The sequence below is a fragment of the Nocardia brasiliensis NBRC 14402 genome, assembly GCF_000308475.2.
GTDB classification, from domain to species: Bacteria; Actinomycetota; Actinomycetes; order Mycobacteriales; family Mycobacteriaceae; genus Nocardia; species Nocardia brasiliensis.
This window is the reverse complement of the sequence record NZ_BAFT02000004.1, coordinates 1-57531: the sequence shown is the minus strand read 5'-3', so window position 1 is coordinate 57531 and position 57531 is coordinate 1. Positions and strand designations below refer to the sequence as shown.

At 68.7% G+C, this 57531-nt stretch carries 51 protein-coding genes and 1 pseudogene (1 of these 52 only partly in view); 30 read left to right on the top strand and 22 right to left on the bottom strand.

Translation table 11 applies throughout. From position 1 onward, the window contains the following. Nucleotides 1–179, bottom strand: partial view of a hypothetical protein gene (locus tag TY25_RS00790; protein ID WP_042253320.1) — the 5' portion only. The gene continues 73 nt to the left of window position 1, outside the view; 179 of the gene's 252 nt are visible here — the first part of the coding sequence; its start codon is at nt 177–179; its stop codon lies off the left edge, out of view. A gap of 310 nt (nt 180–489) precedes the next feature. On the opposite strand from TY25_RS00790, the gene TY25_RS00785 reads away from it, so the two are divergent. Then, nucleotides 490–942: a hypothetical protein gene (locus tag TY25_RS00785; RefSeq protein WP_146154162.1), complete on the top strand. Its 453-nt coding sequence runs from the start codon at nt 490–492 to the stop codon at nt 940–942. Nucleotides 943–1113: 171 nt separating this feature from the next. On the opposite strand, the gene TY25_RS00780 is transcribed toward TY25_RS00785, so the two are convergent. Beyond that, nucleotides 1114–1329, bottom strand: coding sequence for a helix-turn-helix transcriptional regulator (locus TY25_RS00780; protein WP_042253318.1), 216 nt, complete (start codon nt 1327–1329; stop codon nt 1114–1116). Nucleotides 1330–1605: 276 nt separating this feature from the next. On the opposite strand from TY25_RS00780, the gene TY25_RS00775 reads away from it, so the two are divergent. After that, nucleotides 1606–1845 (top strand): hypothetical protein, encoded by a 240-nt coding sequence (locus tag TY25_RS00775; protein ID WP_042253317.1) that lies wholly within the window; start codon nt 1606–1608, stop codon nt 1843–1845. A gap of 57 nt (nt 1846–1902) precedes the next feature. On the opposite strand, the gene TY25_RS00770 is transcribed toward TY25_RS00775, so the two are convergent. From TY25_RS00770 to TY25_RS00755, 4 genes are all read right to left on the bottom strand, one after another. Next, nucleotides 1903–2304 (bottom strand): VOC family protein, encoded by a 402-nt coding sequence (locus tag TY25_RS00770; RefSeq protein ID WP_042253361.1) that lies wholly within the window; start codon nt 2302–2304, stop codon nt 1903–1905. 26 nt (nt 2305–2330) lie between these two features. Next, nucleotides 2331–4649 carry a tetratricopeptide repeat protein gene (locus tag TY25_RS00765; protein ID WP_146154163.1) on the bottom strand — a complete coding sequence of 773 codons (2319 nt, stop codon included), beginning with the start codon at nt 4647–4649 and terminating at the stop codon, nt 2331–2333. 202 nt (nt 4650–4851) lie between these two features. Further along, nucleotides 4852–5871, bottom strand: coding sequence for a hypothetical protein (locus TY25_RS00760; protein ID WP_042253315.1), 1020 nt, complete (start codon nt 5869–5871; stop codon nt 4852–4854). A 77-nt stretch (nt 5872–5948) separates the two neighbouring features. Continuing rightward, nucleotides 5949–6302: a VOC family protein gene (locus TY25_RS00755; RefSeq protein WP_042253314.1), complete on the bottom strand. Its 354-nt coding sequence runs from the start codon at nt 6300–6302 to the stop codon at nt 5949–5951. A gap of 76 nt (nt 6303–6378) precedes the next feature. On the opposite strand from TY25_RS00755, the gene TY25_RS00750 reads away from it, so the two are divergent. Then, entirely contained in the window at nt 6379–6954 is a 576-nt protein-coding gene (locus TY25_RS00750; protein ID WP_042253313.1) for a TetR/AcrR family transcriptional regulator, read from the top strand. 20 nt (nt 6955–6974) lie between these two features. On the opposite strand, the gene TY25_RS00745 is transcribed toward TY25_RS00750, so the two are convergent. The 4 genes from TY25_RS00745 to lanKC form a co-directional block, all read right to left on the bottom strand. Beyond that, the gene (locus TY25_RS00745; protein ID WP_042253312.1) at nt 6975–9008 is read right to left on the bottom strand and encodes a prolyl oligopeptidase family serine peptidase; all 2034 of its coding nucleotides are present in this window, start codon (nt 9006–9008) and stop codon (nt 6975–6977) included. After that, nucleotides 9008–10273, bottom strand: a complete 1266-nt coding sequence (locus TY25_RS00740; protein WP_042253311.1) for an MFS transporter — start codon at nt 10271–10273, stop codon at nt 9008–9010. The genes TY25_RS00745 and TY25_RS00740 overlap by 1 nt, the downstream gene beginning before the upstream one ends. A 193-nt stretch (nt 10274–10466) precedes the next feature. Continuing rightward, nucleotides 10467–10592 (bottom strand): hypothetical protein, encoded by a 126-nt coding sequence (locus TY25_RS44385; protein ID WP_256656750.1) that lies wholly within the window; start codon nt 10590–10592, stop codon nt 10467–10469. A gap of 167 nt (nt 10593–10759) precedes the next feature. Beyond that, on the bottom strand, nt 10760–13378 hold the full coding sequence (gene lanKC, locus TY25_RS00735) for a class III lanthionine synthetase LanKC (protein WP_042253310.1): 2619 nt from the start codon (nt 13376–13378) through the stop codon (nt 10760–10762). 175 nt (nt 13379–13553) lie between these two features. On the opposite strand from lanKC, the gene TY25_RS00730 reads away from it, so the two are divergent. From TY25_RS00730 to TY25_RS00710, 5 genes are all read left to right on the top strand, one after another. Further along, nucleotides 13554–14009, top strand: coding sequence for a hypothetical protein (locus TY25_RS00730; protein WP_042253309.1), 456 nt, complete (start codon nt 13554–13556; stop codon nt 14007–14009). A gap of 189 nt (nt 14010–14198) precedes the next feature. Next, nucleotides 14199–15377, top strand: coding sequence for a sensor histidine kinase (locus TY25_RS00725; RefSeq protein ID WP_042253360.1), 1179 nt, complete (start codon nt 14199–14201; stop codon nt 15375–15377). Continuing rightward, complete coding sequence (locus TY25_RS00720) at nt 15374–16024, top strand: response regulator transcription factor (protein ID WP_042253308.1); 651 nt, start codon at nt 15374–15376, stop codon at nt 16022–16024. The genes TY25_RS00725 and TY25_RS00720 overlap by 4 nt, the downstream gene beginning before the upstream one ends. Nucleotides 16025–16157: 133 nt before the next feature. Continuing rightward, nucleotides 16158–17990: an ABC transporter ATP-binding protein gene (locus tag TY25_RS00715; protein WP_042253307.1), complete on the top strand. Its 1833-nt coding sequence runs from the start codon at nt 16158–16160 to the stop codon at nt 17988–17990. Further along, nucleotides 17987–19699 carry an ABC transporter ATP-binding protein gene (locus TY25_RS00710; RefSeq protein WP_042253306.1) on the top strand — a complete coding sequence of 571 codons (1713 nt, stop codon included), beginning with the start codon at nt 17987–17989 and terminating at the stop codon, nt 19697–19699. Before TY25_RS00715 ends, TY25_RS00710 begins: the two co-directional genes overlap by 4 nt. Here the strand turns inward: TY25_RS00710 and TY25_RS00705 are convergent. From TY25_RS00705 to prpD, 4 genes are all read right to left on the bottom strand, one after another. Continuing rightward, nucleotides 19696–20373 (bottom strand): TetR/AcrR family transcriptional regulator C-terminal domain-containing protein, encoded by a 678-nt coding sequence (locus TY25_RS00705; protein WP_042253305.1) that lies wholly within the window; start codon nt 20371–20373, stop codon nt 19696–19698. The two genes, TY25_RS00710 and TY25_RS00705, sit on opposite strands and share 4 nt — an antisense overlap. A gap of 64 nt (nt 20374–20437) precedes the next feature. After that, nucleotides 20438–21610: a bifunctional 2-methylcitrate synthase/citrate synthase gene (locus TY25_RS00700; protein ID WP_226887207.1), complete on the bottom strand. Its 1173-nt coding sequence runs from the start codon at nt 21608–21610 to the stop codon at nt 20438–20440. Further along, nucleotides 21610–22524 (bottom strand): methylisocitrate lyase, encoded by a 915-nt coding sequence (prpB, locus tag TY25_RS00695; protein ID WP_042253304.1) that lies wholly within the window; start codon nt 22522–22524, stop codon nt 21610–21612. Before prpB ends, TY25_RS00700 begins: the two co-directional genes overlap by 1 nt. After that, a complete protein-coding gene (gene prpD / locus TY25_RS00690; protein ID WP_042253303.1) occupies nt 22524–24026 on the bottom strand; it encodes a 2-methylcitrate dehydratase PrpD in 1503 nt (500 codons plus the stop codon). The genes prpB and prpD overlap by 1 nt, the downstream gene beginning before the upstream one ends. 417 nt (nt 24027–24443) lie before the next feature. Here prpD and TY25_RS42320 point away from each other — a divergent pair, with 417 nt between their 5' ends. Beyond that, nucleotides 24444–25112: a hypothetical protein gene (locus tag TY25_RS42320; protein ID WP_146154164.1), complete on the top strand. Its 669-nt coding sequence runs from the start codon at nt 24444–24446 to the stop codon at nt 25110–25112. Next, nucleotides 25109–25300, top strand: coding sequence for a hypothetical protein (locus TY25_RS00680; RefSeq protein ID WP_042253301.1), 192 nt, complete (start codon nt 25109–25111; stop codon nt 25298–25300). Before TY25_RS42320 ends, TY25_RS00680 begins: the two co-directional genes overlap by 4 nt. Nucleotides 25301–25436: 136 nt before the next feature. Here the strand turns inward: TY25_RS00680 and TY25_RS00675 are convergent, their stop codons facing one another. The 3 genes from TY25_RS00675 to TY25_RS00665 all read right to left on the bottom strand — a co-directional run bounded on the left by TY25_RS00675 (nt 25437) and on the right by TY25_RS00665 (nt 28057). Beyond that, a complete protein-coding gene (locus TY25_RS00675; RefSeq protein WP_162184174.1) occupies nt 25437–26225 on the bottom strand; it encodes an AfsR/SARP family transcriptional regulator in 789 nt (262 codons plus the stop codon). A gap of 324 nt (nt 26226–26549) precedes the next feature. Continuing rightward, complete coding sequence (locus TY25_RS00670) at nt 26550–26891, bottom strand: hypothetical protein (RefSeq protein ID WP_146154165.1); 342 nt, start codon at nt 26889–26891, stop codon at nt 26550–26552. Nucleotides 26892–27256: 365 nt separating this feature from the next. Then, nucleotides 27257–28057, bottom strand: coding sequence for an AfsR/SARP family transcriptional regulator (locus TY25_RS00665; RefSeq protein ID WP_052382717.1), 801 nt, complete (start codon nt 28055–28057; stop codon nt 27257–27259). 389 nt (nt 28058–28446) lie between these two features. Here TY25_RS00665 and TY25_RS00660 point away from each other — a divergent pair, with 389 nt between their 5' ends. Next, entirely contained in the window at nt 28447–29556 is a 1110-nt protein-coding gene (locus TY25_RS00660; RefSeq protein ID WP_052382716.1) for a sensor histidine kinase, read from the top strand. Beyond that, nucleotides 29520–30236, top strand: a complete 717-nt coding sequence (locus TY25_RS00655) for a response regulator (RefSeq protein ID WP_236639079.1) — start codon at nt 29520–29522, stop codon at nt 30234–30236. The genes TY25_RS00660 and TY25_RS00655 overlap by 37 nt, the downstream gene beginning before the upstream one ends. Here TY25_RS00655 and TY25_RS00650 read toward each other — a convergent pair. Next, nucleotides 30207–30944, bottom strand: a complete 738-nt coding sequence (locus TY25_RS00650) for an SDR family NAD(P)-dependent oxidoreductase (RefSeq protein ID WP_042253299.1) — start codon at nt 30942–30944, stop codon at nt 30207–30209. The genes TY25_RS00655 and TY25_RS00650 overlap by 30 nt on opposite strands. 371 nt (nt 30945–31315) lie before the next feature. Here TY25_RS00650 and TY25_RS00645 point away from each other — a divergent pair, with 371 nt between their 5' ends. Beyond that, entirely contained in the window at nt 31316–32128 is an 813-nt protein-coding gene (locus TY25_RS00645) for a UbiA prenyltransferase family protein (RefSeq protein ID WP_052382715.1), read from the top strand. A gap of 18 nt (nt 32129–32146) precedes the next feature. Here TY25_RS00645 and TY25_RS00640 read toward each other — a convergent pair whose 3' ends face one another. The 4 genes from TY25_RS00640 to TY25_RS00625 all read right to left on the bottom strand — a co-directional run bounded on the left by TY25_RS00640 (nt 32147) and on the right by TY25_RS00625 (nt 37369). Continuing rightward, nucleotides 32147–33145: a polyprenyl synthetase family protein gene (locus TY25_RS00640; RefSeq protein WP_042253354.1), complete on the bottom strand. Its 999-nt coding sequence runs from the start codon at nt 33143–33145 to the stop codon at nt 32147–32149. 98 nt (nt 33146–33243) lie between these two features. Continuing rightward, nucleotides 33244–34857, bottom strand: a complete 1614-nt coding sequence (locus TY25_RS00635) for an AMP-binding protein (protein ID WP_081868607.1) — start codon at nt 34855–34857, stop codon at nt 33244–33246. Next, nucleotides 34857–35804: a UbiA family prenyltransferase gene (locus tag TY25_RS00630; RefSeq protein ID WP_029895090.1), complete on the bottom strand. Its 948-nt coding sequence runs from the start codon at nt 35802–35804 to the stop codon at nt 34857–34859. Before TY25_RS00630 ends, TY25_RS00635 begins: the two co-directional genes overlap by 1 nt. Nucleotides 35805–35833: 29 nt before the next feature. After that, nucleotides 35834–37369: an AMP-binding protein gene (locus TY25_RS00625; RefSeq protein WP_042253297.1), complete on the bottom strand. Its 1536-nt coding sequence runs from the start codon at nt 37367–37369 to the stop codon at nt 35834–35836. A gap of 479 nt (nt 37370–37848) precedes the next feature. Between TY25_RS00625 and TY25_RS00620 the strand changes: the two genes are divergently transcribed. The 17 genes and pseudogenes from TY25_RS00620 to TY25_RS43795 form a co-directional block, all read left to right on the top strand. After that, a complete protein-coding gene (locus TY25_RS00620) occupies nt 37849–38637 on the top strand; it encodes a 2,3-dihydro-2,3-dihydroxybenzoate dehydrogenase (RefSeq protein ID WP_014987457.1) in 789 nt (262 codons plus the stop codon). 31 nt (nt 38638–38668) lie between these two features. Beyond that, nucleotides 38669–39346, top strand: a complete 678-nt coding sequence (locus TY25_RS00615) for an isochorismatase family protein (protein WP_042253296.1) — start codon at nt 38669–38671, stop codon at nt 39344–39346. After that, complete coding sequence (locus tag TY25_RS00610; protein ID WP_042253295.1) at nt 39346–41265, top strand: anthranilate synthase family protein; 1920 nt, start codon at nt 39346–39348, stop codon at nt 41263–41265. The genes TY25_RS00615 and TY25_RS00610 overlap by 1 nt, the downstream gene beginning before the upstream one ends. Continuing rightward, entirely contained in the window at nt 41258–42109 is an 852-nt protein-coding gene (locus tag TY25_RS00605; protein ID WP_226887208.1) for an SDR family NAD(P)-dependent oxidoreductase, read from the top strand. Before TY25_RS00610 ends, TY25_RS00605 begins: the two co-directional genes overlap by 8 nt. 176 nt (nt 42110–42285) lie before the next feature. Next, a complete protein-coding gene (locus TY25_RS00600) occupies nt 42286–43149 on the top strand; it encodes a DUF5995 family protein (protein WP_052382713.1) in 864 nt (287 codons plus the stop codon). Between the two features lie 105 nt (nt 43150–43254). Beyond that, nucleotides 43255–44184, top strand: a complete 930-nt coding sequence (locus TY25_RS00595; RefSeq protein WP_042253293.1) for an SGNH/GDSL hydrolase family protein — start codon at nt 43255–43257, stop codon at nt 44182–44184. Next, nucleotides 44184–45248 (top strand): hydroxymethylglutaryl-coenzyme A reductase family protein, encoded by a 1065-nt coding sequence (locus TY25_RS00590; protein WP_081868595.1) that lies wholly within the window; start codon nt 44184–44186, stop codon nt 45246–45248. Before TY25_RS00595 ends, TY25_RS00590 begins: the two co-directional genes overlap by 1 nt. Then, a complete protein-coding gene (locus tag TY25_RS00585; protein WP_042253291.1) occupies nt 45245–46423 on the top strand; it encodes a hydroxymethylglutaryl-CoA synthase in 1179 nt (392 codons plus the stop codon). The genes TY25_RS00590 and TY25_RS00585 overlap by 4 nt, the downstream gene beginning before the upstream one ends. Nucleotides 46424–46464: 41 nt before the next feature. Further along, on the top strand, nt 46465–47505 hold the full coding sequence (gene mvk, locus TY25_RS00580; protein WP_081868594.1) for a mevalonate kinase: 1041 nt from the start codon (nt 46465–46467) through the stop codon (nt 47503–47505). Next, nucleotides 47502–48554 carry a diphosphomevalonate decarboxylase gene (gene mvaD / locus TY25_RS00575; RefSeq protein WP_081868593.1) on the top strand — a complete coding sequence of 351 codons (1053 nt, stop codon included), beginning with the start codon at nt 47502–47504 and terminating at the stop codon, nt 48552–48554. Before mvk ends, mvaD begins: the two co-directional genes overlap by 4 nt. Next, the gene (locus TY25_RS00570; protein ID WP_042253289.1) at nt 48541–49692 is read left to right on the top strand and encodes a phosphomevalonate kinase; all 1152 of its coding nucleotides are present in this window, start codon (nt 48541–48543) and stop codon (nt 49690–49692) included. The genes mvaD and TY25_RS00570 overlap by 14 nt, the downstream gene beginning before the upstream one ends. Beyond that, nucleotides 49667–50749: a type 2 isopentenyl-diphosphate Delta-isomerase gene (fni, locus tag TY25_RS00565; protein WP_052382712.1), complete on the top strand. Its 1083-nt coding sequence runs from the start codon at nt 49667–49669 to the stop codon at nt 50747–50749. The genes TY25_RS00570 and fni overlap by 26 nt, the downstream gene beginning before the upstream one ends. Before the next feature lie 714 nt (nt 50750–51463). Continuing rightward, nucleotides 51464–52585: a 3-deoxy-7-phosphoheptulonate synthase gene (locus TY25_RS00555; protein ID WP_042253287.1), complete on the top strand. Its 1122-nt coding sequence runs from the start codon at nt 51464–51466 to the stop codon at nt 52583–52585. A gap of 107 nt (nt 52586–52692) precedes the next feature. After that, nucleotides 52693–55011 (top strand): ATP-binding protein, encoded by a 2319-nt coding sequence (locus TY25_RS00550; RefSeq protein ID WP_146154166.1) that lies wholly within the window; start codon nt 52693–52695, stop codon nt 55009–55011. Nucleotides 55012–55089: 78 nt separating this feature from the next. After that, nucleotides 55090–56100 (top strand): glucose-6-phosphate dehydrogenase (coenzyme-F420), encoded by a 1011-nt coding sequence (gene fgd, locus TY25_RS00545; protein ID WP_042253285.1) that lies wholly within the window; start codon nt 55090–55092, stop codon nt 56098–56100. A 33-nt stretch (nt 56101–56133) separates the two neighbouring features. After that, entirely contained in the window at nt 56134–57216 is a 1083-nt protein-coding gene (locus tag TY25_RS44595) for a nitroreductase/quinone reductase family protein (RefSeq protein WP_063602686.1), read from the top strand. A gap of 91 nt (nt 57217–57307) precedes the next feature. Continuing rightward, nucleotides 57308–57531 (top strand): annotated as a pseudogene (locus TY25_RS43795) (hypothetical protein); the annotation flags it as partial.

Sequence of the window (57531 nt, the reverse complement as noted above, 5' to 3'; positions counted from 1 at the left end):
TCGTAGATCGAGGCTGCGAAACCGTCCAGGGTGGGCCGGATGGCCAGGCAGGCGGGGCTCGCGGGCGGGATCGGACGGTCCCAGCCCGGGCCGCTGCCCGGCGAAGCGTTCGCGGTGGCCGGGGCCAGGGTGAATGCGGCCGCGGTGGCGAGGGTAAGGGCGGCGAAGGTCTTCTTCATAATTCCTCCTGACGATACTTCACGGATGTGATCAGCGATTACTTGGAGACCATCGCTAACCACGCGGGGCGGTGTTAGCAAATATCCCGCAACCTGCGCCGTGGTCTCCGTCACAAGACCTTGTGGGGTGCCCGGAAAGCACGGGAGGTCTTCGCTGCGGTACCCACGATCGCGTCCGGAACCCGAGGGGACGCGACACGCCCGGACGTCCTGAGAGAGAATACGGGCGTGAGTGACGCAATCAGGAAGATCTTCAGAGCTCGATCCGCGGTGCCGACGGGTGTCGTCGCACCCACGGGCTGCTAGGACGATGTCGGACCGGGACGAGCCGGAGCGGGGATCCCCGCCGGGGCCCGGCGAAGACAGGCTCGATGCAGTGGAACGGGTACGCAGGAAACTGGAAGGCCTACGGGCGGCCGAGACCGATCAGCCTGATGCGAGCGATGGCGAATCGAAGCTGATCCGGCTGCCACACCGCCCGCGACGCATGAAACACGACGCGGGTGCACCCCCGCGCAAACCCTGGCAGGCGCCGGGCACGGTCTTCGACCCCGCCCCGACCAGACCCGTCATGCGATCGGAACTGCAGCGTGAAACCGGCGAATGGCCGGTCGACGCCGACCCCGCCGAGGACGGCGTGGGCGAGCAGGACGCGAGCGTCGTCGATCTCGCCGCCCTACGACGAAAACGGGCCGCCGACGCCCCGGCCGCGGGGATCCGGCGCGTGGCCAAGCCGCGCAGAGTCGATCCCGAGCAGCCCTGACGGGGCGGTTCACCACGACGTGCCGCTCATTGCGCGGTGCTCTGCCGCAAGGCCTGCCCTGCCCGCGCGCGCCAGCAAAGACGCTGCCAATTCCGGATTGTCGGCGAGTCCGTCGGTGACCAAAGCCGCGGCGCAATACCACCCGCCGTGGTGAGCGAGGCTGAGCCCGCGTCAGTTGCTGAGGTCGGTGCGGGTGCCCTGCCCGGGTCGCTCCGCTATCCATGCCACGATCTCCGTCTCGTCCCACACCGGAGTCCGGCCGATGTGCCGCGCCGGGGCGGGGGCGTAACCCCGGTGTGCGTACGAGCGGAAGGTGCCTGGTCCGATCCGCCGCCCTGTCGTCTCGAACAGGAGGTCGACGCACTGCTGTGCGGTGATCTCAGCCATATGCCCAACCTACCGGGCTACTACGAACAGCACGCTGGATCGCGGTCGTGAACGGGAACGCCTAACCGTCAAGAGATTTGGCGTGCACCACAGGTCCGGTAGTGAGTCGCTGCTCGGCTACGGGCACAGGAGTGGACCACGGTGATTTCCGAGATACCGAGGCTTGCAACATGATTCGGCCTGAACTAGGTTGACGGTTGGGAAGGGGAGCGGATTCACGCCGGACGTGCACCGGCAACGTCATCACGTGTGTTTCACCCGGGAGCCAAAACTGTTATGTCCGAACGTAATAAGGCGATATTTCTCAGCCGCGGCCAAGTCGCCGAACGACTGGGCGTACAGCAGGGCGCACTCAGCAACTACAAACTACCCGAGCCCGACGCGATCATCGGCCCGCTGAACGCCGACGGCACCGTACCCCGTGGCACCACCCGCGGCTGGCTTCCGCAGACCATCGACGAATGGAATGCCCGCCGCCCAGGCCACGGTGGCCGACCGCGCAAACAGACTTCATGAGTAAGCCGGCTATGGACACCGACAGCGCGGAACAGCCCATCGCCATCGCTCGGATACTCACGGCCCATCTGGGCACCGGCTAGCCAGGACGCAGAATTCATTGCCTTCCGGGTCGGTGAGGACGACCCAACTCACCTCGCCTTGGCCGACGTCCGCGGGGCGGGCGCCGAGTTCGAGGAGACGGTCGACTTCTTCGGCTTGCTCGCGGTCGACGGGATTGACGTCGAGGTGGAGCCGGTTCTTGACGGTTTTGCCCTCCGGCACGCGCACGAACGTCAGCAGCGGTGGTACCGGACCGGGGCGGTGCTTGCCCTCGGGTACCGCGGAGGAGCCGATCGTGACGAGTCCTTCTTCGTCGTCGGTATCTTGCACCTCGTATCCGAGTACCGCACACCAGAATTGGGCGAGGGTGGCGGGATCGGCACAGTCGATCGCGAGCTCGGTGAACTTACTGGTCATATCGGCAACGTAGTCGCCGAGGGACGTCATCGTGGGCGACGGGCGGACTCGGCGCGGTGCGCGGACTCGGCGGCTTCGTCGTGGTGTCCCAGGTTCCGGTGCATGCGGGCGAGGTTGTCGAGGGTGGTGGCGAGGTGGTCGGCGTGGACGGAGGGGTGGGCGGCGGCCAGTCGTTCGAAGATGGCGACGGCGCGCTGAGCCGGGTCCAAAGCTTCGGTGAGACGGCCGAGTACGGCCAGCCGGGCGCCGAGGGTGTGCAATGCGAAGCCGAGGGATTGGGTGTAGGCGGCTGGTTGGACGGCGGCCAGTTGCTCGAGCAGCGCGGTGGCGCGCTGTGCCGCGGCCAGGGCCTCGCTGTGCATGTCGTTGGCGGACAGCTTGTTGCTGAAGTTCGTCAAGGCGCGGGCCAGGTCGCCGGACGGGCCCGGCCGAGCCGCGGCCAGCTTTTCGAAACAAGCCACCGAGCGCTGGGCGGGGCCGACTGCTTCGGCGTGAAATCCGCTGTGGTCGAGACGATTCGCGAGCGTCTCCAACGCTCTGGCCATGATGTCGAGCTGGTTGTCGTCGGTGCCGGGCGATCGTTCGAGCAGTGCTACGGCGCGCTGTGCGCAGGCGATCGCCTCGGTGTTGTCCACCGCGCCCAGCAGAATGGCGAGGTTGTTCAGCGAATAGCTCAGGTCGACAATGCCGGTCGGGTTCGCTCTGGCGAGCTCGTCCCGGATCTGCACGACCTGGCGGGCGGCGCGCAACGCTTCGTCGGCCCGCCCGCTGCTGTCGAGCGGCGCGATGAGATTGTGCAGTGCCAAAGCGAATTGGTGGCGATAGGTCGAAGGATCTTCGGCGGCAAGACTTTCGAATACTTCGACCGCACGCCGGGCCGGTGCCAGTGCGGTGTCGGGATCGCCGTTCTCCTCCAGCCGCAACCCCAAGCGCATCGACGCCAAGGCGTACTCGGCGCGGTAGCGTTGCGGCTCCTCAGCGGCCAGCTGTGCGTAGCGGGCGACACTGCGCTGATTCTCCAGCACCGATTCCGCGAGCAGACCGGACAGGTCGAGCGCCGCGGCCAGTTGATCGAGTGCCTTCGCGTGGGCGGAGCGGAATACGGGGTTGTCGGCGGCGAGCTGTGCGGCGACGGCGACCCAGCTGCGCGCCGGTTCGATGGCGTCCTCGGGACGGGCCAATCTGACCAACACCGTGACCAGCTGGTCGAGCGCGTTGAGGTGAGCGACCCGGGAGCCGACCTGCCCGTCACCGAGCTGTTCGGTGAGTTGCGCTGTCCGGTAGGCGATCTCGATCGCTTGCTCGATGTGCCCGATCCGCGCCAGCAGGCCGCGCAACGACACCATGGTCACCACGAGATCCTGCAGATGGATGTCGGGATCCCGCGTTGCCAGGTGCTCGCGCAGTTGCGCGCTGCGCTGGACCGGCGCCAGCGCCTCGGTCTCGCGGCCGACGTCGACGAGCCGATACGAGAGGTTCGACAGTGCGGTCGCGAGCGGAGCGAGATAGCGGTCCGGGTCCGTGGCGGCGAGGCGCTCCAGGATCTCGGCCGAGTGGCGGGTGTGTTCGAGCGCGGCGTCGAAGCGGTCGAGTTCGAAGAGATAGACGCCCAGATTGCACAGTTCGATCGCCCACGAGCCCTCGAACTCGCCCGGTTGGTCGGCGGCCAGCTTCGCCAGTACCGCCACGGCACGTTCGGAAGTCAAGGCGGCTTCGACGGTTTCGTCATCGGCGTCGAGTCGCCTGGTGAGTTCGATCAGCGCGGCGGCCAAGTCGGGCAGCAGTTCTGGGCGGGCGGCCGTGGTGCGTTGCAGTTCGTCCACCGTGTGTCGCAGGTCGGGCAGGGTGTCGGTGGACGGGGTATGCATAGGGCCGCCCGGGTCGGTGGTGTCAGCGATGAACCCCAAATCGGCTGCGGCTGCGGCTATCCCACCCCGATAGCCCTGGCCGACGGCGCGGATCCGCCACCGCTGCTGCCTAAGGTAGATTTCGCAGGCGATCGTCGCCCGGTCTCCGGTGGTCGCGGGCATCGAGAACTCGGCCAGCGGCTGACCCGAGCGGCCGACCGCGACGAGTTCCACCGGCGGCACGGTGTCGCGGTCGCTGAGGAGCACCACTACGCGCTGGACGTCGTCCAGCTCGGCGAGGTCGAACTCGATATCGCTGCCCGACAAGCGGATTCCCGAAATCTCGGCCCCGGCGGACAGCACGTCCGCCGCAGCGCCGGCATCCTCCGGGAACACGACGGCGTGCACATCGATCGGAACCTCCCCTCGATCCACCCGCAGTCGAACCGTGAAAGCGGTCGTCGGCAGCGGCATGTTCTGCCCTCGAGTGAGCTGCACAGCCCCACCTTCCCTCGACCTGCCGGCGCCCGGCCGTCCCCCGATTCTCGTGCCCCCGCCCCGGCCCCAACAGTCGTTCACTCAGCCGACAGAGTCCGCAAAAGGGGCCGGGGCCGGGCCTTTCCGGATCGGACAAGATCAACCGGCGGTGCTCGGCGCAGTGTTGGTGGTGCTCGTCGTGCTGGTGGCGGCACCAGCCGACTCAGGGACGGGGCACGAGGGGATTCCAGCGTCGCGCCAGTTCGTCGAGTCGATCGCGGATGCGGCCGATTCGTTTGGCCGGCGGCGTGCGCAGTGAGAACTGGGAAACCGAAAGGAGAACGGGGAGGGTCTGGGCCGGTTCGGGTACGTGCTGGTACTGCAGAATGCCGCCGAGTTCCGGGCCGTAGCCCAGATCGACGGTGATCTGGTCGGTCCGGTATTCGATGCGGTCGGCGATCGGCCGCGACGCGAGCGCCGCCACCTCGGGCAGCAGGCGCAGCAGCAATGCCGGTGCGAGGCCGACGATCACGGTGGCCGCCGCGACGGCAGGACAGGCGACGAGGACGCGGCTGAACACCGTCCAGCCGACGGAGAAGACGCGGGCGCCGCGCGCGGGCATCGGTTGGGCGATCGCCTCGCCGATCGCGCTGAGGCCGACGCCGGACGTCAACGCCCGCTCGAACCAGACGACAGGCAGGTTGTAGTGCCGAAAGATCAGTTGCCAGAACGTCAATCGCCCCTGCACGCGTTGCGCGAGCTGATGCACGAGCACGGCCTCGAGTTCCGCGGGCTGGAGCCGTTGCAGGGATTCGGGTGGCACGGTGATGATCCGGTCCGGCACCAGGAACTGCCGGTCCGCGTCCTTGACCCACAGCGTGTAGGCCGCGGCGGGCACACCTACTTTGTGCGCGGCGTTCTCCCAGGCGGGTGTCAGCCGGAGTTGTTCCTCGTCGGTAGGTGGTCGCAGCCCGAAGATCCGCAGTAGCCAGCGCCGATCGGGGACCAGGAACCGCGCGGCGCTCCAGACCGCGCACACCATGAACCACGCGGCGGCGAGCGCGCCGGGGAAGCCGACGCCGGCCGCGCGGCCGAGTCCGTAGAGCAGTACGGTCAGCACCGCGGCGGACGGTAACGCAGAAAGCAGCAGCTCGGTCACACCGCGCACGCGATCCGCGGGCGAGCGTCTGGCTACCGCAGCTCCGCCGGGGTAATTCGCCTTGGCGATCACTTCGGAGGTCATGTCCGACGGTAACAGCGGGTTCCGGCCATGCCCGGAACCTGCGGTGATCGTGGGATGACCGGTTGCCGACCGTCGGCTCAGTAGTACTGGACCAAGCAGAACTCGTGGTCCTCGGGATCGGCGAGGACGACCACCACCCCTTGGTCGTATTCGTGCCGCTCGCCGGTTTCGCGGCCGCCGAGCGCGACGACCTGGGCGATGCCCCGCTCGATATCGTCGACCGCGACGTCGAGGTGCAACCGGACCTTCTCCCGCTTCGGCGTGCGCACGGGCTGGAACACGAGCCGGGGTAGCAGGTCGTCACGGTCGCCGAGATACACCCATCCCGGACGAGACGGCCCGCGCGGGCGATCCAGTAGCGCGCTCCAGAACTCCGCCACCGTCTCCACGTCCAAGCAATCGACGGTCACACCGACCCAGCGATTCGTCATCCTTGCGACCTTGCCACAGTCCGGCGTTGATATACGGTCACGTATACAGCGGAGCAGTCGAGTGAGGAGTTGCGAGGTGGCCGTGGCCCGTACGCCACGCCAGGCGTGGATCGAGCAGGGATTGCAGACGCTGGCCGCGCGCGGCGTGGCCGCGGTGCGCATCGAGGTGCTGGCCAAGGCGCTCGGCGTGACCAAGGGCGGCTTCTACGGCTATTTCGCCGATCGCAACGCACTGCTGGAAGAGATGCTGGACACCTGGGAACGGGAGAGCATCGACGACGTGCTCGCCCGGGTCGAAGACGAGGACGATCCGCGCGTCAAGATCGTGCTGGCCGGGCAATTGACGCTGTCGAGGGAGCGCCTGCTGGCCATCGACCTGGCGATCCGAGATTGGGCGCGCCGCGATGCGGCGGTGGCCGAACGCCTGCGCCGGGTGGACAACCGGCGGATGGCCTTGCTGCGCAGCACGATCGGCACTTTCTGCGACGATCCGGACGAGATCGAGGCCCGCAGCCTGCTCGCTTTCTGCGCGGCCATCGGCAACCAGTTCCTCGTCGCCGACCACAACGGCCGCACCCGGGACGAAGTGCTGGCCCGCGCCTCGGCCATCATCCTCGACCGCCCAGCGGACCGGCCGTCGCCCGGATCGTGACGACGGCCGGTGCGTCCGGCTCACTCTTCGAGCGTCAATCCGGTGTGCTGGGCGACGAAGGCGAGCAGGCAGATGAGCGCGCGGTCGGAGGACGGCCCGCCGCCCGCGTGGCCCTTGCCGACGATCACGTCGAGCAGCACCGGGCCGCCGGTCTCGCGTTGCAGCGCGGCGACCATCTTGCACGAGTGCACCGGCGGCACGCGGGTGTCGCTGTCACCGGTGGTGAACAGGGCGGGCGGCCAACGGCGCGGTGATTCCCCGGTGTGCGCGGTGACGTTGTAGTACGGCGAGTAGCGCAGCAGCACCGGCAGAGCCGCGGGATCGTCGGCGGAGCCGTACTCTTCCCGCCACGCGCGGCCGAGTCCCCAGCGTTCGTAGCGCACCATGTCCAGCGGAGCGCCCGCGCTGACCACCGCGGCGTAGTCCGCGGGCCGCTGCACCATGGCGCCGACCGCCATCAGCCCGCCGTTGCTGCCGCCGAGCAGTGCGAGTGCGCCGCGCCGCGTCCACCCCGTTTCGACCAGCCAGTCGCCCGCCGCGTGCAGGTCGGCGAACGCGTTGAGCTTGTGCACGCCGGCCCCGTCGCGGTGCCAGCGCCGGCCGCGTTCGCCGCCGCCGCGCACCCCGGCGATGGCCATCACGCCGCCGGCCAGCACCCAGGTCAATCCGTCCGGTTGATAACCGGGCCGGAAGGTGATGCCGAAGCCGCCGTAGCAGCTGAGGATCGTGGGTCTGGGCACCGGTGGACCGGCGGGTGCGAGCACCGTGACGGGCACCTCGGTGTCGTCGGCGGAGCGGTAGGTCGCGCGGGTGACGGTGATGCCGGGCAGTTCGTGTGACACGGGCTCGGTCGGGCGCACCTGTCCCGACCGCAGGTCCAGTCGCCAGGCACCGAGCGGCCGGATCCAGTCGGTGTAGCTCAGCACCAGCACGCCGGGTTCGTCGGTGGATTTGATGCCCGCAACCGTTCCGGCGCCGGGCAATTCGGCGTCGAACAGCCAGTCGCCGCGCACCGCGTCGTGCACCGACAGTTCGGCGTAGCCGTCTCTGGTGCGCAGGATCAGGAGCCGGTCCGCACCGTCGGCCGGGGCCAGCGCGAACGCGGCCAGCACCGCGGGCTCCGCGGCCCGGACCAGTACCCGCCACGGGCCCCATCCACCCGACGGCAGGGGTTCGGCGACGAGCAGCTGCCCGAATTCGCAAGAGGCGGTGGAGATCGCGAGAATACGGCCCGCCGTATCGAGCACGACCCCGGCGGAGGAGAGCCCGCCGAGTTCGAGCGGACGCAACGAATTTCCTTCGCGCAGATCGGCGATCGAGACGCGGGTGGTCCGGCTGGTGCCCGCCCGTCCGGTGATGATGAGCCAGCGGTCGTGCCAGAAGGTGAGATGGTAGCGGCCGACGGGATTCTCGTCGCCGACGAGGAGTTCGTCGTCGGCGAGCTCGGTACCCACCCGATGCCGGTAAACCCCACTGCCGCAACCGTTCTCGTGTCGTCGCACATAGAAGTAGCCACTGCCGTCGGCCAGCCACTCCACCGGTGCGTACCGGGTCAGCGGGCAGGTGTGCAGTACCGCGCCGGTGGCGGCGTCGACCAGGGCGAGCGGGGTCGCGTCCTCGGCGCCGCCGACACTGGCCTGCACGGCGACGAACCGGCCGTCGGGTGCGGGCGTCCAGCGCCGCAGGATCGCGCCTTTCCCGAGCACCGCCGCATCGAGCAGCGTCCGCCACTCGCCCTGCGGGCCGTCGGCGACCTCCAACTGCCACGGTCCCGCGGAATGCGCCCGGCCCACCCGGAATCGGCGCGTGCCGCCGGATTTCACCGGCGACGCGGTCGGCCCCGCGACGATGATGTCGCGCAACACTTCGCGCAACCGATCCTGGCCGGGCAGCGCGTCGAGGTAACTGTCGGCCAGTTGCCGCTGGGACGTCACCCAGGCGCGGTTGCCCGGGTCGGCCAGATCCTCGAGCCGCCGGAACGGGTCGGGAATCCGGTTGCCGTGCAGCACATCCCATGTATCAGACGCGGCGATGTAGGGGTATTCGGCAGTCATCACGCCACCTTCGCCATCGAATCGGCCCCACTGCCGCGGGCGGCGGATGTGCGGCCGACGATCAGCAGGAACACAAGGGAGGCAACGAGATCGACGGCGACGAACGCCCAGATCCCGGTGCGGGCGCCGAATCGCTCGCCGAGCACGCCGCCCAGCAGCGCGCCGAGCAGGTTCGCCGCCGTGGTCCCGGTGGCCAGCAGCGCGCCGACCCGGGCGAAGTATCCGTCGCCGACACCCTCGCCCAGCACCGTCACCAGCGCGATGTTGAGTACCGCACCGAAGAACATCGGTACGGCCGCCCCTAGGCAGGCGGCGAGTAGCAGCATCGCCGTCGGTCCCGTGGCCATCGGCAACAGGGCGGTGCCGACGGCGCCACCGAGTACCGTGACCGCGAGTACCTGCCGGGCGGGCACCGCCTTGGCGTGCAGGCGCGGGGCCAGCAGCGCGCCGGCCGCGGCGAACAGTGTCGCCACCACCGCCGGAATTCCGTACACCGCAACGGGTAACGCGACTTCGTCGAGCAGGAACACCGCCCGCAACGCGGCGGTGCCGCCCGCCGCGGCCCCACCCACCAGCAGGTACATCGCCAATGCTGCCAGCAGCGGGTGACCGCGCAAAGCCGTTACGCCGTCGAGGAATTCGCGACCGAAGCCGCTGCGCGGTGCGGTCTGCCGCCGGTCGGGCGCGTCGAGTCGGGTCAGGCAATAGGCGCTGAACAGATAGGTGAGCGCATCACCGGCGAACATCGCCGCCGCACCGATCGTCGTGACCATCGGCCCGGCGACCGAAGCGCCGATCGATCGGGTCAGCATCGTCGTCGACTGCAATCCGGCGCGCGCCCGGCCGAGATCGGTGATCCCGAGCGTCGCCAGGTGAGCGAAGTACAAGCCTTCGATCACCACCCGGGCCAGGCCGAGGACGAACGACAGCGCGGCCAGCCCGGTCACGGTCAGCACGCCCGCGCCCATCGTGGCCGCACAGCACAGCACCGCCGCCGCGGCGACCAGGTCGGCCGCGATGAGCAGCCGGCGTGGTCGGCGCACCCGGTCGAGGAGCACCCCGGCCGCCGGGCCGAGCACCAGCGGCGGGATCATCGCGCTGGTCACGATGAGCGAAACCGGGTGCGGCCCCGCGCCCAAACCGACGACCGCGACCACGGAGACCGCGGTGCCGGTGAGGGTGCTGCCGAAGGTCGAGGCCGCCTGCGCGACCCGGTAGCGCCGAAGATCGGCCTCGGGGGAGGCCACGGTAGCTGAGGTACTCATCGTGTCACCCGAAATACGCGTCGTCGCAATAGACGACGGAGAACACACTGATCGGCGCGTCGTCGATCAGATCGTCATCGGTGCCCATGGTCGCCAGCGCGACCATGTTCTGGTTTTCCATGTTTTCTTTCCTTCTGGGATACAAGAGATTTCGCCGGACGCGGGTAGTAACCCGCGCCCGGCGATCGTCGGACTACAGCACCTCTTCCGAGCCGCCGCCCTGGCCGCCACCGCAGTGGTGCTCGCTGTAGGAACTCATCGGCGCGTCGTCGCCGAGCTCCGGGTCGGACTGCAGCTGGAGCTTCAGTACCTTGGTCATGTTGTTCACCTCCTTTCGATCTGTGGTTCCGGTGTCACTGGTCGTCGCGAGGCTCAGACCACCTCGGCTTCCTGGTTGCAGTGGTGCTCGCTGTACGAGCTGAGCGGCGCGTCGTCGCCGAGCTCGGGGTCGGCGTGCAGCTGAAGTTTCAGCACCTTGGTCATGGCTCACCTCCTCTCGAAATCGCTTCGCGGACGGGCGGTCCGGGGCCGGGCGGGGCACTCGGCGCGGCAGTGGTCGAGGGTGAAGAGCGGATCGGTGACGCCGCCGGTGGCGTGCTGGAGGGCCAGCAGGATGCCCGCGGAGCCGGTGGCCAGGTCGGCGCTGAGGCGCTGTCCCAGGCCGCCGAGCCAGCGGACGCCGGTCCCGTCCGCGATCGCATACTTGAACAGTGCGGTCGCGCGGCGGTCCGCGTCGGGCAGGAAGTTCTCTTCCGGGAATCGGGCCGCCGCGTCGGCGTGTACGAGCGCCAAGCCGGCTTGGCCTTGGAACAGCCCGGGCGCCGCGGTGAACCGAATGCCCACGGCGCGAACACAACTGCGCAGCACCGCGGCGAGTTCCGGGTCGGGTCGGTGACCGAGATACCGGGCGAGTACGTGGGCGTAGCCCGCGCTGCCGCACGCCAGGTACGGCATGTTGCGCCGGTCGGTGTCCGAGACCCGGAAGCCCAGCGCGCCGACCGGAATCGGCTCGGTGTGCCCGAGTTCGGCACGCAGCAACCGCAACCCGCGTTCGAACGGTTCCGGCGCGCCGGTGCACATCGACAGGTAGTAGAGCGCGAGCGCGAGGCCGGGCCTGCCGTGTGCGAGGCCGGAGGGATGGTCCGGGCCGAGTGCTCGGCGCAGCGCAGCGCCGTCGGGTACCGCGTCGAGCAGTCGTTGCGCCTGCTCGACGTGCGCGGCGTCGCCGGTGCGGTGGAAGAACGACAGGTGCGTCATCGCGACGCCTGCCGCACCGCCGCCCCAGCTCGGCGACTCGGTCGCCAGCCGGTGGTCGCTTGCCGCGGCGAGCAGGGTCAGTGCCGCGTCGCGGTCGCCGAGATCGTCCAGTACCCAGGCGATTCCGGCGTTGCCGTACAGCAGTCCCGGCCCGGTCCGGTGCCGATCACGCAGGGCCGTGCCGCGCAACCGTCCGACGATCGCGGGATCGATGTCGCGCCCGGCGACGCGCAAGGCGTGCAGCACGCCGGCGGTGCCGTAGGCCACGCACGCGGTATTGGTCCGATGTCCCTCCGGCGCAGTGGGATACACCCAGCGCGGGTTGGTGAGTTCGGCCATGCGGGTCAGGGCGTCGGCGGTCCGATCGCGCAACCACCGCACCGCTTCCGCAGGGGCACAACGGACTTCCTCGGGTGCGGGCAGGTGCCGCACCGAGTGCGCGGTTCGCGACTGCGTCACCGTTGCCCATAACTCCGCTGGGGGAGGGCACAATTCGGCCAGATCGGCGTACAGGTGATCCAGTGTCTCGGGGCTGCGTCGCGCGGCTTCGTGCATCGGGAAGAGCAAAAGTTGCGCGATCGCACGCAGGCCGTAGGCGTCGACGTGCAGTGGATCGATCTTCGCCCGGGCCCCGGGAGCGCGGGATTCCGGCGGTTCGTAACCGGGCGTGCCGAGCAGGCCGAGCGGGTGGTCCACGGGCTGGGTGGCCTCGAAGTCGATGAGGCGCACCGTGTCGTCGGCATCGACCAGGACGTTGCCCGGGGAGACGTCGACGAAGGCGTAGCCGAGATCGTGCAGGGTGGTCAGCTGGGCCGTGAGCTGCGCGAGCAGGTGTGCGCACCGCCGGTAGTAGGCGGTGAACACGGCAGGGTCGGCCCCGGCGTGGATCAGCGGATTCGTCGCGACCATCCACTTGCTGAGCGTGCGGCCCGGCACGAATTCGGTGACGAGGTAGGTGTGCTCCCATTCGGTGAACAGCTCGACCGGCGCGGGGGCGAGGCCGGGGGCGGCGGCGTGCAGCGCACGCAGGGTCAGGTACTCGCGCTCCAGCCGGGTGCGGGCGTCCTCGTTGCCCGCGTAACCGTTGTGGGCGCGAGCTTCTTTCACGAAGACGGGGGTGCCGTCCTCGCGGCGGGCGCGATACGCGCCGCCGGCGTTGCTCGGCTGCAGCACGGTTTCGAAGGTGTAGCCGTGGAAGTGCACGTCCTCGTCGCCGTCGGCGTCGGCCACCGGGCCGAACGGGTCGGCGATGCCCGCGGGCAGCAGGAAGCCTGGGCGGCGCTCGTCGGGCACCTCGGTGCCGTCGAGGGCGAGCATGGTCGGTACCCGCGTGCCGTCGGCTTGCAGACGATGGCGCGGACGGAACGCGCCGTAGCGGTAGGACACGCACTGCGACGTGCCGAAGCGCCGGTCGGTGAGCACGTACGGCCCTGCGACTCCGGACAATTCGCGTTCCAGCCGTTCGAGCAGTGCGTAGGCGAGCTGCGGTGTCGGCGGGTAGACCGCGCAGAACTTGCCGCTCTGCACGCGGCTGCCGTGCTTGCCGTGCAGCCACAGGAAGTACTGCTTGCCGGTGAGATGTTTGAAGGCGACGCCCAGGTCGGCACACGCGGTGCTCACCACGTCCAGTACCTGCTGGGCGGAGCCGAGTGCCGTGGAGACGTGCACCTTCCAGCCCTGCGCCGGCAGGTCGGTATGCGGGGGCGTCCAGTGCGTCCACACCTCGGACTCGCGCCGGGTCCAGCCGTGCGGCGGCCGGGTCGGGTTGTAGCGCCTGCCCGGGTCGGTACGGTCGAACGGTTCGTAGTAGTCGGGGTGGGCGAACGTGAACGCCGTATCTTGCACCATTGGAGTCACGTCCTTTCGGATTCGGCCTGGTCGGCGGGGGAATCGAACGAGTCAAGAATGGCCGGACCGCACCCTGCGGCGAATCGGCCCGGTGCGGTGTTGTGCGCGTACCGCACCGCGACGAGAAACCTCATCGCGCCGTCGTAGCAGGGCGATTCGTGCGACACTGCTGCCCATGACGAGGCGGACCTTGGTCGTGGTGTACGCGGTCGACGCGGCCGGCGCCACCGGGGAAGTCCTCGGCGCGGGCACTTTGATCGAACCGGAATTCGTCCTGGTCGACCCGCCGCTGAACGAAGTGCTCGCGCAACAGCCGCGGTCGTTGCGGGTCGGTGTGTTCGCGGCCGAGGACGGTATCGCCGAGGTCATCGATGTCGCGCGGGTCCGAGTGGTGCCCGACGCCGCCGAACTGGTGCTGTTGCAGCTCGCCGGGTTCTCCACCGCGCCGGTGCGTGGCGTGCCGGTGGTGTTGCGGGAAGACCCGCTGGGCTTCCCGGGGTTCGAGCAGCCGAGCACCGCCGAGATCGTCGCGGCCGTGCGTGTGGTGCTCGCCGAGGCGCCACCGCCGACGCTGCCCGAGATCCCGGTGGAGGATCCGCTGCGGTTCATCTTCCGGCTATTCGGCGGCTGATCCCACGAATTCGCCCGTCCGCAACACCATCTTGGCAGGTGAGAGCGGGTAGAACCGCAGACCCGCCGACCTGATTCGTGGGAAACTGCTGCTCATGACGCGGCAGATATCGGCGAGCCGAGCGGTGTGCGGCGGCTGGTACCGAGCGGTCGCGGACGGCGGGCGCCCGGCCGGGAAAGCCGGTCGGTCGTGACGGAGGCGCAGCAAACCGGTATCGCGTCGAAGTGGGGTCGCGCCGTCGACGTCGCGCTGGTATCCGTCACCGGCGCGGTGGATCTGGCGTTCTGGCACGGGGAGCAGCACCTGATCGGTGGTGCGACGCTGCCGCTGTGGGTGATTCCGCTCGCCGTCGCCGGTCTCTGCCTGATCCTGCTGGCGCGGCGCCGGTTCCCGCTGCGGGTGTGGCTGGTCGCTTGGCTGTACACCGGCGTCAATCTTGTTGTGCCGGAATACTATCCGTTCGCCTTCCTGCTGGTGGCGAGCTATGCGGTCGCCGGTCGGGTACCCGGGGTCGCTGCGCGGCTGGCGCTCGTCGCGTCCGCCTTGCCACTCGGACTGTTCAGTTATCGGTTCGCGCAGGCCGAACCCGCCGAATCCCAGCTGCGCGGCTTCCTGGCCGCCGCGCTGGCGTGGACGGTCTTCCTCGGTATCGCCTGGGGCCTGGGCAGATTGGCGCACGCACGCGAACAGCATGCCCGAGCCGAGCAGGAGCGACTCGCCGCGGCGGCCGAAAAAGCGCTCGCCGCACAGCGTTTGCGGCTCGCGCACGAACTGCACGACAGCGTCACCGGTGCCGTGGCGGGCATGATCCTGCACGCCGGCGCGGCCCGCGTCTTCGCCGCGGACGCCGACCGCCGGGTGCAGCAGGCGCTGGAGGTGATCGAGCAGGCGGGCACGCAGGCGATGACCGAATTGCATTCCATGCTGGGCCTGTTGCGTTCACCCGAGCCGGACGGCACGGCTCCGGCCCGGTTCGCCGACGTCGAACGATTGCTCGAAGCCGCGCGCCGCGCCGACCTCGAGGTGCACCTCGACGTCACCGGCACCGCCCGGCCGCTCACACCCGACGCGGATCTCGCGGCCTATCGGATCGTCCAGGAATCCCTCACCAATGTCACCAAACACGCGGGTCGCGGCGCGACCGTCACGCTCGGTGTCGCCTGGACCCCGCGCACCCTGGACCTCACCGTCCGCAGCTCCGGCGGCACCGCGGCACCCGCCGCCGCGGCGCTGTCGACCGGTGCCGGGCTGCTCGGCCTGCGCGAACGTCTCGACGCGCTGGGCGGCGCACTGACCTCCGGGCCGGAAGCCGACGGCTGGTGCGTGCATGCGACACTGCCCGCGCACGCGTCGATCGAGGTGTCATGACGATCACCGTGGTCGTCGCCGAGGACGAGGCGCTGGTGCGAGCGGGCTGTGTCCTGCTGCTGAGCACCACCCCCGACCTCGAAGTGATCGGCGAGGCCGCCGATGGCGCCGCCGCCATCGAAGCCGTGAAAACGCTGGGGCCCCAAGTGGTTCTGATGGACCTGCGGATGCCGGTGCTGGACGGTATCGAAGCGACCAAAGCGATCACCAGCGCCCCCGACGCGCCGGCGGTCCTGGTGCTCACCACCTTTCACGAAGACACCGCCGTACAGGAGGCGCTCGCCGCGGGCGCGAGCGGCTTCCTGCTCAAACACGCAGCCCCCGCCGACCTCGCGCAGGCCGTGCGCTGCTGCGCGGCCGGTGACGGCTGGCTCGATCCCGCGATCGTCGGCAATGTCCTCGGCGCGCTGCGCCGTGCGGGCCCACGCGCGGTCACCGCCCCCGCCGCCCTCGCCGCGCTGACCGCCAGAGAACGAGAAGTGCTCGTACTCATGGCCTTGGGCCGCTCCAACGCCGAGATCAGCGCCGAACTGTTCATCAGCCCCGCGACCACCCGCACCCACGTCGCCCACGTGATCGCCAAAACCGCCTCCCGCGACCGCACCCAAGCCGTCGTCCTCGCCTACCAGAGCGGCCTCATGACCTGACGGTCTTGTTCGCGATGTTGCGGCGGGGGGTGCCTTCGAGGTTCGTCTGGTTTGAGGCAAGTCATTTAAGGAGCCGCCGAGGGAACGGAGGCGTTGTAGGGTGTTTATACGCGTACGAAAATGAGGAGGCGGGATGGACGCCATCGACCTCGCTGCGGCGACCGAGCGATCTGCGACGGTGGCGGACAGCGGCGGAACGGAACCGAGGGTGGCGGGGTTGGTGCGGCCTTTTGCGCCTGCCTTCGCGCTGGTCGCGGTGTTGCAGATCGTCGGGGCGGTGGCGGGGTTGGCGCCGTTGCTCGCGGTCGTGGAGTTGGGGCGAACCCTGTTGTCGCCCGGGCCGGTCGACGAAGGTCATGTGTGGACAGTGGTGCTGGTCGGGGCGGGCGGGCTCCTGGTGCGACTGTTGTTCACCGGGGCGTCGTCGGGGGCCGGGCACCTGTTGGACGCGCGGGTGCAGTTGTCGTTTCGCCGTCTGCTGGCGGCGCGACTGGGGCGGGTGCCGATCGGCTGGTTCTCCCGCAGGCGGACCGGTGAGCTGGCGAAGGTGGTGGGGCCGGACGTGAGCGCGGTGCACCCGCTCATCGCGCACGCCCCGGGTGAGCTGGTCGCGGCGTTCGTGGTGCCGCTGGTTTCGCTGGTCTACCTGTTCACCATCGACTGGCGGCTCACCTTGATCGCGATGATCCCGGTGCTGCTCGCCCTCGCGCACGTGCCGCTGTTCATGACGGCGAAGCGACAGCGGGAGCAAACGGAGATCGATGCGGCGATGGGCCGGATCTCCAGTGCCGCCATCGAATTCGTGCAGGGCATCGCGGTGATCAAGGCGTTCGGCGGCGGGGCTCGCGCGCATCGCGAGTTCCGCACGGCGGCAGACACTTTCACCGAGACGTTCCGGCGCTGGGTGTTCGGCATCTCCGGCATCGCCGCGGGTATGCAGCTGGCACTGTCGCCGCCGTTCGTGCTGCTGGTGCTGTTGCTCGGTGGTACGGCGTTGATCACGAACGGTTCGCTGGCTCCGGCGGATCTGCTCCCGTTCCTGCTGCTGGGGCTGGGACTCACCGCGCCGGTGGCGGCCCTGGGGCACGGCTTCGACGACCTGCAGGCCGCCGGGCGCGCGGTCGGCCGGATCAAGGAGGTGCTCGCGGTGCCGCCGCTGCCGGAACCCGCGCAACCGCTTGTGCCGCAGGGGCATCGGGTCGAACTACGCGACGTCCGGTTCGGTTATGCCGCCGATCGCGAGGTGCTGCGCGGCATCGACCTGGTGCTCGAACCGGGGACGGTCACCGCGCTCGTCGGTCCCTCGGGCAGCGGCAAGTCCACGCTGGTGCAGCTGTTGCCACGGTTCTTCGATCCGACCCACGGCTCGGTCACCCTGGGTGGTGTCGATCTGCGCGACCTGAGCAGCGCGGAGCTGTATCGGCGGGTCGCCTTCGTCTTCCAGGACGTCCGCCTGCTGCGCGCGTCGATCGCGGACAACATCGCCCTCGCGGTGCCGCACGCGGACCGCGCGGACGTGGAGCGCATTGCCCGGCTGGCGAACATCCATGACCGGATTCTCGAACTGCCGCACGGGTACGACTCGGTCGTCGGCGTGGACGTGAAATTGTCAGGCGGTGAGGCGCAACGGATTTCGATCGCGCGCGCCCTGCTCTCCGCCGCCCCGGTGCTGGTGTTGGACGAGGCGACGGCGTTCGCCGATCCGCAGACCGAGCACGCGGTGCGCACCGCGCTCGCGACCTCGAGCGGCGACCGGGCGATGCTGGTCATCGCGCACCGGCTGGAGACCGTCGCCGACGCGGACCTCGTCGCGGTACTCGACGACGGCGTCATCGTCGAGCGTGGTCGTCCGGCCGAATTACTGGACCGGAACGGCAAGTTCGCCGAATTCTGGCGATCCCACCGAGCCGCGCTCACCGACGAGATCGAAACCTACGGTGGCGCACTGCAAGGAGAACTCCGATGATTCGCATGCTGTTGCACCTGCTCGGGGATGAATACGCCCGGCCGATGCGGCGCACCGTCGCCCTGATGACCGTGACCGCCGTGGCCGAGGGACTGTCCTACGCCCTGCTGGTGCCGGTGCTGCGGGCGTTGTTCGGGAGCACTCCCGCGCACGCGTGGCCGTGGCTGATCGCGTTCGGGGCCGCGGTCGCGGCCTACGCGCTGCTGCGTTATCGCAGCGACCTGTCCGGGTTCCGGGTCGGGACGGCGATGCTGAGCGGGGTGTACCACCGCTTCGGCGATCATCTGGCCCGATTGCCGCTGGGCTGGTTCACTTCTCGCCGCGTGGGGGAGGTGTCGGTGCTGGCCGGCGAGGGCGTGTTGCAGGCGATGAGCGTGGCGGCACATCTGTTGTCGCCCTTCATTTCCGCGTTGGTGACGCCGTTGACGATCGTGGTGGTGATGTTCGCGTTCAACTGGCAGCTCGGCTTGGCGGCGCTGCTCGCCGCGCCGGTCGTGGCGGTGGTGCAGGTGTGGACCGGGCGCTCGATGGCCGCGACCGACGCCGAGCGCTCCGAACGCAGCGCCGAATCGACCGCACGCGTCATCGAATACCTGCAGGCACAGCCGGTGCTGCGGGCCGGCGGCCGGACCGGCGAGCGCTTCCGGTCACTCGATGACGCGCTGTCCGGCGTGCAGCGCGCGGCGCGCCGGTCGACACTGTCGGCGTTGCCCGGCATTCTCGGCCTGACACTCACGGTGCAGGTGTTCTTCACCGCGCTGCTCGCCCTGGGCGCGTATCTGGCCCTGCATGGAAACGTAGGCGCGGCAGAGGTTTTGGTGATCCTGGTGCTGGCCGCACGCTGCGCGGATCCGCTGCTGGCCCTGGCGGAGATCGGCGGCAAGATGCGCGGCGCGCGGGCAGAGCTGGCCCGGCTCGACGCGGTGTTGCGTACCGCGCCGCTGCCGGAGCCCGCTGCCCCCGTGCGGCCCCGCGACCATGATCTGGAGTTCGACGCGGTGACATTCCGGCAGCACGGCCGCACACTCATCGACGAGCTGACGCTCTCGGTGCCGACCGGCCGGCGGCTCGCGGTGGTCGGACCGTCCGGCGCGGGCAAGAGCACACTGCTGCAACTGCTCGCGCGGTTCTACGACGTGGACGCGGGCGCGGTGCGCATCGGCGGCGTGGACGTGCGCGAGATCAGCACCGAGGTGCTCATGGAGCAGATCGCCATCGTCTTCCAGGACGTCTATCTCTTCGACGGCACGATCGAGGACAATGTGCGGCTCGGCCGTCCCGGCGCCGACGCGGACGCGGTGCGGGCGGCGGCGACCGCGGCCCGCCTGGACGAGGTGATCGAGCGCCTGCCCGAGGGCTGGGCGACGCCGGTCGGTGAGGGCGGTGCGCTGCTGTCCGGCGGTGAGCGCCAACGGGTTTCGATTGCTCGCGCGCTGTTGAAGAATGCCCCGATCGTGCTGCTGGACGAGGTGACGTCGGCGCTGGACCCGGTGAACGAGGCGGCGGTGCACGAGGGCATCGAGCGGTTGCTGGCAGGACGGACCGTGGTGCTGGTCGCGCACCGGTTGCGGACCGTGCAGCGGGCCGACCGGATCGTCTTCCTGGACGGCGGCCGGATCGTGGAGCAGGGCACGCACGACGAATTGCTGCGGCGCAACGGCCGGTACGCCGATTTCTGGCAGCTGTCGCTTGCGCCCGCCGGGAGCTAAGTCCGGTCTCCTCCGCAGGTCGCGAGCAGGCCGTCGACGATCGCGGTCAGACCCTCGCGATGCGAATCCCGGGCGGTGAGTTCGGGCCAGCGTTGCGCGACCGCCGCGAGATGCGGGTGGGTGTCGGCCGGGACGGCGCCGATGGCCTGCTCCTCGTAGACGTCGGCACCTCTGGCCCGGCGTCGTTCCCGGTGCACCCGCACGATCAGGTTGCCGACGATGTAGTACCAGATCGTGCGGTACACCGTGACGGCTTCCTCCGGCGTGCAACCGTAGTCGACCGCGGCGCCCAGCATCATCTCGACGAACCAGAGCGCGGAGTCGGCCATCAGGTCGTCGCCGGTCAGTACCTCGATGATCCACGGGCGCTCGGCGAGCAATTCGAACAGCAGGGTCGCCGTGGCGATGAGCCGTGCTCGGGGATCGGCCGGAAGTTCCGGGCGCGGAAGGCCTTTGGCGTGTGTCTCCAGCACCAGCAGGAGCAGTTCGTCCTTGTCGCGCACGTAGTAGTAGGGGGCCATGGGCGCGGTGCCGAGCTCGTGTGCCAGGCGCCGCATGGACAGCTTCTCCGACCCCTCGGACTCCAGGATGCGGGTGGCCGCGGCGACGACCGCCTCCAGGGACAACCGGGGTGGCCGGCCTGCGCTCTTCGCACGACGTGCTGCTGGGGGCATTCATCCATCTTCCACGATGAGTTCCCCCAGCAGGGCAGGACCTGGCGGTTTCGGGAGATCGAGATCAGGCGACGACCGAACGCTGTGGCACGCCGACGTATTCGCTCAGCGGGCGGATCAAGGCGTTGGATTCGCCCTGTTCGATGATGTGCGCGGCCCAGCCGGTGATGCGGCTCATCACGAAGATCGGCGTGAACACCTCGATATCGAAGCCGAGCAGGTAGTACGCGGGCCCGGTCGGGAAGTCGAGATTGGGCTCGATGCCGGTGGCCTCGGCCATCGTGCGTTCGAGGATCTCGTACATCCGCACCCACCGCGCGCCGTCGGTCGCGGCGGCGATGTCGAGGAACGCCTGTTTCATGGTCGGCACCCGGGAGTCACCGTTCTTGTAGACCCGGTGGCCGAAGCCCATCACCTTTTCCTTCTTGGCCAGCTTGTCGCGCAACCACTGTTCGGCCAGCGCGGGATCGCCGATCGCGAGCATGGCGTGCATGACCGCCTCGTTGGCGCCGCCGTGCAGCGGGCCCTTGAGCGCGCCGATGGCCGCGGTCACCGCGCTGTAGATATCGGACAGCGTCGAGGTGACCACTCGCGCGGCGAAGGTCGAGGCGTTGAAGCTGTGCTCGGCGTACAGGATCAGCGATACCTCGAACGCGTGCACCAGCTCCCGGGACGGGACCTTGCCGAAGCACATGTTCAGGAAGTTCTCGGCGAAGCCGAGCTGCGAATGCGGCGCGATCGGGTCCTGCCCGTGGCGGCGGCGGTGATCGGCGGCGACGATGGTCGGCAGCACCGCCAGCATCCGTAACGCCTTGGCGCGGTTGGCCGCCGGGCTGTTGTCGGCCTCGGCGGGGTCCTCGGCGCCGAGGTAGCTGATCGCGGTGCGCACGACGTCCATCGGATGGCAGTTGTCGGGCATCTTGGTCACGAGCGACAACAGCGAACGATCGACGCGACGGGCGGCCCGCTCCTGCTGGCAGAACCGTTCCAGCTGAGCGTCGTTGGGCAGTTCACCGTGCCACAGCAGGTAGGCGACCTGCTCGAAACTGCAGTGCGCGGCCAGATCCTGCACGGCATAGCCGCGGTAGGTCAGCGAGTTGGTCTCCGGCACCACCTTGGACACCGCGGTGGTATCGACGACGACGCCCGCGAGCCCCTTGTAGATCGTCGGTATCGCGGAGGCATCCGTCGCCCGGCCGCCGTCGCGCACCGAATCGCTCAGCGATGCTGCGTTCATTACTGGTCCTTCCCCAGCCTGAAATTGAAGATCTCGGAGTCGAATTCGTTGTAGCGCTCGTACTCGAGCAGTTCGTAGAGCCTGCTGCGGTGTTGCATCCGGTCGAGCAGCCCCGCCTGGGTGCCCTCGGCGAAGATCTCGCGCAAGCCCTGTTCGGCGGCCCACATCGCCAGCCGCAGTGTGGATACGGGATAGATGACCGCGTTGTAACCGATCGACTCGAGCGTCCCGGCGCTCAGCAGCTCGGACTTGCCGAACTCGGTCATGTTGGCCAGCAGCGGAATCGAGATCGCGGCGCGAAACTTCTCGAAATCGCCTGCGCTGTACAGTGCCTCGGTGAAGATCAGGTCGGCGCCGGCGTCGACATAGGCCTGCGCCCGTTCGACGGCGGCGTCGATGCCTTCGATCCCGGCGGCGTCGGTGCGCGCGCAGATCACGAAATTCGGGTCACGCCTTGCGGATACGGCCGCGCGCAGGCGGCGCACCATCTCCTGCGTCGGCACCACGGCCTTACCGTCCAGATGCCCGCAGCGCTTCGGATTCACCTGGTCTTCGAGGTGACATCCCGCGAGCCCGGCGTCCTCCAGCAGCGTCACGGTGCGAGCCGCGCTCATCGGCTCACCGAAACCGGTATCGGCGTCGATGAGCACGGGCAGATCCGTGACCCGCGCGATCTGGCGGCCGCGCTCGGTGACCTCGCTGAGCGTAGTGAGCCCGATATCGGGCAGCGCGAGCTCGGCGGAGACCACCGCGCCCGAAACGTAGACGCCCTCGAACCCGATCTCCTGGATCAGCTTGGCCACCAACGGATTGAAAGCACCGGGTAGTCGCTGGATACTGCCCGAGGCCAAGCCCGCCCGGAAAGCCGCACGCTTGTCGGCGGCCGAGGTCGTCGCCGCCAGCAGGCCGGTCATCAGAACAGGCCCTCGGGCGACTGCGGCGAACGCGCCAGCACGTCATCGGAGACGGCGAAGGTGAGCCCGCTCAGCTCGGCCGGTGTGAGCTCGGGCGTGCGCTGCGCGACGTCGAGAAACCGATCCTGCTCGGCGGGGTCGATCACGCCGTCGGCGAGGGTGCGGAATTTGGCGATGTACTGCTCGCGGGCGAACGGGCGCGCGCCGAGCGGGTGTGCGTCGGCGACGGCGAGCTCGTCGGTGACGACTTCGCCGCTCTTCAAAGTGATTTCGGCGCGAGCACCGAATGCCTTCTCATTGGGGTCGGTGGAGTGGTAGCGGCGGGTCCACTCGGCATCTTCGGCGGTGGAGATCTTGCGCCACAGTGCGACGGTGTCGGGCCGCTGTGCGCGCTCGGGCGCGTAGGAGCGCTCGTGATGCCAGGTACCGTCCTGCAGGGCGACCGCGAAGATGTACATGATCGAGTGGTCGAGGGTTTCGCGCGAGGCCGCGGGATCGAACTTCTGCGGATCGCCGGATCCGGTGCCGATCACATAGTGCGTGTGATGGCTGGTGTGCAGCACGATCGAGGCGATCTGGTCCAGATCGCCGACCCGCTCGCGCAGGCGGAACGCCAGATCGATCGGCGCTTGGCTCTGGTATTCGGCGGAGTGTTCCTTGGTGTAGGTGTCGAGAATTCCGCGCTTGGGCTCGCCCGGTCCGGGTAGCGGCACCGAGTACTCGGCCTGCGGCCCGCCGAGCAGCCAGGCGATCACCCCGTCCTCGCCCTCCCAGATCGGCGCCGGCGCGCCCTCGCCGCGCAGCGCGCGATCGACGGCCTCGACCGCCATCTTGCCCGCGAACGCCGGTGCGTAGGCCTTCCAGCTGGAGATCTCGCCCTTGCGCGACTGCCTGGTCGCGGTGGTCGTGTGCAGCGCCTGCCCGACCGCCTGGTAGATGGTCTCGGTGTCCAGGCCGAGCAGCGTGCCGAGGCCCGCGGCGGCGGACGGACCGAGGTGCGCGACGTGGTCGATCTTGTGCTGGTGCAGGCAGATCGCCCGCACCAGATCCACCTGGATCTCGTAACCCGTTGCCAGGCCACGGATCAGATCCGCACCGCTGCGCCCCGCGTGCTGGGCCACGGCCAGGATCGGCGGAATGTTGTCACCGGGGTGCGAGTACTCCGCCGCCAGGAAGGTGTCGTGGAAGTCGAGTTCGCGCACGGCAACGCCGTTGGCCCAGGCTGCCCATTCGGGGGAGTAGGCGCCACCGACCCCGAACACCGGGGCACCGGGCCGGTACGGGTGGGCCAGGGCCTGGGCACGCGCGTTGGCGACCGGACGCCGGGTGAGGGACGCGGCCGCGACCGCGGCGTTGTCGATGATCCGGTTGACGATCATCTCCGCGGTCTCCGGCGCCACCTCGACCGGATCGGCGGCGACCTCGGCGATGCGCCAGGCGAGGTGCGCTTCGCGCGGGAACGGCTCGGCGGAGCGGTGGGTGCGAACGAGATGATTCTTCATGTTTCGCACGCTACCGAGCCGCGCGCGGGCCGGAATCGCCTCGCAAATGCCTATTTTTGCGGAACCGGATCGGCGAAGTTGCGAAGGTTGTGTGCCCCGCTGCGACCGTAGCCGGCCACGAAACCGCCGCCGGAACCACCCGGGCCTCCAGGATCTGGCCCATGACTCTCGAATTCACTGTGCTGCTGGTCAGAGCGGGGCACAGGCTCTCTTTCCGTAATGGTCCAGTCGCGAGCCACTCCGTCAGCCTATCGGTGTGGAATGGGCGGGGAAATTATCCGAACGGAGTAGTGCGCGTGCCTCCATTCACCCACCCTGTTCCGCTATCGCGGCGCAACAGGCGGGAGATATCGGGGGAATACGCGGCTCTGCAACCGTGGGCAGTGCCAAGACGACAGCGCCCGAAGGAGCAGACAGATGTCCGAGGCATTATGCGAAAATCCGACCTGCCGCAGCGCCGTGGCGATCGAAACATTGCGATCCACGCCACCGGCCGACGATGTGCGCGTGTGCCCCGATTGCCTGTCTCGCTTTTTCGAGACGCTGCGGCAATTGCCGGTGCTGTACGCACGGTGCGGCGAGTTACTGCAGGGCGAGCGCAACCGCAGGATGGCACCGGCCCGGGGCGGACTGCGCCAGGGCATCGTCCTGAAGGACGCGCTGGTCGAAGCCCGCACGGAGGTGCTGGCGCTCGCGACCTCGTGGGCGGCCATGGTGGTGGACGAGGCCCGGCCGCCGCGGCGGCCGCGCCGCGACATCACCACGCTGGTGGATTTCCTGCTGCAGTACGGGGATTGGCTGGCCGCGCATCCGGCGATCGTCGACGCGATGGACGAATTCGCCGAGGTGCATGCCCTCGCCCAGCAGGTGATCGACCCGGTGCCGAACCAGATCGAGGTGGGCGACTGCGACCGCCCGGGGTGCCACCAGAAGGTGTACGCCCAGCTGGCCACGGCCGGGCCCGGCGACAGCCTGGTGCGCTGCTCGGCGGGGCACAGCTGGCAGCCGCATCAGTGGCTGGCGTTGCAGCGCCGGGTCAGCCGGCCGCAGCGGCACGCCGTGCGGCGCGGGGAGGCGGTCGCATGACCATGCAGTTGGCCGACCGGCGCCTGGTGCCGACCGAACTCGCCGCGCTCGCTGCGGGAGTCAAGCAGGAGACCATCCGGAAATGGGCGAGTCGCGGCAAGCTGACCCGGTACGGCAGACCCGGTCGCGCCGAGTACGACCTGTCCGAGATCTTCGTACTGCTCGGCGACCCGGAACCGGTCCGATAGCGAGAACGGGGGCACAGCAACAGCCTTCCCATAGCTGTCGCTGTGCCCGCGTCGGTTGTGCGGTGCCCGCCGCAGCCGTCCGGTGCCCCGGGGGCGATCCCGATGGCCGCTGCGACGGGCCTTCAGTGCGCCGGGCTCACCCGGCACGCCGCGCCGGTTCGAACAGCGCCGGCCGGGGCAGACTTTCACCTCCGGCCAGAATGGCCCGTTCCAGCTTGCGCAACTCATCGGAGGGTTCCAGCCCGACCTGCTGGATCAGCGTGGCCCGCGCCCGCTGATAGACCTCCAGGGCCTCGGCCGTGCGCCCGCAGCGGTACAGGGCGAGCATCAGGTAGCCATAGGTTTCTTCCCACAGCGGATGTGCGTCGACATGTGCTTGCAGGTCGGGCACGATTTCCCAGGCCCGGCCGAGCGCCAGCTCGATCCGGAACCGGGACAGTTCCGCGGCCACCCGCCGCTCGGTGAGCGGGTAGGCGATGCGCTGGATGCGACCGCTGGGCACATCCGCGAGCACCGGTCCGCGCCACAGGCGCAACGCCATCCGCAGCGCGACCAGCGCGCCCGTGAGATTGCCGTCCTGCTCCTCCACCCTGGCCTGGGCCAGCAGGTCGTCGAACTGGGCGCTGTCCAGGTTGGATCTGTCGAAGACCAGCCGATACCCGGGCGCGCGCGTCTCGATGGCGGCCGGGCAACCGCTGTCGGCGAGCACCCGGCGCAACACCGAAATGCAGATCTGGATCTGCGATCGTGCCGTCGCCGGGGGTTCGCCGTCCCACACCGCATCGGTCAGGCTTTCGATCGAGGTGACGCGGTTTGCCTCCAGTGCGAGCAAGCCGAGTACGGCTCGCTGCCGGTACGAGTCGAGCCGAGGCATTCCCGTATCACCTTCGATCTCCAGCGGACCGAGAATTCTGATCTCAACCATTGTGTGTCCATCCATCTCAACCGGACTCGTCGAGCGAATCCGTTGTTGCATCCCTACTTCCAATATCAAAACCGACCGCAACCGGCCCGCCAATCCGTCCTGTGGGACCACACTGCGTCGAAAGGAGTAGCCGGGTCACACAAACGTCGCATCGATGCCCTCGATAATCGGGGCGTGCATCCGGTTTTGCCTTTGTCTATTTGATCTCGGGTCGGTCGGCGGCCGAATCCCCGCGGCGCAGATACGATAAACGACCCGGGGTCCGAGGCGGATGCCTCTGCTGACCACCGGGCCGTCGAATCTCTTTGTGCTATAGGGGAATCGTCAGGACGTCGACGCGGGCGGGTCGGGCAGTTCGATGACCACCAGGACCAGGGCTTGGTCGGCGAGGTTGTAGAGCCGGTACGGCGCGGGCAGGCCGCCGCCGCGGATGACCTGACCGGTGGTCAGGGTGGTCCGGCTGAGCACATGATCGTGCTCGTCGACCACCTCGACCGGACCACCGGAGAGCACGACGGTGATCGAGGAGCGCGGGTCGTGGTGCAGGGTGCCGCACCGGTCCGGCGGTACGCGTTCCATCCAGCACGTCACGCCGTCCTCCTCGACCAAGACGGTGCGGTCATCCTCGTCCGGGGCGACCTCGGCCCGGGCGTCGTTCGACGTCATGTCGTTTCCCTTGTCGAATGTTCCTGCGGCGCAGATCATGTCGGTTCCTTCGTCGAATGGTCCTGCGGTGCAGCAGTTTCCGTCGGCACCCCGGTTCGCATGCCTGCCCCCTTTCTACGGGTCCGATATTAGCGATGCTCGGTCGACCGGATAAAAGTGTGGTAAATCTCGTGTAAAAGCAGGCGGGATCGGTGCCGGGGTCGTGCAGGTCACAATGGCCGCGTACCACTTTTTGGGCATCGTCGCACCGTTGGGCGAATTCGGCGCAGTTATTGCCGTTCGCTGTGGTTCCCGGGCGGGCGCGACAAGAATGGCCGGACATTCCTATCCGGACAAAAGGGACGGGATTACCGGCCGGGGGCGTGCTACACGCTCGCCGTCTCGGGCACCCGCAGGATCTCCTGCTCCAGTTCCAGCATCTGGGCCGAGGGGCCGAGGCCGAGCTCGCGATCGAGGACCCGGCGCAGCTCCTGACAGGCGCGCAACGCGTCCGCACGCCGGCCGGATCGGTGCAGCGCCGCGATCAGGCGCAGGTGGAAGGACTCGTCGAGCGGGTGATCGGTGACGAGTTCGCGCAGTGCCGCAACGAGATCGGCGAACTGCCCCAGTGTCATCAGCGCGTCGGCGTGGCAAGCGAGCACGCGCAACCGTCGCTCGTCGAGGTAGTTGACGTAGCTGCTCACGATCGGACCCGGCGTCACGTACGGCAGCGCGCTCGAACCCTGCCACAGCCGCAGCGCGTCCTGTGCCAGGACCGCGGCGGCCTCGGGCAGGCCGCGGCGGAGCAGCGTCACGCTGCGCTCGCCCCAGGCGTCGAACCGCCCGGCGTCGATCTGCGCGGGGTCCGCCACGAGCCGGTAGCCGGTCGGTTCGGTGCGCACGATCTGCTCGCCGGGCACGCCCAGGTAGCGGCCGAGGGCGCGGCGCAGATGGTAGATGTGTACGCGGACAGTGGTTTCCGGGTGTCCCGGCGGGCGCCCGCCCCAGAGTTCGGTGCCGAGGGCGGCCACGCTCACCGGACGATCGGCCCGGGCCAGCAGGGCGGCCAGGATGGTCTTGACCTTCGCACCCTGCACGGCGTAGGCGCGATCGGCGGTACCCACCTGGAGCGGGCCGAGCACGGTGAACCGCATCTCGTTCCGCGGGCGTGTTTCCGATACTTCCATCAGCTGAACAACCTTCGAATCTGCACGAGTCTCGGCGATCGGACGTCGCCTTCTCGATAGCAACACGGCACCCCGGCGCGGGCAACGGACCTGCGCCCTAAGAGATACCGACTACTCCGAAGGGATAATCAGACCGGTAAGTTCGATCCGGGATCGAACCCATTGGTCTACGCTGCTGTAGAGAATGTCCCCGACGTGGTACCCACCCGCAGGATCGAACGTATTGAGCGGCACGCCGTTTCAATGCAGAACGCTGGAAGGGCCCTCGACGCCGGGGTAGGATTCGATCTAGTTCTACGCTGAGCCCGGATGCCGGCCGGGTTGCGCGCGGCGGGGCAGTGCGAGAAGGGTGGGCGGGTGTGATCGGCAGAGATACTACAGGAAGATCAGTGCCAAATCAAAGCATCGAGACCGATCCGCCGGATAGTTTGTCAACTGATTTCGCGGCACTGTTCACCGCCCGAATTCCCGCGCTGATCGCGCAATATCGTGCCCGCCTCGAAGAGATCGGCAGTCCGCTCGTTTCCAATTCGGCCGCCTGGGAACAGTGCGAGCTGCAAGCCACCCGAATTTTCGAGGACTGCGCGCGCAGTCTCGCCGCGGGCAGTCCCATGGTCAGTCACGTGACCGACGTCTTCGATCTCGGCACCGAGCGGGTACGGCAGGGCGCCCACATCACCCATTCGGTGCGCGCGGGCGGCATCATCGCCGATCTGGCCATGACCGTGCTCGCCGAATGCGCCGCGCAGCTCGGCGCACCGCAGACCGACCTGGTCGCCGCCGTGCGCGCGCTGCAGCAGGGGATCGGGCTGCGGCTCGAGTCCGGCTCGATCGGCTACGACGCCTTCCTGCTGCAGCGGGTGCGGGAGGCGCACGAGCAAGGACAGCGCAGGCTGGCCAGGGAGATCCACGACCACATCGGCAACTCGGTCAGCTTGGCGCTGCGCCAGATCGAGCTCTACGAGCTGGAATGCGAACGCGCCGGCGACGATTCGGGATCGCGGCACGTCCAGCTGGCCAAAGACGCCATCCTGGAGACGATTACCCGCAGCCGTGAGCTGGTCAGCGAGCTGCGCCAGCCCGGGGTGAACGGCTCGCTGGAGACCGCGCTGCGCGGCTTCGCCGGCTCGCTGGGGCAGTCGGGCGCGCCGCTGCAGATGTGGGTGCGCGGCAGCGACAAGTGGATACCCGGCGCGGTCACCGAGGAACTGTTCATCATGGTCCGCGAGTGTCTGCGCAACGCATACACTCACGCGGGTGCGGCCAACGTCGTCGTGCACATCGATATCGCGCCGCACGAGGTACATGCCGAGATCATCGACAACGGAAAAGGTTTCGACGTTCAGGCGCTGCGCGCTAGCGGCCGTGGCAACGGCCTGCTGATCCTGCAGGAGCGCTCCGACCTGGTCGGCGGCACGGTGCATATCGATTCCGCCCCGGGCCGCGGCACCCGGGTCACCCTATGGATCCCGATCGCCCAGGAGCGTCAAAACTTATGAGCCAGAACCAGATCCGCATTCTCGTAGCCGACGACCACACCCTGTTGCGAGAGGCACTGTGCGATCTGCTCCGGGCCGAACCCGATTTCGAGATCGTGGCGCAGGCAGGCACCGGAACCTCGGCGATTCAACTGGCCGCCGAACATCGCCCCGACGTGTTGCTGCTGGATCTGGAAATGCCCGAGAGCAATCCGCCGGACACGGTTCGCCGCCTGCTGGAACAGGATCCAGCGCTGCGGATCATCGTGTTGAGCATGCACGACGCGCAGCAGCTCGTGCAGCAGCTGCTCTCGCTCGGCGTCCGCGGCTATCTGCACAAGGGCGCCCGGCGCCACACCCTGGTCTCGGCGATCCAGCAGTCCGTGGGCGAAGGCCCGCAGACGGTCACCCTTTCGGTGTCGCCGGAGAGCCTGCGGGCCAAGGCCGAAGAGCCCGAGGATCCCAGCACGCTGTCGACCCGCGAGCGTGAGGTGCTCGTGCTCGTGGCCGAGGCGCTCAGCAATCGCCAGATCGCCACCCGCCTCGGCGTGGCCGAGGCGACGGTGAAACGGCACCTGCGCAACATCTTCACCAAGCTGGAGGCGGTCTCGCGCATCGATGCGGTCAACCGGGCGGTCGAGCGCGCGCTGATCTCGCGCCAGCACGTGGAGTCACCGCAGGGTGTCCGCAGCTGGCGGTGACTCGGTGACCGGATGGCGGGACTCGATCATGCGCCCGGAAACCGTGCCCGCGGCATCGGAGACCAGATAGTCCACCAGGGCCGCGGTTTCGTCTTCCGCGGCGAGGCAGCAATCCGGCCGGGCCCGCGATCCGGTGTCGGCCGTGCGGGTCGCGCAACTGATATCCGCGACAACGGTATTCACCTGTACCCCGCGCGGGCCGAGTTCCCTGGACAGCGTTTCGGTCAACGCGTGCAACGTTTCCCGGATCACCAGATCGTCGGGTCGCTTGCGCGCCGAGGAGTCGATCTGGGCCACGTTCACGATCCGGCCCGTGCCCGACTCGGCCAGGTAGCGCTCGGCCGCCCGACTGACCAGCAGCGGCGCCCGCAGCCGGGCGTGCACCACCGATTCCCAGTCCGGCAGCTCCGGCGCGCTGTCGGCGCGACCCGGAAACGGCGCGTTCACGACCACCATGGGCGGACCCAGGGTCTCGGCGACCCGCAGCACGGTGGCCTCCGCCTCGTGCAGATAGCGCAGATCCGCGCCGAACGCCCACAGCCCGGCCCGGTCCGGCCCGAGCGCGTCCAGGGAGGTGTCGCACCACGATGCCCGCAGATCCACCAGGGCGATGGTGAACTTGCGCGCCGCCAGCTTTCGCACGACTGCCGCACCGAGGCCGCTGCCGGCTCCGGTCACGATGGCCACGCGGTGCCGGCTATCCACCATGGCAACGCTCCTTTCAGGAATTTGCACCGTGTCGGGTCCCGTTCGATGTACCCGACTGTCCCCACGTGAGCGCCCACCCTACGCGATCGCCGACATCCGCCGAGCCTGCCATGGCCCAGATGCTGCGAAAGTAGTATTCCGGAGACGCGGCATTGCTCCTTTCAATACACTGAATCCACCTTTTAGCGCTGAGAGGAGTACCGCATTCGGGGAATATCCGATATGTCGGCACCGGCATAGCGTAATGCGATATGAATATGGGTGCTGCGTCAATTCAATTCCCGGCCGATACTACGGCGGGAGCAGTATTAGTCCGGCTTTCGAAAGAATTTCTACAGGAATCTCGGATCTCGGTCCAGATCATCTTCCTGATGCGTTTCGGGACCGCGGCGGTGCTCGGCGCGTCGGTGCTCGGTGGCCAGGTGGTGCTGGCCGCGGTGGCCTGGGTGCTCGCGACGCTGGCCGCCTACGTGTTCAACGGCGTCATGGACGTCACCGAGGACCGGGCGAACGGCTCGACCCGGCCGATCAGCCGGGGATCGCTGCCGGTGCCGGTGGCCGCGGGCGGGGTGATCGCGGCGGGCGCCCTCGCGCTGGCCATCGGCGGCGTCGTCGACGCGGGCGGCTGGCTGCCGCTGTTGATCCTGGCCCATCTGGCGTGCGGCTACGCCTATTCCGGTGCGCCTTTCTACGGCAAGCGCCGCGGCAGCACCGCTGCCCTGCTCGTGCTCGGCATGGGCGTGCTGACCTACGCGGCGGGCTGGCAGGCCGCGGGTCAGCAGGGCGGTCTGCCGGTGCTGCTGCTCGGCACCGCGATGTCGCTGTGGATGGCCGGTGTCGGTGCGCTGGTCAAGGACCTGTCCGATGCCGAGGGTGACGCGGCGGGCGGGCGTCAGACCCCGGTCATCAAGTGGGGCGACGGCCGGGTCCGCCTGCTGGTGACCGTGAACGCCGCGCTCATCGCCGCCGGATACGGCGTCGCCGCCCTGCTTTTCGCGCCGATGCTGGCGCCGTCGGCGCTCGCCCTGGTCATCGGTGCGGTGGCGGTCGGCGTGCTCGCCGCGACGACCCGCCGCGCCACCTCCCGCACCGACCGCCGCCTCCCGTATCGCGCCTTCATGGTCACCCAGTACGCCGTGCACATCGCGGTATTGGCCACCCTCCTCATCGCCGGTGTGCACTAGGCCCTGCCTCGCGTCAGCTCACTTGTTCCGATAGGCGACGCCATGAGCCATGGAGATCAACTCCTCCTGCCAGCCCGGTTCCAGACCCACGTCGGCGAGCGCGGCACTGCCCCGCTCGACGAGCGCGCCGATGTGCTGCTCCACCGCGGCGGAAATCCCCGATTCGAGCAGCCGCTCGCGCAGTTGCGCCGAGGTCGTTCCCGGTGCGTCGATCAACGCCCTGACCTGTTCGTCCCGCTCGATGGCGAGCGAGAGCAGCAGGGTCATCTTGTGCCGTTCGAGATCCAGTTGGGCGGGCTTGCCGAGCGTGTCGGTGTCGCCGAACATGTCGAGCAGGTCGTCGCGCAGCTGGAACGCCTCGCCGACCGCGAGTCCGTAGGCCTCGAACGGCTGCGCCAGATCGGGGCGGCCGGCCAGGATCGCGCCGACCAGCAGCGGCCGGTGGATCGTGTAGTTACCCGATTTCAGCTGGGCGATGGTGCGCGAGAGCTGCGGGTTGCCCGCGAATCGAGCCGCCGCGACCACGTCGAGATGCTGACCGATCATCAGCTCGGCGCGCAGTTCACCCCAGGCGGCCGTGACCGCGGGCATCGCCTCGGCCATGAAGACATCGGCGTAGACGAGGGCCAGGTCTCCGGCCAGGATCGCCACACTCTCGCCGAACCGGCCCGATTCGCCCTGCCAGCCGTGCGCCCGATGCCGGGCCGCGTACTTCTCGTGCACCGAAGGGGCGCCGCGGCGGATCGCTGATTCGTCGAACACGTCGTCGTGGATCAGCGCACTCGCGTGCAGGAACTCCGTGGCTACCGCCGCGGAGATGATCGAATTACCGTCCGGATCACCACCCGCCGCGAGATATCCACTGATGCAGAACTCCGGCCTGATCCGTTTACCGCCGGCCCGCATCAGCTCGGCAATCGACTCGATCGTCGCGCCGGCCTCGCTGTCCAAGGCAAACCAGCGCTTGTGCTCTTTTTCCAGGAACTCGAGTGCCAGCTGTTCGGCACGCTTCATCATGTCGTTTCTGGTGTCTTGTACGGAGTAGATTCCGGTTGCCGCGCACATGGTCGCAGTACCACCTTTCGGAGATAGAGGAATGACATAGCCCGAGGTAGTTACGGAATTCCGGCCAATTGCGCGCGTACGATCTTTCCGGAGCCGTTGCGCGGAATCTCGGCGACGATGACGACATCGCGCGGAACCTTGTACCGAGCCAGCTGGGATTTGACGTAATCGCGGATTTCCTCCGGATCGAGTTCGGCGCCCGCGTGCGGCACCACGAACGCCCGCAGCCGCTGGCCGAAATCCGGATCGTCCACGCCGATGGCGGCGGCGTCGGCGATATCGGCGCGGTCGGCGAGCAGGTTCTCCACCTCGCCGGGGTAGACGTTCTCGCCGCCGGACACGATCATGTCGTCGCTGCGGCCGTCGAGGAACAGCAGGCCGGAGCGGTCGAAGTGCCCGATATCGCCGGTCGAGATCATCCCGCCGTGCCGGTCCTTGTCCCGGCCGTCGGTGTACCCGCCGAAGCTGAGGCCGTTGGCGACGAAAATGATGCCCGGGGTGTCGGGTTCGGTGATCTCCCGGTCGTTGCGGTCGAACAGCGCGACGCGCACGCCCACCGGCGGCCTGCCGACCGTGCCCGGCGCCCGCCGCAGCTCGGCCGGCGTGGCCACGGACACCGCGGCGACCTCGGTGGCCCCATAGTTGTTGTAGAGCACGTCGCCGAAGGCGGCGGCGGTGCGGGCGCTGAGCCCCGGCGAGATCGCCGACCCGCCGCTGGCGATGATGCGCAGCGACGAAACGTCGTACCGGGCCAGCACGTCGGGGCCGAGGTCGAGGATGCGGCCCAGCATGGTCGGTACCACGATCAGGGTGTCGGCCCGGTGCTTCGCCACGCTCGCGAGGGTGGCCTCGGCGTCGAATTTGCCGCGGCCGAACACCACGGTCTTGCCCAGTGCCATGGCGAGGGTGAACTGCCCGAGGCCGGTGGCGTGGAACAGCGGCGCGGCGATCACCATGGTGCCGCCCCGGCTGAGCGGTACCCGGTCGAGCAGCTGTGCCGACTGCAGCGGCGAAATGCGCTTGCGCACCGCGCCTTTCGGCGTGCCGGTGGTGCCGCTGGTGAGCAGCACCAAGCCGCCGGGCTCGGCGGGCAGCGGCGGTGGAGTGGTCGAGTTGGCGGTGATCAGATCATCGATCAGCGCCGGACCGTCCGCGCTGCGCGGCCCGTCGTTCCAGGTCTCGAACAGCCGCACCGAGCCGGACAACGCGGTGGTGGGGGCGCTGAACTCGGCGTCGTGGAACAGCACGGTGACGCCTTCGCGCTCGGCGACGTCGCGCAATTGCGGTCCCGCGAAGCCGGTGTTCATGATGACCAGCCGGACGCCCAGTTTGCCGGTCGCGATCATGGTCGCGACCATGCCGCGATGGTCGCGGGCCAGCACGCCGGCCACGTCGCCGGGGCCGATGCCCGCGGCGGCCAGGCCGCGGGCCAGCGCGTTCGACTGCCGTTCCAGCTCGCCGAAGCTGATGCTGCCGCGGGCGTCGATCACGGCGGCGCGATCGGGCTCGTAGCGCGCCATGTAGCTGATCATGGCGGGGAACGGCCCGCAGTGCGCGGCGATCTTGGCCGAGCGCACGTCGGCGGACAGATGGCGGGGATGGATGAAACCACGCTTGCCGAGCACGGCCAGCGATCGGAGCACCTGCGCGGTGCGCTGCAGCATCATGACAGCACCAGGGCCGCGGCGAGGCCGAGACCGACCGCGTCGGTGCTGCGGAACCCGAGGATGACGGCGCGCTGCACCTGATCCTGGATCAGGCCGGCCCGGATCTGCATGGCGCGCAACACGATCGCGGGCAGCACGCACACGACCAGCCACGGGTTCAGCGAGCCGATGACGAACGGCGCCACCAGCAGGGCGAGGCTGAGCACGGACAGCACGGCGATCAGGCCGCGGTAGATCGTCGGCGAGATGACGGCCGCGAGGGTGCGCCGCCCCGAGGCCGCATCCCCTTCGCGGTCACCGAAATTCGCGTACGAGACCACCAGCAGCATGCACACGCCGATCAGCAGGCCGATCAGCACGGCGTCGGTGGACCAGTGCCGGGCGATGATCCAGTACGGGCCGAGCACCTCCGCGGTGTTGACCAGGAAGATCACGAACTCCAGGCCGGTGGGGCGGTAGCTGAACTTGAACAGCCACGAGTACTGCACGGCGACCGCGATCACCACGAAGTACCCGATCAGGAACGGGATCGGCACATCCCCGTCGAGCGGAATGAGCAGCGCCAGACCGGTGCCGAACGCGATCAGCCCGGTGACGATGCCGAAGGTGATCGCTTCGCGTTCCGACAGCATGCCCGACAGCAGCGGCTTGTTGGACTTGGGCAGGTGCCCGCCGGTGGCGTAGTTCTTGGCGTCGCTGCCGTCCCGGAAGCCGACGACGTCGTCGGCGGCGCAGGTGGCGACCTTCATCGCGATCATGCCGACCAGGATCAGGCCGAGCGCGGCGGCCATGCCGGGCTTGCTGATCGACTCGTGGGCGAGCAGCAGCACGGCGAGCAGCCAGGCGTAGAAGTGGTGGTAGACCCGGAGCTTCCCCAGGCGAAAATAGGCACCGGCCTTCTCGCCGAAGGAGATTCCGGTGGACTGAATAGTCTCAGTGGTCATGTCGAGTCCTGTGGAGTGAGGGCCGATTGTCAGCTGTGCTGCGCGATCAGCTGCGACAGCGCGGGGCGCTGGATCTTGCCGGTGGCGGTGCGCGGGAAGTCGCTGAAGTCGACGACGACCGGGTCGGCCATCAGCGGCAGATCCGCGACCGCCGCGCGCCACGCGGCCGCGTCGAAGGGCCGGTCGCGCAGTGCGATTACCGGCACGACGCCGTTATCTTGTTCCAGCACAATGGCTTCCAGTAGCCACGGCATGCGGGCGAGCAGCACGTCCTCCATCGCGATGGCGCTGGGGAGCCGCTTCATCCGTTCGACCTGGCGATCGATCAGGATCAGCTTGCCGAAGCGGGTCCGCTTGCCGTAATCGCCGGTGTCCCACCAGCCGTCGGCACTGGTGTTGGCCTCGGCCGCCTCGCGCCGGTTGATGTAGGTCTGGAACTGGCCCGCGGAGGTGACCTGGATCCGGCCCGCGGTGCCGTTGGGCACCCGCTTGCCGTCGGGGCCGACGATCCGGGCCTTCGAGTAACCCGGCGCGGTCCAGCCGGCCGAATGTCCCTCCGGCAGCCGGCTCACCTTGGCGCGGTGCTTGCGGCCGGTGAAACCCTTGAGGTGCACCTTGGCCGCGATGCCGCCGAGTTCGGACTGGCCGTACGCCTCGAAGAAGGTCGCGAGCCGGTACTTCGAGCCGGCGAGCAGCCGCCGCACGGTGCCGGGATGGATGACGTCGAAGGTGCTCACGTAGTGCCGGACCGAGGCCAGAGTTCCGTTGTCGGCCAGGTACTCCCACTGCATGAGGGTGTTCGGATGCGCCTCCAGGTAGATCGGCTGGTAGCGCCGGATGAACGGGGCCACCGCCTCGCCCGCGTGATCGGACAGGATGACCAGCGGCACGTTGCGGCGCAGTGCGCAGAGCAGACCGGTCACGGTGCGGTAGTGCACCGGGGACACCGCGACGGCGGCGTAGCCGCGCAGCCGGCCGATGATCGCGGGCACCTCCTGGGCGTAGCCCTGGTGGTCGGTGCCGCGGCGGGTGTACTGCACCAGCTTCGGCACACCGGTGGTGCCCGAGGTGTGCGTGACGATGTAGGGGGCGGTGCCCGGCATCGACACGGCGGTGGTGCGGCGCGGCGCGGTGTCGGGCAGCCGGGCGGCCAGCTCGGCCCAGTCATCGATCTGCCGGAGCGCCTCGAGCTGTTCGACCTTGGCCCGGCGGTCGCCGGTGGTGACGATGCGTTCGATCGTCACGGGCGCCAGCATGCGGCCGAGGGTCTCGACGTCGAGCGCCGGGCTGAGCAGGACCGGCACGCCGCCCACGGCGGTCAGCGCCGCGATGACGATCATGATGTCCAGCGGCGCGTCCAGCCATACCGCGCAGTAGTCGCCGGGCTTGATGCCGGTGCTCTCGAACAGCGTCGCCGCACGGCTGGCCGCGTCGGCGACATCGGTCAGTGCCACCTGATTGTCGACCACCGGCACGGCGACCGAGGAATGGTCGCTGATCCAGGGCCGGGCATCCGGGGCGATCTCGATCAACTGATCGTAGATGAGATTGTGGTTTCGAGTCATAGCGTCACTCAATGTTTCGTGTCGGCCGGTGTTCCCGGAATAAACCGGTAGCTCCGGAACGAGCAGGGCTGAGGTTTACACCCGGACAGGATCGGGACGGTGTGAAACCGTGGGCCCGTTTGTTTCCAGAGGGGGTTGCATCGCATGAATCAGCGGGATCAATACACTGCGCTGGGTACTCCCGACTGCACTACAGGGGAGAGTATATGGTTCGCTTTCCGGCACCGGCAACGATCCGGCGCTGACAAGTTCGCGGCGAATATTGACAACACCCTGCCAGTCCGCCCTGTTGGCAACACCCTGCTATACCGGGGTCCGGTCCGCGAGGGATAAATTTACCATCGACTCGGCTGCGCGCCGGGTTTATCAATCGGCCTGCCTGCAGTCATGCGCAGCAGACTTTGAATTGACCTTCGAAGATATGCGGCGAGTCCGCAGGGTCTTTGTTCAGGATTCATGACGTAAGTGTGGTGAATATAATGATCGGACCGCAGCAGGCCTCGGATTCCGGGGCACAGCGGATCGCATTGGTGACCGGCGCCGCGGGTGGCATCGGTCATCGCATCGTGTACCGGCTCGCCGCTCAGGGCATGGTCGTCGTCGCGGTCGACCGGGCCGCGGACGCATCGAAGGAGCTGCGTGCCATGCCCGGTCAGGTGACGATCGTCCAGGGTGACGTGACCGACCCGGTCGATGTCGAACGCATCGTCGGCGACGTCGAGCGGGATATCGGCCCGCTGGACTATCTGGTGAACGCGGCGGGCATCATGCGGTTCGGCGAGATCGTCGAACTGTCCGAGGACGACTGGGAAGAAACCTTCTCGGTCAACACGACCGGTGTTTTCCGGGTGACCAAGGCGGTGCTCACCCGCATGATCTCCCGGCGCCGCGGCGCGGTGGTCACGGTGTCCTCCAATGCCGCGCGGACGCCGCGCGCGTCCATGTCCGCCTATTCGGCGTCCAAGGCGGCGGCGACCATGCTCGCCAAATGCGCCGCGCTGGAGGTCGCGAAATACGGAATACGGTGCAACGTCGTGTCGCCCGGATCCACCAGGACCGAAATGCTGCAGGCGACGTGGGAGGGCGAGGATCGCACCGAGGCCACCATCGCCGGCGTGCCGGAGAAATTCCGCCTCGGTATTCCGCTCGGCCGCATAGCCGATCCCGACGACATCGTCGACGCCGTGGAATTCTTGCTGTCCGACCGCGCCCGGCACATCACGATGCAGGAACTCACCGTGGACGGTGGCGCGACACTCGGTAGCTGAGTGCGCAGAACTTCGATCGATCAGAGGAGTCATGATGTTCGGTGGAATACCCGACGTCATTTCGTATGAAATGCCGGTGCCGGACGAGATGCCGGAGAATATTGTCGACTGGAAAATCGAACCCCGTCGATCGGTGCTGTTGATCCACGATATGCAGAACTACTTTCTGCGCCCGCTGCGCGCCGGTGGCTCGCCCTACACCGAGTTGGTCACCAACCTCACGCTGCTGCGCGAGGCCTGCGTGCGGGCCGGCGTGGCCGTCGTCTACACCGCGCAGCCCGGCGGGATGACCCCGACCGAGCGCGGGCTGCTGCGTGATGTCTGGGGTCCGGGCATGACCACGGACGAGACCGATCGCGCGGTCGTGGCCGAATTGACCCCGGGCCCAGCCGATCTGGTGTCCACGAAGTGGCGCTACAGCGCGTTCCACGGGTCGGGGCTGCTCGACCGGTTCCGGGCGATGGGCCGTGACCAGCTGATCATCAGCGGGGTGTACGCGCACGTGGGGGTGTTGGTCACCGCGTGCGAGTCCTACTCGAACGATATCGAGACCTTCCTCGCCGCCGATGCCGTCGCCGATTTCACGCGCGAGGACCATCGGATGACGCTCGACTACGCGGCGGCCCGCTGCGCCATGGTGCAGACCACCGCGGACCTGGTCGCCGCCGTACAGTCCGGCACGGACGTCGGCTCCCGGGTGGGTGTGTGATGGCCCGCGTGCCCGCCGGGCGCGCGCTGCTCGATCGGCTGCTCGCCGATCCGCAGCAGCCGTTCGCGATGGTGCAGCGCTCGGGCGCCGAGGCGCCGGGCACCGTGGACATCATGCTCGGCGACTTCGCCGAACTGGCCGGCTTGGACGAGGTGCGGCTGGCCGACGAGGAGTCGGGCCTGCTCGTCCTGGTGCCCTACCGGCAGATCGCCGAGCGTGGTTTCCCCTGCAACGACGATCGCACGCCATTGCTCGCGATGTCGGTGCGCGAGCACGAGCTCACCGATCGCGAAACGGTGCTCGCGGCGATCGGCCCGGACCGGCTGGGCCCGGACTCGATCGATGCGGCGGGCTTCCGGTTCGACGTCTCCGACGAGGAGTACCGCCGCATCGTGCAGTCCGTCATCACCGACGAGATCGGCACCGGTGAGGGCTCCAACTTCGTGATCAGCCGATCGCTGATCGGGTCGTTCGGGCCGGATCATCTGGACGTCTCGCTCGGGCTGTTCCGCAGGCTGCTGAGCGGCGAACGCGGTGCGTACTGGACCTATCTGGTGCACACCGGCACGCAGACCTTCGTCGGCGCCAGCCCGGAAGCGCACGCGCACTTCGACAACCGGACCGTGTCGATGAACCCGATCAGCGGCACCTACCGGTATCCGCCGGAGGGGCCGACCGAGTCGGGCCTGCTGCATTTCCTCGCCGATCAGAAAGAGAACGACGAGCTGTTCATGGTCGTCGACGAGGAACTCAAGATGATGTCGGCGCTGTGCCCGGCGGGCGGGACGGTGACCGGACCGTATCTCAAAGAGATGGCGCATCTGGCGCACACCGAGTACCTGTTGCGCGGCCGCACCGAACTGGGCGTCGCCGAGGTGCTGCGCGAGACGATGTTCGCGCCGACCGTGGTCGGCTCGCCGCTGGAAAGCGCCACGCACGTCATCGCGCGGTACGAATCGGTCGGGCGCGGCTATTACAGCGGCGCCATCGCCTACATCGACCGCGGGGCGAGCGGCGCGGTCCGGCTCGATTCGGCCATCCTGATCCGCACCGCCGTCGTGGACGCCGTGGGGCGGGCCAGGATCACCGTGGGCTCGACGCTGGTGCGCGACTCCGATCCGGTCGGCGAGATGCACGAAACCTATGCCAAGGCAGCGGCTTTGATCAGCGGATCGGTCACGGCGCGCTGGCCGCGGCTGTCCGCCCTGCCCGCGATCGCGGCCGCGTTGCAGAGTCGCAACTCGATCGCCTCGCAGTTCTGGTTCGCCGAGGCGGACAGCAGGCGCATCGGCGCGGCGCCGCAGGCCCGCGGCTCGGTGTTGCTGATCGACGCGGCCGACAACTTCACCACGATGCTCGCCAGCATGCTGCGCTCGCTCGGCTTCGAGCTGACGATCGTGAGCTGGGACGCCGAGGTGGAACTCGCCGACTACGACCTGGTCGTGCTCGGTCCCGGCCCCGGCGATCCCGGTGCGCTGCACGATCCCCGGGTGCTGGCGATGCGGCGCCGGATCAAGCAGCTCACGGCGGCCGATCAGCCGTTCGCCGCGGTCTGCCTGAGCCACCAGATCCTGTGCTCGGCACTGGGTCTGGAGATCACCAGGCTGGACAAGCCGAATCAGGGTGTGAGCCGGGTGATTTCGCTGTTCGGCACGCCGGTGCGGGCCGGTTTCTACAACACCTTCGTCGCCCGCAGCGCGGTCGACGCCTTCGACTCCGCGCTCGGCCGGGTCGAGGTGAGCCGTGATCCGGCGACCGGTGAGGTGTACGCCCTGCAGGGCGAGCGCTTCGCCTCGGTGCAATTCCACGCGGAATCGGTGCTGTCGCAAGATGGTCCGGCGGTGCTCGCCGCCATCGCGAGCAGGCTGATCGCCCGGCCCGCCGTGCTCGCCGGGGACCGGGTGAGTGCCCGTGGCTAGGCGGCTCGTGCGCCGGGCGCTCGGCCGGGTCGCCGACTTCGTCAACCGGCCGGTGCCCGTCCGTCGCGCGAAGGTCGAGGAGCCGGTCTCCGGCAAACGGATCCTGATCACCGGCGCGTCCGCCGGCATCGGCCGGGCCGCGGCGGTGGCAGCCGCCGCGGCCGGGGCCGAGGTCGTGCTGGTGGCGCGCCGGGAGCCGGAACTCGCGCAGTTGTCCGACGAGATCCGGTCCGCGGGCGGCAAAGCCGTCTATCGAACGTGCGATCTCACCGACGGCGACGAGGTCGACGCGCTGCTCGACTGGGTGCGCACCTCGGTGGGCCGGGTGGACGTGCTGGTGAACAACGCCGGCCGGTCCATCCGGCGTCCGATCACGGAATCGTTCGATCGCATGCACGATTTCCGGCGCACCATGGGCATCAACTATTTCGGCCCGGTCCAGCTCAGCCTAGGCTTGCTGCCCGGCATGCTGGAATCGGGCCGCGGTCAGATCGTGAACGTCGGCACCTGGACGGTGCCCACCGGCACCTCGCCCCGTTTCGCGGCCTACCAGAGTTCCAAAACCGCGCTGACCGCGTTCGGCCGCTGCGTGGACGCCGAGTTGTCCGGCCGCGGGGTCGCGGTGACCTCCGTCCACTATCCGCTGGTGCACACCGCGATGAGCGCACCCACGCCCGAGTATCAGCAGCTGCCCGGGCTGACGCCGCAGGAAGCGGCGGAGTGGATTCTGACCGCGATCCGGCACCGGCCGGTGCAGGTGATCCCGCGCTATGTACCGGTGCTGTGGGCACTGCGGTTGTCCGGCCCGCGCACGGTGGGCCGGCTGCTGCTGCGCTGGGGGTGACCCGGCACGAATCGCCTGGTCCGCGCGCCGGTGACAAGTAGCTGCCATGGAATTGCGACCGCCGACCCGATTAGTCTTTGTGTATACACCGGCAAATATCGACCGGTAAATCCCGTGGATTATTCAGAAAGGGCATCATCGTGATGCTACGCAATGGGCGACTCATGGTCGCAACAATGGCTTGCGCGGCAGCGCTCTGGCCCGGATTCGCCGGCCCCGCCGCCGCCGAATCCCCGGTCTCGGCCGCCGCCTGCGGCACGCCGCTGAATGCCGCTGAAATCGCCACGATCACCGAGCTCTCGGACATGGACACGATCCGTGGCGCCGACGGCCTGCAGCGGCTCGTCGAGGTCGGCGAGCGCAACGCGCAGATCGCGGAAATCCTTGTCGCACATGGTGATCGGCGTGGTCTCTTCGCGCTCATGAACGACACCGCGGACCGCGCGACGGTGCTGCCGATGATCCGTTCCGGCGCCGGGCTGACCGATCCGCAGCGCGACGCGCAATTCTTCTTCGAGGGCTACGAAACCTGGTTACGCGCCGTGCACGCCGAATTCACCGGCGCGCCGATCGCCTGGCAGTGGGCACCCTATTTCGGCTTGGCCGGTAATTGCGCGGAGTCCGGCGCCTATGTGGCGATGGTCGGTTACAACGCGCATATGAGCGTCGATATCCCGTACGCGCTGGCCTCGACCGGTATCGGCCCGGACAACTCGGCCGATTACTTCAAATTGATGGACGCCATCGCCGTCAACAATCCCACCCTGGTCAGCCGGACCAAGCAGGCGTACAACGCCGACGTCGGCCCGCTGTGGCGGTTCTACTTCTTCGGTGAGGGCCTGGATCGGATCACCGGCGAGGGCGTGGGCTCGACCATGCTGCTGCGCAGCGCGCTCGCCAGCGTGAACGCCACCAACCTGGCCAACGGCGTCGGCCTGGCCAACCCGGCGACCCGCGATTTCACCAACGCCGGAATCACCACCATGTGGGGAGCCATCGACGGTGTGCTCGCCACGCTCACGAACGTGAACGGGCTCTAGCACGCCAGGGCGCGAGCGCCCCGCTGTCTGCCAGCGGCCTCCCCGAAATGGTTCGGGGCGCCGACTCCGAAACGGACTGAACGTCCCCGAAGAGAGATTCGAACCGTGAAGACTTCCACCCCCATCCGACTCCTTGCCGCCGCCTCGCTGTGCGCCGCGTCCGCCCTGCTGGGCACCGCCGCGCCGGCCGCCGCCGACGAGAGCGCCGACGGAAAATCCTTCGTGGCGATCGGCGATTCCTACACCACCAACGGCAACATCATCTACTCGCTCGGCTTCGGCTACGGCGGCGACAAGTCCTGCCAGCGGTCGGACACCTCGTGGCCCAAGCAGCTGGCCGCGCAGATGAACATCGGCGCCGACGATCTGGAAGACGTTTCGTGCCTCGGCGCGTCCCTGGCCACCCCGCCGCACTACACCGCGACCTACATGGCCAAGCAGGCCGCCTCGGCCGGCGCGTTCGGCGCGAAGACCCGCCTCGTCACGATCCAGCTGGGCCAGAACGACATCTGGAACAGCTCGAACCGGCAGCGCGCGCTCGACGCCGAGGTCACCTGCCTGCCGAACTTCATCCAGGGTTGCGGGCCCGACGCGGGCCTGGACGGGCGGGCGCCCGACTCCCGCGGCGTGAACGCCGATCAGTACGTGGCCTGGATCAAGCCGGTCGTGGACTACGTGCGTTACTACGCGCCGAACGCGCAGATCGTCTTCGTCGGCTACCCGACGATCGGCGAGCGCGGCAACCCGCAGTGGTGCTGGGAGTCCCCGGTGGGCCGGATGTCGCAGCCGCGCGCCGGTGCGATGACCGAATTCCTGGACAAGGTCGACGACGCGCAGCGCGCCGCCGCGGCCACGCTGGACGTCGGCTTCTTCGACACCAGGGCGGCCACCGCGGGCCACGGCAGCTGCGCCGCGGATTCGTGGATCAACGGGTACTTCAACCCGACCGGTGAGTTCCTCGGGATCCCGTTCCACCCGACCAAGCACGGTGACACGGTCACGGCGACCGGCATCAAGGAACAGTTCGGATTGTGATGACTGAGGACACTTTTTCGGCAGCTACGGTGCCGATGCAATGGGTAGGGCCGCTCAAGATCTCCGGCAACGTCGCCGAGGGTCTGGTCGAGGTGCCGCTGGCCACCTACGAATCGCCCCTGTGGCCTTCGGTGGGACGCGGCGCCAAGATCTCCACCCTGTGCGAGCGTGGCATCGTGGCCACGCTGGTGGACGAGCGGATGACCAGGTCGGTGTTGCTGGAGGCCGATGACGCGGGCACCGCACTGGCCGCGGCCCGCCAGCTCACCGCCGAACTGCCGCAGCTGCGCCGGATCGTCAGCGAATGCAGCCGCTTCGCCGATCTGATCGACCTGCACCACCAGATCGTCGGCAACCTGCTGTTCCTGCGGTTCGAGTTCACCACCGGCGACGCGTCCGGGCACAACATGGTGACCCTGGCGGCCGACACCCTGCTCGGGCACATCGTGAACACCGTGCCCGGTGTGCGCTACGGGTCGGTGTCGGGCAACTTCTGCACCGACAAGAAGGCCTCCGCGGTCAACGGGATCCTCGGCCGCGGCAAGAACGTCGTCGCCGAGATCCTGATCCCGCGCGAGATCGTGGCGCAGCGGCTGCACACCACCGCCGCGCAGGTGGCCGATCTCAACGTGCGCAAGAACCTGATCGGCACCACGATCGCGGGCGGAATCCGCACGGCGAACGCGCATTACGCGAACATGCTGCTCGGCGTGTACCTGGCCACCGGGCAGGACGCGGCGAACATCGTCGAGGGCTCGCAGGGGATCACCCACGTCGAGGATCGCGACGGGGATCTCTATTTCTCCTGCGCGCTACCGAATCTCATCGTCGGCACCGTCGGCAACGGCAAGGGGCTGAACTTCGTCGAGGCGAATCTGGCCCGCATGGGGTGCCGCGAGAGCCGGGAAGTCGGCGGTAACGCACGGCGGCTCGCCGTGCTCACCGCTGCCGCCGTGCTCTGCGGAGAACTGTCTCTGCTTGCGGCGCAGACAAATCCGGGCGAGTTGATGCGGACGCACATCCGCTTTGAGCGCTCGGCATCAGGAGAAGGAACAGGCCAATGACCGTGCCTATCGGAATCCACGACATCGCCCTGGCGACCGGCCACTACGCGATGGATCTGGCCGAGCTGGCCAGGCACAACGGCGTAGATGTCAACAAGTACTACATCGGCCTCGGGCAGACCTCCCAGACCGTGCCCGCCACCGACGAGGACATCGTCACCATGGCCGCGGCCGCGGCCAAGCAGATCGTCGCCAAGCACGGTGTCGAGGGCATCCGGACGATCCTGTTCGCCACCGAGACCGGGATCGACCAGTCGAAGGCCGCGGCGGTATACGTGCAGGACCTGATCGGACTGCCCGCCGCGACCCGCGCCGTCGAGCTCAAGCAGGCCTGCTACGGCGGCACCTCCGCGCTGCAGCTCGCGGCGGGCATCGTCGCCCGCGATCCGGAACAGCGGGTGCTGGTGATCGCCAGCGATATCGCCAAGTACGACGTCGACTCCGGTGGCGAGGGCACCCAGGGCGCGGCCGCGGTCGCGATGCTGGTCGCGGCGCACCCGGACCTCGCGGTCCTCGACGAGACCGTCGGGCTCTACACCGCGAACGTCCAGGACTTCTGGCGTCCCAACTATCGGTCCACCCCGCTCGTCGACGGCAAGCTGTCGGTCGGTGCGTACCTGGAGGCCGTGGAGCAGGCGTGGAAGGACTACGAGGCCAGGGGTGGACGCGGCGTCATTGAGTTCGCCGGCTTCTGCTACCACCAGCCGTTCACCAAGATGGCCTACAAGGCGCACACCCGGCTGCTCGAGCTCAAGGGCATCGAGGCCAGTACGGCGCGCCTGTACGCCGACTTGGCGCCGACCACGATCTACAACCGGGCGATCGGCAACAGCTACACCGCGTCGCTGTTCGTCGGGCTGGTCTCGCTGCTCGACCACTCCGAGGATCTCGACGGCAAGTCGGTGGCACTGTTCAGCTACGGGTCGGGCTGCGTCGCCGAGTTGTTCTCGGTCACAATGGTTCCCGGGTACCGCAAACATCTGCGGACCGCGGAGAACCGGGCGGCGATCGCACGTCGTGAGCCGATCTCGTACGAAAAGTATCGTGCCCTGCGCAATGTCGCGCTGCCGGAGGACGGTACGGAGCTGGTGCTCGACGAGACGAGCAGCAATCCGTTCCGGCTGACGGCGATCGCGGGACATTCGAGAATCTACGGGGCGGCGCGCGCGCAGTGACGCGGGTGCGGACCGATCCACACCGAGAGTGAAATGCGCTGATGGAGAACGGAATGTGGCCCCCTCGTAGTGTGCTGGCGGCGCGCGGGCACGCGGTGCCCGAGCGCGCCGACGGCGAGGTCGGCACCGGGCGCGCAAGCGCCAAGCTGATCTTGTTCGGTGAGCACGTCGTGCTGTACGGCAAGCCCGCGATCTCGCTGCCGGTGCCGTCGCTGCCGGTCACCGCCCGAGCCCGCCGCAGGCCCGGCCCGGTCGTGATCGAATCCTCGACGCTCGACTCCGGCCGCCGCGAACTTTCCGCGGCCTCCCAGCTGGACGCCTCGGCGGTGCCGCGGCTGGCCGTCTCGGCGGTCTGCGAGTACCTCGATCGCCCGGACGACGGGCTGTTCGTCACGGTCGACAGCGGTATCCCGGCGGGGCGCGGTTTCGGCTCCAGCGCCGCGAGTTCGGCCGCCATCATCGAGGCGGTGGCCCGGCTGTGGGGCCGGGAACTGGACGGCGACACCATGTTCGCCCTGATCCAGCAGTCGGAATCGTTCGCGCACGGTAAGGCGAGCGGCGTGGACGCGCGCACCGTGATCAGCCGGGGCGGCCCGATGTGGTTCCAGGAGGGCGCGGTCGCGCCGCTTCCGGTGGCCGCGGGCGCGGCCCAGCCGGTCCTGGTGGTCGCCGACACCGGCGTGAACGGCAGCACCCGGCAGGCGGTTTCGACCGTGCACCGCAATCTCGTGACGCTCGGTGCGACCGGTACCGACCTGCTGGAGCGGGCCGGCGCGATGACGACCGCCGCCGCCGCGGATCTGGCCGCGGGCCGGTTCGCCGACGTGGGCGCGAAAATGACCGCGACGCACTTCATCCTCGACCGGCTCGGCGTGAGCTGCCCCGAGATCGAGACACTGGTCGGTGCCGCACTGGAGGCGGGTGCGTTGGGCGCCAAGCTCTCCGGCGGCGGACTGGGCGGCTGTGTCATCGCACTGGCCGCCGACGCGGCCGCCGCGGCGCAGTTGCACGCCGTCCTGCTCGCCGCGGGCGCGGATCGTTGCCACACCGTGGCCTTGGACGCGAGCGAGGTGCGGTCGTGAGCACGCCGGAGACGGTGGCCGCGCGCGTGGGCACCGAAGGCGTCACCGCGACGGCCTATCCGAACATCGCGTTGATCAAGTACTGGGGCAAACGCGATGAGGCGCTTCATCTTCCGGTCACCAGCAGCCTGTCGCTGACCCTCGGCGTCTTCGCGACCGTCACCACGGTGACCCTCGCCGAGGACCTCCCGGCCGACAGCGTCACCGTTGCCGACGGCCCCGCGGCGCAGGCCTTCGCCGCCAAGGTCGTCGGATTCCTCGATCTGGTAAGGGATTCGGCGGGCGATCACCGCCGCGCGCGGGTGCACACCGTCAACATGGGGCCGACCGGGGCGGGCCTTGCCTCCTCGGCCTCCGGCTTCGCGGCACTCGCGGTGGCGGCGGCCGGCGCCTACGGTCTCGATCTCGACCAGCGCGCGCTGTCCCGGCTGGCCCGGCGCGGCTCCGGCAGCGCCTCGCGTTCCATCTACGGCGGCTTCGCCCAGTGGCATCGCGGCGAAGGCGTTGGTGCGGAAGGGGATTCGAGCAGCTACGCGGACCCGGTCGCGGCGCCGCTGCTCGATCCCGCGCTGGTCGTCGCACTGGTCGACGCCGGCGAGAAATCCATCACCAGCCGGGCGGCGATGCGGCGCACCGTCGACACGTCGCCGTTCTATCAACCGTGGGTGCAGTCCAGCGAGCAGGACCTGCGCGATATGCACACCGCCATCGCGGCGGGGGACCTGGCGGCGGTCGGCGAGATCGCCGAACGCAACGCCCTCGGCATGCACGCCACGATGCTCGGCGCCCGCCCGGCCGTGCGCTACTTCGCCCCCGGGTCGATGCGGGTGCTGGACCGGGTGCTCGCCTTGCGCGCCGCAGGCGTCGCGGCGTACGCCACGATGGACGCGGGCCCCAACGTCAAGGTGCTGTGCGATCGGCGCGACAGCGCCGCGGTGGCCGCGGCCCTGGCCGAGACCGATCCGGCGATGCGGGTCATCGTGGCCACCCCGGGACCGGGCGCGGCGATCGGCGCGCCGGCCGAATCGGGTGCCCATGATCACCGTTGAGGTGCCGGGCAAGCTGTACATCGCCGGCGAGTACGCGGTACTGGAACCGGGTGGCGCGGCCGTGCTCGTCGCGGTGGACCGCTACCTGACCGTCGCGGTCGGCCCGGCCCCGGCGCAGGCGCCGTCGCGCCGGACGGTCACCACCGCGCGCACCGGGCCCGGCCCGGTCGAATTGCTCCCCCGCACCGCGACAACCGTTGCCGCGGTGGCCGATCCGGCCGACGCCGCGGCGTTGCGGCACGTGCTCACCGCGGTGGAACTGGTCGAGCGGCTCGCGGCCGAACGCGGCGACGAGTTGCTCGGCTTCCACCTCGAGATCCGCTCGGCGCTGGACGACGCGGCGACCGGCCGCAAGTTCGGGCTCGGCTCCTCGGGCGCGGTGACGGTCGGCGTGGTGCGCGCCCTCGCGCAGGCCTACCGGTTCGACCTGGACGACGACGCGCTGCTGCGGCTGGCTCTGCTCACCGCCTTCGCGGTGGATCCGCGGTGCTCGGGTGGCGACGTCGCGGCCTCGCTGCTCGGCGGCTGGGTCGCCTATCGGGCCCCGGATCGGGCCCGGGTGGCCGCGCAGTTCGCCCAGCCCGATACCAAGCTCACCGACCTGCTCTGGCAGCCGTGGCCGGAGCTGTCCGCGCGCCGGGTGCCCGCGCCCCGCGCGCTATGTCTCGAAGTGGGCTGGTCGGGGCAACCCGCGGTCTCCAGCGGGCTGGTCGAGCTGCTGCGCAACGGCATCGCGGGCGACTCCGCGGCGTACAGCCGGTTCGTGGTGGCCAGCAATTCCTGTGTCGCCACGCTTGTCGCGGCGCTGGAGTCCGGTGACGATGCGTCGGTGGGCACGGCCGTGGCCACCGCGGGGGCGCTGTTGCGCGCGGTGAGCGCGCTGGCCGGCGTGGCGATCGAGACCCCGGCGCTGGCCGCGCTGCGCGGCACGGCCGACGCACTCGGCGCGGTCGCGAAGAGTTCCGGCGCGGGCGGCGGCGACTGCGGTATCGCGCTGGTCGCGTCGGCCGACGTGCCGCAGCTGCGGCAGCAGTGGCGGGCGGCCGGTATCACGCCGCTCGAACTGCTTGTGCATCAACCGTTTTCAGCGAAAGGCAACTCCAGTGACGACAGTGTCGCAGATCTACGGCAGCCGTAAAGACGACCATGTCCGCCTCGCGGTGGAGCAGCATCACCTGCGCAGCGCCGGGCTCGAGCTGAACCAGTTCGACGAGGTGCGTTTCGTGCACCACGCGCTGGCGGGCAGCGCCGAGTCGGCGGTGTCGCTCGGCACCGAGGTCGCCGGAATCGCTTGGGACGTACCGCTGTACATCAACGCGATGACCGGCGGCAGCGCGGGCACGGGGGAGATCAACCGCGGCCTCGCCATCGCGGCCAGGCAGACCGGGGTGCCGATCGCCTCCGGCTCGATGAGCGCCTATCTCGCCGAGCCCGCCGTGGCGCCGACCTACCGGGTGCTGCGCGAGGAGAACCCGGACGGGTTCGTCATCGCCAACGTCAACGCCAACGCGACGCCCGAAATGGCCCAGCGCGCAGTCGATCTGATCGCGGCGAACGCGCTGCAGATCCACATCAACACGATCCAGGAGATCGTGATGCCGGAGGGCGATCGGGATTTCTCCGCGTGGCCCGAGCACATCGCGCGGATCGTGGGCGCACTGGACGTGCCGGTGATCGTCAAGGAGGTCGGGTTCGGGATGAGCGCGGCGGCGGTGGCGCGCGCGGCCGACCTCGGCGTCTCGATCGTGGACGTATCCGGGCGCGGCGGCACGAATTTCGCCACCATCGAGAACGCCCGGCGCCCGCACGAGGACTTCGCGTACCTGGGGGACTGGGGACAGTCCGCGCCCGCCTGCCTGATCGACGCCGCCGACGTGGCGCGGCAGCGGGAGCTGAGCCTGCTGGCCTCGGGCGGCGTGCGGCACCCGCTCGACGTGGTGCGGGCGCTCGCGCTCGGCGCGCGGGCGGTCGGTGTGTCGGGCTATTTCCTGTCGGTGCTGCAGAGCGCCGGTGTCGACGCGCTGGTCTCGACCATCGGCGACTGGATCACCCAGATCCGGCAGCTGATGGTGGTGCTCGGCGCGCAGACGGTGCCGGACCTGGCACAGACGGATCTGCTGCTGAGCGGCAATCTGGCCGAGTTCAGCCGGCTGCGCGGCATCGATCCGGGCGGCTACGCCCGGCGTGCGCGCTGACGATGGCGCGACGATAGGCGCGCGATCGTGCGCCGATGGCGCGACGTGTCACGCTATTCGTGCGGCACAGTTGTGCCCGTAACCGACTTCGAGTTCTCCAGCACCGGACCGCAGCGCGAACGACCTTCTCGCTGCGGTCTCGTGCGTTCCGGTGCGCGGGCCCGCGGAAGAATTGTTTCCACGCAATTCCCGCACTATCGACCGGCAATAGTGAAAAGAAAGTATCCAGATAAATCGGCTGCCGCCGTGACGGGCATCACACTTGACCGTCTCTTTGTGGGGTGTCACGCTATTGGGGCGGCACAGTTGTGTCCGTATCCGAATTCAGCACACCCCGCGCAGAATGATGCGCGAGATTTTTCCCGCTGTTGTTCGCGCGTTCGGTGCGCATTCTCTACACCGAGAATTCAGGTTATCCGACGCCCATAGGAACTATGGGCGTCGTCGCCGCATGTCGGCTGGGGACCAGGGTCGATCGCCAGCAGCTGCCGCGACACGCGGGCTCCGGCCCGAGGATTTCCACCTTCGCAAAGGAGAAGACATGCGCAGCACATTGATCGCGGGCCCGGCTCGACTCAGGCCCCAACGACGATGTGGTGCGGTTGTTCTGCGAGTTCGACGCCGCCGAGAAATGCACCTCACGGGCACCCGGCGGCGGCAGCTGTTCCATGACCGGGGCCTGACTTTTCACCTGCAGGCCGAAAGGTTACTGGAATGAATACTGATATCGCGATCGCCACCACGCGTGCCGACCTGGAGGATCGGCGCACCCTGAGTGTCAGCCCGCTGCTCTCGCCCGCCGAGGTGCGCCACGCGCACCCGATCGACGAGACGCTGGCCGCCATGGTGCACGCGGGTCGCTGGGCCACCGTCGATGTGCTCACCGGGGCCGACGATCGGCTGATGGTGATCGTCGGGCCGTGCTCGGTGCACGATCCCGAGGCTGCGCTGGACTACGCGCGCAGGCTGGCGGTCAAAGCGGCCGAGCTCGACGATCGGCTGCACGTGGTGATGCGGGTGTACTTCGAGAAGCCGCGCACCGCCCTGGGCTGGAAGGGCCTGATCAACGATCCGCATCTGGACGGATCTTTCGATATCGACACCGGCCTGCGCCTCGGCAGGCGCCTACTGGTCGACATCACCGCACTCGGACTGCCGGTGGCGTGCGAGTTCCTGGATCCGATCACCCCGCAGTACATCGCGGATCTGGTCTCCTACGGCGCCATCGGCGCGCGCACGGCAGCCAGCCAGGTGCACCGCCAGCTCGCCAGTTCGCTGTCCATGCCGGTCGGGATCAAGAACGGGACCGACGGTGATGTGCAGGTGGCGGTGGACGGGGTGCGGGCCGCGGCGGCGAGCCACGTCTTTCCCGGTATCGACCTGGCCGGCCATTGCGCGCTGATCCAGACCACCGGCAACACCGACTGCCATGTGATTCTGCGCGGTGGCACAACCGGTCCGAACTACGACGCCGCCTCGGTGGCCGAGGCCTGCCTGCGACTGGAAAAGGCGGGGCTGCCGCAGCGGCTCGTGGTCGACGCCAGCCACGGCAACAGCAACAAGGACCACAACAAGCAGGTCGACGTGGTGGGCGAGATCGCCGGACGGATCGCCGCGGGCGAGCGCAGCGTGGTCGGTGTGATGCTGGAGAGCTTCCTCGTCGGCGGCCGCCAGGATCTCACCCTCGGCGAGGCGGGCGCGCTCGCCTACGGGCAGTCCATCACCGACGCCTGCCTGGGCTGGCACGCCACCGCCGCGCAACTCGATCGGCTCGCCGCCGCGGTCGCCACCCGGCGCAGGCGCGCGCGGTCGATCGGTACCCGCCTGCCGGCGTAGCCGGAATCCCGCGCAGATCAACAGCTTTGGGCCCATGGCGCTGCCGTCGCGCAGCACGGGTCGCACGGCGCCATGGGCCATGGTTGGCCACCAGTGAGGAGGACAACGTGCCGAGTAGTACCAATCTGCAGTGGCCGGCCGCAGGGCTGGGCCTGATCACCGACGACGACGCGGATATCGACAGCTTCCGGTTGCCCGGTCTCGTCGGCCGCGACAAGGAAGTCAACGAAATCCGTTGCCTGATGAACGATCCCCGGGTCCGGCTGCTCACCCTGACCGGACCGGCCGGGGTGGGCAAGAGCCGGGTGGCCCAGGAGGCGCTCGCGCTCAGCGAGTTCCGCACCGCGACCGCCACCACCGTGGATCTCGCGGAGGCGAGCAATCGGCGCGAGGTCTGGCGAGAGGTGTACGCCGCGTTCGGATTCGGGTCCGGCGACAACGAGAGTGCCGATGCCGAACCGACGTTGGCGGCGCTCGAGGCCGATCTCGGTCCGGACCGGACCATTCTGCTGCTGGACAACTGCGATCTGGTCTCGGGCTCGATCGCCCGCGATGTCTCCCGGCTGCTGCAGCGCTGCCCGAATCTGCTTGTCGTAGCGACCAGTCGGGTGGTGCTCAACCTGCAGCGCGAGTACGTCGTCTCCGTGCGCCCGTTGCGTACCCGGTCGGAGTCCGGGCCCTACCGGCCCGCGTCCTCGGCCGCCGCGCAACTGCTGCTGGCCAGTATCGACAGCCGCTACCGGAGCTCGGCGGCGAATCGGCTGGTGCTGGACGAGATCGCGCACGAGCTGGACGGGGTACCGCTGGCGTTGGAGCTGGCCGCGATCACCATCAACCGGATCGGGTCGGCGCAGACGCTGAAGCTGATCCGCTCCGGCGAGGGACTCACCCCGCTGCCGTTCGTGGACATCCCGCTGCGGCATCGGTCGCTGCACGACGCGGTCGCCTGGGGCATCGATCGGCTCGACGAGAGCACCGTCGATGTGCTGCTGCATCTTTCGCTGTGCGAGTCGGCCGTGGATCCGGACACCGTCTCGCTGATGGTCGATCTGGAGGAGACGTTCATCGGCGGCACCTTGAGCACGCTGATCGGGCACAGCCTGTTGCAGCGCACGGTGACCGATGCCGGCCATCCCAGCTACGAACTGATCGCCACGGTGCGTGCCTACTGCCACCGGCTGTTGCGGACCGACCGGGCGCGCGGCGACCGGATCCGGCGCAACCACGCCGATCGCCTGTGCGAGTTGGCTTTCCGGCTCGCCGACGAGTTGGGCAGGCCGGATCGGCGGGCCGCGGCGCTGCAGCTCGCCGAACAGCGGGTGCGCGATTTCCGCGCCACGGTCGCCCGCCTGATCGAGCTGGGCCGGGCCGAACGCGCCGTCGAGGTCGCCGCACTGCTCGAGGATGTCTGGGTGCACGCCGGGTGCCTGCCCGAGCTGGAACGGACATTGCTCCGATTCCTCGACAATCCGGCGGCGACGGACCCGGCGGTGCCACGCGCCATGGAACTGCTCGGTGACTGGGCGCTGCGGTCCGGCCGATCCGCTCGCGCGGTGGACCTGTTCACCCGCGCGGCGGCGGCCTATCACCGCGCCGACGACGGCGCGGGAGCCTACCGGGCGACGGTGCGACTCGGCTCCGCCCACCTCGTGGCCGGTCAACCTGCGCGGGCCCGGGAGCAGCTGATGCGCGCGCTGCGCAAGGCGAACAAGGGCGGTGACCGTGAGCTGGCCGAGATCTATCTGGAAGTGCTCGCGCTCCCGGACCCGATCGGTCAACGGGACGAGGACTGGGCGACGATTCAGCATCGCGTTCAGCGGCTCGCCGGCGACGCCGAGCGGCTGCGCATGCTGAACGCGCTGGCCCACACCCAACTCGGCGCCGACACCGCGCACCGCGCACTCGAGCTGTTCCGGACCGCCCTGCGGATTCCGCGCAGCGGACAGCACGTGCTCGAGACGCTCGTCGCGGTGGAAGGCTGCGCAACCGCCTACCGCATGGCCGACGCCGAATTCAGCGAATCGGCCGCAGTGCTGTTCGGCGCGGTGCATCACCTGCGCAACGCCTATGCGATTCCGCTGCCGGACGATATCGGCAGCGAGAACGCGCGGGCCGCGCATCTCATTCGACCGGAAACCGCCGGAAATCTGCGCGATATCGTCGATCGGGCGCTGTCCGGTCCGGCGATTCCCGCCGGTTCCGGCTCCCCGCTGGCCAGCTTGACGAAAAGGCAGCGGGAAATTGCGTTGCTGGTCGCCGACGGTATGACGAACCGAATGATCGCCAGCCAGCTCGGCATTGCCGAATGGACGGTGATCAACCATCTCCGGCTGGTGATGTCCAAGCTGGAGTGCCCATCCAGGCTGCATGTCGCCTTGGTGGTGAAAGGCGAACAAGATCCCCACGCAATGGCAGGTCATTCCTGACAGGGGCTTGTTATTTTTCCAGTCCGGAGTCGGCGATAGGCTCTGGTCAATCCGCAAAACGCAATCGAGGGAATAATCGTGACGGAACTTCGACTCGGATACAAGGCATCGGCGGAACAATTCGCTCCGCGTGAACTTGTCGAGCTCACGGTGTCGGCCGAGGAAAACGGTTTCGACAGCGCCATGATCAGCGATCACTTTCAGCCGTGGCGATTCAACGGCGGGCACGCGCCTTTCTCGCTGGCGTGGCTGGCCGCGGTCGGTGAGCGCACCCGCCGTATTCAGATCGGCACCTCGGTGTTGACGCCGACCTTCCGCTACAACCCGGCCGTGATCGCACAGGCTTTCGCGACCATGGCCTGCCTCTACCCCGGACGGGTGATGCTGGGCGTCGGATCCGGCGAGGCGCTGAACGAGATCGCCACCGGGTTCATCGGCGAATGGCCCGAATTCAAGGAGCGGTACGCGCGGCTGCGGGAATCCGTCGAGCTGATGCGGGCGCTGTGGACCGGCGACCGGGTCGACTTCGACGGCGAGTACTACAAGACCGTCGGCGCGTCCATCTATGACGTTCCCGCCGAAGGGGTTCCGGTGTACATCGCCGCGGGCGGGCCGCTGGTGGCCCGGTACGCGGGCCGGGTCGGTGACGGTTTCATCTGCACTTCCGGCAAGGGCATGGACCTCTACACCGAGAAGCTGATGCCCGCGGTCACCGAGGGCGCCGAGAAGGCGGGCCGCACCGTGGCCGACGTCGACACCATGATCGAAATCAAACTCTCCTACGAGACGGATTACGACCTGGCCCTGCAGAACACACGGTTCTGGGCGCCGCTGTCGCTCACCCCGGAGCAGAAGCACAGCATCTCCGATCCGATCGAGATGGAGGCCGCGGCCGACGCACTGCCGATCGAGCAGATCGCCAAGCGCTGGATCGTCGGCACCGACCCCGACGAAGTGGTCTCCCGCATCGAGCCCTACATCGATGCAGGCATGCGGCACTTGGTCTTCCACGCCCCCGGGCACGACCAGTCCCGTTTTCTCGAGCTGTTCGCCAGGGACCTCGCGCCCCGGCTGCGCAAGCTCGGCTAGCTCCTCGACCACCCAGACCCGACAGGATTGACAATGCAGAAACTCACGGTGGAGCGCGTCATCGCGGCTCCGATCGAGACGGTCTTCAACTGGTTCGCCGATACCGAGAACTACTCGGCCTCCCAGGCCGTGTTGCAGAACAAGCTGATTCAGCCGGCCGCCGACGTGCCCTACGGTGTCGGCGCGGTCCGCAAGGTCACCTGGTTCTTCGGCCGGTACACCGAGCGCATCACCACCTACGACGCCCCGCACAAGATCGGCTGGGTGATCGAGCGCGGTTTCCCGGCCATCCGGCACCAGGGGGCCGAGCTGAACTTCAGCGAGGTGGCGGGCGGCACCCGGGTCGTGCTGACCACCACGGCCGAGGCCGCGATCCCGTTCGGCGCCGACTTCGCCACGCGCACTTTCGGATTCCCGGTGCTCGCGGCCGGCTACCGCAGCGTGCTGAAGACCGCCGAGGTGGCGATCACCTCGCCGCGTAAGGCCCAGCAGCGCACCCGGCAGGGCTGGCTGGCCAAGCCGCGCAACTACGTCTTCGACCAGGTGCTGAAGCTGATCCGCAACATCCACCACCTGATGCTGAAGGTCAGCGGCGGCAAGTGGGGCAACAAGCAATTCGGCATGGCCGCCATCGAATTGCATGTGCTGGGCCGCAAGTCGAAGGCGCGGCGCACCGCCGTGCTGTGGGTGCCGGTCATGGAACCGGGCCGGGTGGTGCTGGTCGCGTCCAAGGAAGGCGACGACCGCGATCCCGAGTGGTACAAGAACCTGGTCGCCACTCCCGAGGTGGAGTTGACCATCGACGGTGTCACCACACCGTGGCTGGCGCACACCGCCGATCGCGCGGAGAAAGCCGAGCTGTGGCCGCGGATCGTCAAGGCGTACCACGGATTCGCGGTCTACCAGACCCGCACCGACCGCGATATTCCGGTCGTCGTGTGCGTCCCGCGGGAGAACGTGGGTTCCGCGGCGGACCAGGCGTTCGCGGCGGGCCGGGCGAAGGCCGCGAGCAAGGCGAACGAGGCCGCCGCGTCGAACGGTGCGGCCGGTGCCACCAAGACGTCCGGCACCACCAAGGCGGCCGGCGCGGCCAAACCCGCCGCCGCCCGTAAGTAATTCGAAAACGGGGGATCGAAAAGCCTTACCCGGCACTCGGTCCCGTCCATGTATCTGATCGCCATATGTATCCGATTGAGGTGTTGACGTGATGAAATCCCTTCTGCCAATTCGTGTAGCTCTGGCGGTTCTCGGCAGCGCGGCCATCGTGACCGCTACTGCGGCCTGCGGCAGCGACTCCGATTCGTCGACCACGACGCCGAGCACCTCGGCCGTCGTCCCGGCCCCGGTCGCCAGCTCCTCGCAGGCGCCCGCGCCCGCTCCGGAACCTGCGCCCGCCCGGCCCCGGCGCCCGCTCCCGAGCCCGCCCCTCGC

Bases quoted from the DNA above. Each gene is read 5' to 3' on its own strand.
- TY25_RS00785 (WP_146154162.1), top strand. From the start codon at position 490: ATGTCGGACCGGGACGAGCCGGAGCGGGGATCCCCGCCGGGGCCCGGC.
- TY25_RS00780 (WP_042253318.1), bottom strand. From the start codon at position 1,329: ATGGCTGAGATCACCGCACAGCAGTGCGTCGACCTCCTGTTCGAGACG.
- TY25_RS00775 (WP_042253317.1), top strand. From the start codon at position 1,606: ATGTCCGAACGTAATAAGGCGATATTTCTCAGCCGCGGCCAAGTCGCC.
- TY25_RS00770 (WP_042253361.1), bottom strand. From the start codon at position 2,304: ATGACCAGTAAGTTCACCGAGCTCGCGATCGACTGTGCCGATCCCGCC.
- TY25_RS00760 (WP_042253315.1), bottom strand. From the start codon at position 5,871: ATGACCTCCGAAGTGATCGCCAAGGCGAATTACCCCGGCGGAGCTGCG.
- TY25_RS00755 (WP_042253314.1), bottom strand. From the start codon at position 6,302: ATGACGAATCGCTGGGTCGGTGTGACCGTCGATTGCTTGGACGTGGAG.
- TY25_RS00745 (WP_042253312.1), bottom strand. From the start codon at position 9,008: ATGACTGCCGAATACCCCTACATCGCCGCGTCTGATACATGGGATGTG.
- TY25_RS00740 (WP_042253311.1), bottom strand. From the start codon at position 10,273: ATGAGTACCTCAGCTACCGTGGCCTCCCCCGAGGCCGATCTTCGGCGC.
- TY25_RS44385 (WP_256656750.1), bottom strand. From the start codon at position 10,592: ATGACCAAGGTACTGAAGCTCCAGCTGCAGTCCGACCCGGAGCTCGGC.
- lanKC (WP_042253310.1), bottom strand. From the start codon at position 13,378: ATGGTGCAAGATACGGCGTTCACGTTCGCCCACCCCGACTACTACGAA.
- TY25_RS00730 (WP_042253309.1), top strand. From the start codon at position 13,554: ATGACGAGGCGGACCTTGGTCGTGGTGTACGCGGTCGACGCGGCCGGC.
- TY25_RS00720 (WP_042253308.1), top strand. From the start codon at position 15,374: ATGACGATCACCGTGGTCGTCGCCGAGGACGAGGCGCTGGTGCGAGCG.
- TY25_RS00715 (WP_042253307.1), top strand. From the start codon at position 16,158: ATGGACGCCATCGACCTCGCTGCGGCGACCGAGCGATCTGCGACGGTG.
- TY25_RS00710 (WP_042253306.1), top strand. From the start codon at position 17,987: ATGATTCGCATGCTGTTGCACCTGCTCGGGGATGAATACGCCCGGCCG.
- TY25_RS00705 (WP_042253305.1), bottom strand. From the start codon at position 20,373: ATGCCCCCAGCAGCACGTCGTGCGAAGAGCGCAGGCCGGCCACCCCGG.
- TY25_RS00700 (WP_226887207.1), bottom strand. From the start codon at position 21,610: ATGAACGCAGCATCGCTGAGCGATTCGGTGCGCGACGGCGGCCGGGCG.
- prpB (WP_042253304.1), bottom strand. From the start codon at position 22,524: ATGACCGGCCTGCTGGCGGCGACGACCTCGGCCGCCGACAAGCGTGCG.
- prpD (WP_042253303.1), bottom strand. From the start codon at position 24,026: ATGAAGAATCATCTCGTTCGCACCCACCGCTCCGCCGAGCCGTTCCCG.
- TY25_RS42320 (WP_146154164.1), top strand. From the start codon at position 24,444: ATGTCCGAGGCATTATGCGAAAATCCGACCTGCCGCAGCGCCGTGGCG.
- TY25_RS00680 (WP_042253301.1), top strand. From the start codon at position 25,109: ATGACCATGCAGTTGGCCGACCGGCGCCTGGTGCCGACCGAACTCGCC.
- TY25_RS00675 (WP_162184174.1), bottom strand. From the start codon at position 26,225: ATGGTTGAGATCAGAATTCTCGGTCCGCTGGAGATCGAAGGTGATACG.
- TY25_RS00670 (WP_146154165.1), bottom strand. From the start codon at position 26,891: ATGACGTCGAACGACGCCCGGGCCGAGGTCGCCCCGGACGAGGATGAC.
- TY25_RS00665 (WP_052382717.1), bottom strand. From the start codon at position 28,057: ATGGAAGTATCGGAAACACGCCCGCGGAACGAGATGCGGTTCACCGTG.
- TY25_RS00655 (WP_236639079.1), top strand. From the start codon at position 29,520: ATGGATCCCGATCGCCCAGGAGCGTCAAAACTTATGAGCCAGAACCAG.
- TY25_RS00650 (WP_042253299.1), bottom strand. From the start codon at position 30,944: ATGGTGGATAGCCGGCACCGCGTGGCCATCGTGACCGGAGCCGGCAGC.
- TY25_RS00645 (WP_052382715.1), top strand. From the start codon at position 31,316: ATGCGTTTCGGGACCGCGGCGGTGCTCGGCGCGTCGGTGCTCGGTGGC.
- TY25_RS00640 (WP_042253354.1), bottom strand. From the start codon at position 33,145: ATGATGAAGCGTGCCGAACAGCTGGCACTCGAGTTCCTGGAAAAAGAG.
- TY25_RS00635 (WP_081868607.1), bottom strand. From the start codon at position 34,857: ATGCTGCAGCGCACCGCGCAGGTGCTCCGATCGCTGGCCGTGCTCGGC.
- TY25_RS00630 (WP_029895090.1), bottom strand. From the start codon at position 35,804: ATGACCACTGAGACTATTCAGTCCACCGGAATCTCCTTCGGCGAGAAG.
- TY25_RS00625 (WP_042253297.1), bottom strand. From the start codon at position 37,369: ATGACTCGAAACCACAATCTCATCTACGATCAGTTGATCGAGATCGCC.
- TY25_RS00620 (WP_014987457.1), top strand. From the start codon at position 37,849: ATGATCGGACCGCAGCAGGCCTCGGATTCCGGGGCACAGCGGATCGCA.
- TY25_RS00615 (WP_042253296.1), top strand. From the start codon at position 38,669: ATGATGTTCGGTGGAATACCCGACGTCATTTCGTATGAAATGCCGGTG.
- TY25_RS00610 (WP_042253295.1), top strand. From the start codon at position 39,346: ATGGCCCGCGTGCCCGCCGGGCGCGCGCTGCTCGATCGGCTGCTCGCC.
- TY25_RS00600 (WP_052382713.1), top strand. From the start codon at position 42,286: ATGGCTTGCGCGGCAGCGCTCTGGCCCGGATTCGCCGGCCCCGCCGCC.
- TY25_RS00590 (WP_081868595.1), top strand. From the start codon at position 44,184: ATGACTGAGGACACTTTTTCGGCAGCTACGGTGCCGATGCAATGGGTA.
- TY25_RS00585 (WP_042253291.1), top strand. From the start codon at position 45,245: ATGACCGTGCCTATCGGAATCCACGACATCGCCCTGGCGACCGGCCAC.
- mvk (WP_081868594.1), top strand. From the start codon at position 46,465: ATGGAGAACGGAATGTGGCCCCCTCGTAGTGTGCTGGCGGCGCGCGGG.
- TY25_RS00570 (WP_042253289.1), top strand. From the start codon at position 48,541: ATGATCACCGTTGAGGTGCCGGGCAAGCTGTACATCGCCGGCGAGTAC.
- TY25_RS00555 (WP_042253287.1), top strand. From the start codon at position 51,464: ATGAATACTGATATCGCGATCGCCACCACGCGTGCCGACCTGGAGGAT.
- TY25_RS44595 (WP_063602686.1), top strand. From the start codon at position 56,134: ATGCAGAAACTCACGGTGGAGCGCGTCATCGCGGCTCCGATCGAGACG.